This is a genomic window from Candidatus Omnitrophota bacterium, from assembly GCA_030695905.1.
Classification (GTDB): domain Bacteria; phylum Omnitrophota; class Gorgyraeia; order 2-01-FULL-45-10; family 2-01-FULL-45-10; genus CAZHPY01.
On the sequence record JAUYOL010000001.1, the window covers coordinates 57672 to 114646 of the forward strand.

Below are 56975 nucleotides of genomic sequence, written 5' to 3' on the forward strand. Positions count from 1 at the left end.
TAGCGGTGTGTGGTAATAAGCTGGCGGGGTTTCTTTTGGCATCCGGAGCAGGGGATGGTTTTGGCATAGATTTCTTTGGAGTCGATCCCTCTATTATAAATCACGGCATAGGTACTTCTCTATTATCCAAAGCGCTTAAGATAGCAAAAACAAATGGTAAGAAAAAAGCTTCATTACGTGTCGAGACCAGGAGGGCGAGGGCCTCAGGAATTTATGAAAGACTTGGTTTCAAGCGGGATGTAGGGTCTTCAGATAGCTCATGGACTACCATGATATTAGATCTTACTTCAAGATCTAATTCGATATCAAGCCCTCGTTTCGGGCCAGGTGCGATGTCTGCAGATCAGCCGTTTGACGATAAGCTCGTTCCGAAAGACGCACCGGTGAACAATTCCGCCTCCGGTCAGCCGGCAGCACCAAAGGAAGTGGCGCCCGAAGGAACGGCACCAAAACAACCTGACAATTCTAACCAGGTTAGCCTAACCAGGTTAGATGCTGAAGGACAGACGAGGCTCGTTCCTAAAGTCTTGCCGCAAGCATTCGCCGCCGGCCCAGGCGAAGAGATTGCTTCGGCCGCTTCCCTCCGGGCCTTGCGGCCCGTAGGGCCGGAGGCGTGGCCTCGCAATGACGAAATGTCAGAAGAAGCGGTGATAAAAGGATCGTCTTCCGATACCGTAAGTACTGCGGAAAAAGCCGCAAAAATTCGGCGCGAATTTGTTCCCAAGGTTTATGAATTAAAGGGTGGAATTTTGAAACTCACGGAGTCTTTGCTTTTAGATCAAAAAATTGACCTGCAACATCTTGTGTCTGAGCAATTACAGATTATCTTCAATGTATTGGGAAGGATTGAACTTGGTTCGAAAACCGCGAAAAGCTCGGAAGCAGATATTAGTCAGATTCTTCGCCGTTTTGACAAGGTACATTATTGGCTGGATCGGTTGGCAGATCCTGATAAGCCGGATTCAGGGGGCAGTTCGTTAGTCGATTTTGCGAAGAAGAGATTATCGACAGGAACAGCCGATAGCAATCTGCCAAATCAGGGCCTTGCGGAATTTGTCGGACAATACTATTTCAAACCAAATGCGGAAGGAGCTAAATTTAAAGAAGGTTTTGCAAAACTTCGCGAGCAATTTATACAGATTGAAACAGAATATCGCCCATTGATAGCGTCTTTATTAGATACCGTTTTACCCACCGGGAGGGGAGATGCGGTTTGGCGCGCGAATGCGACTGATATTGAAAATGCCTTACAGATGTTAACCAAACTTATTCCCGAGCAGGAGCAGGTAAAGGAGAAAGAGCTTACATATTACACGATACGATATGACGCGGATAAGATGCCGCCTCTCGCGGAAGAGTTGCTTAAAATATATGCCGGGCAGATACTGCCGGCGTGGCTGCCGGGCAAGGAGAGGGTTAAGCTAATTGCTACAAAAGGGCAAAGCGAGGGAATTATATGGGTAAATTGTTATAAGGACCAGGGTAGGAGCCAATTGGCTGGGACAGGACACGTCGATATTCACTTCGATATCAATGAAGATATAAATGGCAGGGCGCTAAGGATAATGGGCATGCTAAACATAGCATTAGCCGCTTCCCATCTTCCCGATAACTTATCTACCGATGATATGGATAAATATAATGCTCTGGTATCGTTTATTCAAAGGCAGTATAAAGATATAACAGGAGAAGATTTAACCGCGGATGCGCTAAAAAATGATAACAAAAACATCTGGATAAACTTGCCGCCCGCGGAACACGTTTCACCGGAAAGGGCCGACGAGTATTACCGCCTCACAATTACACAATTGCGGCAATCCGCGTAATTCTGATGGAAGAGAGCATGGGCAGTATGTTATATTATGTAGTATGAGCAAGCTCTATATTAAGAATGGCAATGTAATTTCAAAAGAGCGGATTATAAATGGCGCTTCGGTTTATATTGATGGCTCAAAGATAGCATCTATAGGAAAAAATATTAAACCGAGCAAGGGGTCGTTTATAGTCGACGCAAAGAACTGTTTTGTCTCCCCCGGGTTTATCGACTGCCACATACATGGCGAGCCTGAAAAGATATTTTTCAATGAAGCCAGGCATGGCATGACATCGTTTGTCGTGGCGCAGTCGTGCGCATCTTTAGAATCCATTTATAAAAGAGCCGGAAAGATAAAAGAATTTATTAATAAAAATCCTTTTGGCGAAAATGTGCTGGGCTTACGCCTCGAAGGGCCTTATATAAATCAGGAGAAAGCGGGCGCGCAGAATAAGGCTTACATAAAAAATCCCGACATGCAGGAACTGATGCAGATCTTGCAAGGCTGTAAAGGTCTTTTAAAGATAATGACCGTTGCCCCCGAGCTTATAGGCATAAAGCCTATCTTAAGGACATTATGTAAAAATGGGGTTATTCCATCCATAGGCCACTCGGACGCAACCTATGAATCCGCCATAGATGGTATAGATGCCGGTATACGCCACGCAACGCATACATTTAACGCGATGAGCCCGCTCGACAGACGCTCACCCGGAGTTATCGGAGCGATCCTATTAGATAACAGGGTTACGGCCGAGATAATCCTGGACCTTGTGCACGTGCATAGGGCGTTATTCGCTCTTCTGATTAAGGCAAAGACAAAGGATAGGGTTATTGTAATAACGGACTCCATAGTTTCATCTCCGCATAAAGATACCGCGCAGATCGGGGGCGCATACAGATTTGATGACGGAAGATTGGCGGGGTCGGCGCTTAATATGATAGAGGCCCTGAAGAACGCGGTGACAAAGTGCAACCTATCGTTATTAGAAGCTCTGCGGCTTATTACGTTAAATCCCGCGAGATTTTTGGGGGTAGATGGCAAAAAAGGCTCCATAGAGACGGGCAAGGACGCGGATATAGTAATTTTCGACAAAAATTTTGATGTAAAAGCGACGATAATTTGTGGTAGAATAGCCTACGAGAAGAAAGGCTTTATATGTGCGGCATAGTGGGATATATAGGAGATCGCAACGCCCAAGAGCTTTTGCTTGAGGGTTTAGGACGGCTTGAGTACAGAGGATATGATTCTGCCGGCGTGGCCATTTTTGACGGGAAGGCAATAAACCTGTCGAAGCGGCAGGGGAAACTGAAAGAACTCATTCTTGAGCTTAAAAAAAGGCCTTTAACCGGCTGCTTGGGCATAGGCCATACTCGCTGGGCCACACACGGAGCGCCAAACCAAAGAAATGCTCACCCGCACACTGGTTGTAAAGACGACCTCGCGATAGTCCACAACGGTATTATTGAAAATTACGCGGAGCTTAAAGAAGATCTTATAAAGCAGGGCCATAAGTTCAGGAGCGAGACCGACACCGAGGTATTGGCTCATTTGATAGAAAAATTTTATAAAGCGGCGCCGATAGAAGAAGCCGTAAGGAAGGCCGTCTCTATGGTCAGGGGATCTTTCGCCATAGGCGTAATTTCAAAAAAGGAGCCCGGTAAGCTTATCGGCGCGAGGATGGGCAGCCCTTTAATAGTGGGGTTGGGCAAAAAAGAAAATTTTCTCGCATCAGACGTGCCCGCGATATTGAGCTCGACAAAAGATGTAATCTTCCTCGACGAGCAGGAACTGGTCATCTTGACGAAAGAGAGCTGCAAGGTAACTAATTTAAGCGGCAAAGAAATACAAAAACAATCCACACGCATAAGCTGGGATATAGAGCAGGCGCAGAAACAGGGCTATAAACATTTTATGCTCAAAGAGATAAACGAACAGCCGGGCATAATAGAAAATTTTATCAATGCCAGAGTTAAAGACGGTGATATCGCGTTCGAAGAGCAGAAAATACCGGAAGAGCGGCTAAAGGCAATAAAGAATATATATATTGTCGCGTGCGGTACCGCCTATCATGCGGGGCTTGTCGGCAGGTATGTCCTGGAATCTCTTTGCGGCATCCCCGTATTCATAGATGTTTCGAGCGAATTCAGATACAAAAAATTATTGATAGACAAAGATACGCTGGTCATTCCGATAAGCCAATCGGGCGAGACCGCTGACACATTGGCCGGGGTCGCGGAAGCGAAAAAACATGGCGCCGTGATTCTCTCCATATGTAACGTGCTTGGGTCTACATTGACTCGCGGATCCGACGGTGTCATATATACACATGCCGGCCCCGAGATAGGCGTCGCGTCGACGAAAGCATATACGGCGCAGCTGGTGGCTTTGTATATTTTTGCGCTTTATCTTGCGGGCATAAAAGGCATTGTGCAGAAGCAGGATATAGCCAAATATATAAGAGAGTTAAAAAACATCCCGGGTAAACAGAGCGAGGTATTGAAGGATCAGGAAAAGATAGCGAAGCTTGCCAAGCGCCACTCGCACCTCGGGTCCTTTCTTTATCTAGGGCGATCAGTAAACTTTCCCTCGGCGCTGGAGGGCGCGCTTAAATTAAAAGAGATATCCTATATCCCCGCGGAAGGATACGCGGCGGGCGAAATGAAACACGGCCCGATCGCCTTGATAGACGAATATCGCGCCGTAGTTTGTATAGCATGCGAATCCGCGGTATACGAAAAGATGTTTTCGAACCTTCAGGAGATAAGAGCGAGGAACGGCAAAATAATAGCGATAGCTACCGTCGGGGATAAGAAGATATTGGAAGAGACAAAAGAGGTCATATATATACCAAGATGCAGCGAAATATTCTCACCGCTGGTGGTTGCCATTCCCCTGCAGCTGATCGCGTACCACATTGCCGTAAAGAGAGGCTGCGACGTGGACCAGCCGCGTAATTTAGCAAAATCGGTAACGGTAGAATAATATGCCCGGAACGCTATATGTAGTTGCCACGCCCATAGGTAATTTAGAAGACATTACACTGCGCGCAATAGACACTTTGAAAAAAGTCGACCTTATCGCGGCAGAAGATACCCGCCACACAAAGATACTTCTTGATAGATACGATATCCACGTACCCATGACCAGCTATTTCGAATACAATAAAATCCAAAAATCCGATTATTTGTTAAAGGCATTGCAGGAAGGCAAGTCGGTTGCTCTTGTTTCCGACGCCGGCACACCCGGCATATCGGATCCGGGTTATACTATTATTAAACTATGTATAGATAGCAATATACCGGTAGTGCCGATACCGGGCCCGTCAGGGCTGATTACGGCGCTTACCGTTTCAGGTAAGTCGACAAGCCAGTTCACATTTGCCGGCTTCCTGTCTCCAAAACCGATTAAGCGGAAAAATCAACTAAAAAAATTGCAATCAGAGGAGAGAACGGTCGTGCTATATGAGTCTCCACATAGAATGGAGAAGCTTTTGGATGACATTTTGGAGATATATGGCGATACACAACTCGTTATAGTTAGGGAAGTTACAAAGAAATTTGAAGAGATAAGGCGAGAAAAAGTAAGTTTTTCTATAGAGCATTTTAAATCGCACAAGCCCAAAGGCGAATTTGTAGTAATTATCTAAGAAAAGCCTTGACAATGCGCACCTTCTATGGTATTATCTATGTACAATAAACACCTTTTAATTCGGGACAGAGAGCCCGGGAAGGGAGTAAAATTGGTGAAAGGAACCCACGCATCTGTAAATATAGGTACGTGGGACTTTTTTTGCCCATTTGAGGTGTTAAGATGCATTTAAAAGAAAAGTCGAAGATATTAGACAAAGATGCGATAGAAAAATCCTTAAAGAGGATTGCGCACGAGATAATCGAAAACTCCGCGGATATGGACGATACCGTATTGATAGGCATTAAGAATAGAGGCTCATACATTGCTGAAAGGCTCGCGGATAAGATAAAAGAGATCGCAGGCTCGCGTCCTAAAGTAGGCGCTCTCGACATAACATTATACAGGGATGATCTTACTCAAGTTTCCGAACAGCCGATAGTCCACGCAACCGAGATAGATTTTGACATAGACCAAAAAAGGATAGTTCTTGTTGACGATGTATTGTTTACAGGCAGGACCATAAGGTGCGCCCTGGACGCGCTGATAGATTTCGGCAGGCCGGGCAAGATACAGCTCGCGGTGCTTGTCGACAGGGGCCACAGAGAGCTTCCGATAAGAGCGGACTATGTGGGCAAGAACGTGCCGACCGCTATAAATGAGGTGGTCGAGGTGCGGCTGACCGAGCCGGACGGAAAAGATGAAGTAGTTATATGCGAAAAAGGTCGATTAATATGACGAATGAAAAGAAGTTTGTCTGGACAAAAAAAGACCTGCTTGGCCTTGAATACCTATCCAGGGAAGAGATAGAACATATTTTATATACCGCCTCAAGTTTTAAAGAAGTTACCACCCGCCAGATAAAGAAGGTTCCCGCCCTGCGGGGCAAAACGGTGGTAAATCTATTCTATGAACCATCCACCAGGACGAGGATATCGTTTGAGCTTGCCGCTAAGAGACTTTCAGCCGACGTGATAAATGTCGCGGTAGAGGCGTCGAGCGTAAGAAAAGGCGAAACGCTTATCGATACCGGTAAAAATATAGAAGCGCTAAAGATAGATATAATAGTCGTGCGACACGATTGCTCGGGCGCCCCCAACATATTGGCCCGCTCGGTGAAGGCAAGTGTTGTAAATGCCGGTGACGGATGGCATGAGCACCCGACACAGGCGCTTCTCGACATATTCACATTAAAATCCAAGTTGGGTAAAGTTGACGGGCTAAGTGTAAGCATAATAGGAGACATAGCGCATTCGAGAGTTGCGCGTTCGAATATATGGGGCCTTACGAAGCTCGGCGCAAAAGTTACCGTATGCGCGCCAAAGATATTAATACCGGAAGGCATAGAAAAGATGGGCGTGAGAGTTACGTATGACGTCGATGATGCCATCAAAAACGCTGACGCGATAAATGTACTTAGAATGCAGCTAGAGCGGGATACGGCAGGGGCATTCCCGAAGAGGATAGATTTCTTTAAGCAATATGGGATTTCGGAAGAGAGACTCAAGATTTGTAAAAAAGATTTAGTGGTTATGCATCCGGGCCCCATAAACAGGGGTGTCGAAATGTCCAGCGGCGTAGCGGATGGCCAGAATTCGGTAATATTAGAACAGGTAACGAACGGCATCGCCGTCAGGATGGCAGTGTTGTATTTAATCGCTCACGCGAAGAGATAATATTATGGGAACATATCTGATAAAAAACGGGCGTGTAATAGACCCGCAAAACAAAGTCGATGATATTTTAGATATATTAATATCAGACGGCAAGATAGAAAAGATAGAAAAAAACCTGTCAGCCAGGGCGGACGAAACGATAGATGCCAAAGGTTGTATTGTCGCGCCCGGTTTGGTAGATATGCATACTCACTTAAGAGAGCCCGGCAGAGAAGATGAAGAGACGGTCCTGACCGGCACCCGTGCCGCGGTAAAAGGCGGGTTTACCACGGTGGCGTGTATGCCAAATACCGAGCCGCCTCTTGACAATCCCGCGATAATAAAATCACTAAAAGAGATAATAGAAAAAGACGCACTCTGTAATGTAGCCATAGTGGGAGCCATAACGGAAGACCGCGCCGGCAAACGCCCAACCGATTTTCATAAGATGAAGAGCCAGGGAGTTGTCGCCGTGTCAGATGACGGATCGTCGGTTGCGGACGAAAAAGTGATGACCGAGGCGCTTACGCAATCCAAAGAAGAGGACCTGCTTGTAATAGACCACTGTGAGGACGCAAAGTTATCGGCAAACGGCGTAATGAATCAGTCGTTCACCTCGACGAAGTTAGGCCTCCGGGGTATTCCCGGGGCAGCGGAATACGAGATGGTAAAACGCGACATAGCGCTTGCGAAAAAATTATTATGCAGAATACATATAGCCCACGTGAGCACCAAAGAGTCGGTAGAACTTATACGCAAAGCAAAAAAAGAGGGTGTAAACATTACCGCTGAAACTGCGCCGCACTACTTTTCACTTACCGAAGAGTGCTGCGCGACGTATGATACAAATACCAAGATGAACCCGCCGCTAAGATCCAAAGACGATGTAGACGCGATTAAGGCAGGGTTGAAGGACGCCACGATAGATGTTATAGCTACCGACCATGCTCCGCATGCGGATAACGAGAAAGATGTTGAATTTGACTCCGCGCCATTCGGCATAATCGGCCTGGAAACGGCGCTGAGCCTGTCTGTAATGGAACTGGTAGAAAGCAAAGTGCTTTCGTGGAGCGGTATTATAGAAAAGATGTCTGTGAACCCTTCAAAAATATTGGGCATAAAAAAAGGCAACCTGAAAAAAGGGGCCGCGGCGGATATGGTGATCATAGATCCAGCTAAAGAATATACATATACAAAAGAGTCCATAGAATCGAAATCGAAGAATTCGCCTTTTATCAACTGGATATTAAAAACTAAAATAATTACAGTTTTTGTCAACGGCTGTATTGTTCTAAAAGATGGCGGGATAATTTAAGATGAAGCAGTTAAAGGCAAAGATACTTGAAAACAAAATTGTGGCCCCCGGATTCTATAAAATATGTGTGGAGAGCCCATATCTTGCTAAAGCTACTAAGCCGGGGCAGTTCTTTAAAGTCCGATGCTACGACTCCGGCGAGCCTATTTTGAGAAGGCCGCTGGGAGCGCACAGTATATCGAAAAATAGCGTAGAGATGCTGTATGAAGTCGTGGGCAAAGGGACAGAATTGCTTACCAAGAAAAAAGCAGGAGACCTTCTCGATATAATCGGTCCTCTCGGCAATGGATTCAGCTTACCCCGGTCTCCGGCCTCCGGCCTCCGATCCCCGATACTGATAGCAGGCGGCATAGGTGTCGCTCCGCTGCTTGCCTTAGCGCAGAAGATAGCCTCGAAACAGGTAGGATTTCATGTAATAATAGGAGCTAAGACGAAGTCAGGTATTTTGTGCGAAAAGGAGTTTAAAAAATTAGGAGCTTTTGTTATGGTGTCGACCGAGGACGGCTCAAAAGGGCATAAGGGTTATGCCACCGATATATTAAAGCATCTATTGAAGACCATTGGCTGCCAGTCGTCGGGCATATACGCGTGCGGCCCACACCCAATGCTTAAGGCCGTGGGCCATATATCGGAGCTTATGCATATCCCATGCCAGGTATCGCTTGATGAGCGCATGGCATGCGGCGTGGGCGTGTGTTTAGGGTGCCCCGTTAAGGTTAAGTCCGGCGGCTATAAGATGGTGTGCAAAGACGGCCCGGTCTTTGACGCAAAGGAGATAGCCTGGTGAGGACAAACGTCAACATAGGCAAGTTAAAATTAAAAAATCCGGTAATGGTTGCCTCTGGCACATTCGGGCCGGAATACAGCGCATTCTTTAATATAAATAAACTGGGCGCATATATAGCGAAAACGGTCACTTTAAACGCGAGAACCGGGAATCCGCCACCCAGAATCGCCGAAACTCCGTCGGGGATGCTAAACGCGATAGGCCTTGAAAACACAGGAGTGTTAGATTTTATTAAGAATAAACTTCCAAAACTCCAAGGTATAACAATACCCATCATAGCGAGCATAGCGGGAAACGACGCGCGTGAATTTAAGGAGCTGGCAGCGTCTTTGAGCAAAGTCAAAAAAATCGCGGGGTTAGAAGTAAATCTTTCCTGTCCGAATGTAAAACACGGTAAAAGAGACTTTTTGATCGCGCAGGACGAACGCGCTACATACGAAATAATAAGAGCTATCCGCAAGGCAACCAGTCTAACCATAATAGCAAAGCTGTCGCCGAATGTTACCGACATAACGAAGATAGCCCAGGCTGCGGAAAGTGCCGGTGCCAACGCGGTCTCATTGGTCAATACATTTATAGGCATGGCGGTGGACATCGAGACAAAAAAGCCCATACTCGGAAATGTTACGGGAGGGTTGAGCGGACCGGCGATAAAACCCATCGCACTTCGCATGGTAAGAGACGTATATAAAAAAGTGAAGATACCCGTAGTAGGTATTGGCGGAATAATGGATTATAAAGATGCCGCGGAATTTATTCTATGCGGCGCAACCGCTATCCAGGTAGGAACCGCTAACTTTGTTAACCCAAGCGCACCGGCGGATATTTTGGAAGGCCTAAAAGATTATATAATAAAAAATAAAATCAAAGATATCAACTACCTGATAGGAGCGCTTAAAGTATGAACGCTAATGAACGCCTTATAGTCGCGTTGGACGTAGACACAAGCCAAAAAGCGCTTGGGCTTGTAGAGAAACTCAAGAAAGATATTAAAACATTCAAGATAGGCAGCGAGCTATTCACGTCATGCGGGCCGGGCATAGTGGAAGAAGTGAGAAAAAAAGGCTGTGGAGTATTTCTGGACCTCAAATTTCATGACATACCGAATACGGTGGAAAAATCTGCCATTGCGGCAACAAGGCTCGGCGCGTTCATATTCAATGTGCACGCGCTTGGAGGCTCGGAGATGATGAAAAGGGCCGGCGCGGCGGTAGCGCAAGAGGCAAAAAAACTTAATATAAATAAGCCAAAAGTCATAGCGATTACAGTGCTTACCAGCATGGATGAAAATAGCTTGAAGAAGATAGGCATAGATGATAACATGGAAACCCAAGTTTTGAAGCTTGCGAAATTAGCTGAAGGTTCCGGCTTAGACGGCGTCGTAGCGTCTCCGGCAGAAGTGAAATTAATCAGAAAAAATTTGGGGAAAGATTTTTTAATAGTTACTCCCGGAGTAAGGCCTTCATGGGCGGCCAAGGGCGACCAGAAAAGAGTGGCAACTCCGAAAGAAGCCATCGATAACGGAGCCGATTTTATAGTAGTCGGCAGGCCGATCATAGAGGCCGCGGATCCTGTAGAAGCGGCAAAAAGAGTCTTAGAAGAGATCGGGTGATGAACGAAAAAGACGTTTTAGATATATTTAACAAACAAAATGCTCTTCTGACAGGGCATTTTAAGCTTTCAAGCGGCTTACATAGCGAAAAATATTTGCAATGTGCTCTTGTGCTGCAATATCCGGATATCGCGCAGAAGCTTTCCGTGGAGCTGGCGAAGAAATTCTCTAAAACAAAGATAGATCTTGTTGTCGGCCCGGCTCTCGGCGGTGTAACGTTCGCGTATGAGGTCGCAAGAGCCCTGGGCGTAAGAGGACTGTTTACAGAGCGCCAGGAAGGAAAGATGGTGTTGCGCCGCGGGTTTTCGATAGGTAAGGGCGAAAAGGTTTTAGTCGTAGAAGATGTCGTTACGACCGGCGGATCGACAAAGGAAGTAATAGACGTTGTTAAATCTTGCGGGGCTGATGTTGTAGGTGTAGGCAGTGTAATCGACAGAAGCAGCGCCGCGATAGATTTTGGCGTGCCTTTTTACGCGCTCGCTAAAGTGAGAGTCGAGACCTTTGAGGAAACCGGCTGTCCACTGTGTAAAAAGAACGTTCCGGTAACCAAACCTGGTTCAAGGAAGTAACAATATAGCGGTATTTGTAGTATAATATTGAAAATTCGGGCAAGTAGCTCAATGGCGGAGCACTCGGTTTACATCCGATAGGTTACAGGTTCGACCCCTGTCTTGCCCACCATAAACAAAAATCTCCCACACATAATGGATGTGGGATTTTTGTTTATTTATGGTAGAAGATCTTTTTGGATGGGCAGAGATTGCCCAGGACACACTCAAGGCACTTAGGTTTTGCTGCGACGCAAATAGCTCGACCATGCGCAATCAGCAGGTCGCTTAATTTGGGCCAGTCTTTTTTCGGCGTTATCTTCATTAGATCGACCTCGATTTTTACGGGGTCTTCGTTTTTTGTTAGTCCGAGCCGAAGGCTTAAGCGGCGCACATGCGTATCGACAGCGATGCCTTCTATCTTGCCATAGCCATGTGACAGCACTATATTGGCCGTTTTCCGCGCGACGCCGGGCAGCTCTATCAATTTCTCCATCGAATCAGGGACCCTGCCTTTAAACTTTTCCACTATAATCTTCGCCGAGCCTATTATATTCTTCGCCTTGCTATGATAGAATCCCGTAGAGCGGATCTGCGATTCGAAGGTCTTTAAATTCGCGGACGCGAAATCCGCCGCGGTTTTATATTTTTTGAATAACGGCCCTGTGACGATATTTACTCTCTTATCGGTACACTGCGCGGAAAGAATAGTAGCTACCAGCAACTGAAGAGTGTTTTTATGCAGGAGGGCCGTTGTAGCGCCGGGGTATTCTTTTTTCAGAAGGTGTAAGATCCTGCCTATTCTATTTTTTGGCATGCGCTTTCTTTTCGGCGTCGCGTTTTTTAGCTTTTTTTAAGGATGGGTCGAAGTGCTCAAATTTCAGGAACTGGCAGATGAAGTTAAAGACAGGCCGAAACATTCTATTTTGGAGCCTTACATAAAGGTGAAGAGGAATAAATTCAAACCCGAGCCTTCTTTTTGGCTCATATCCCGTGATGCCCATCGCATATTTTTTTATCTTATTGGCTATACACCAATTAAGGACATCGCGGAACTTCAAAAAATAAAGATGGTACTGGTGGGCTATCGTATAATCCAGTCCTACATAGTAATCTATCAGAATGTCCTCGGATACAAGGCACAACAAAAACGCCACTAACCTGCCGTCTATCTTCCAAAGGAAATATTTTACTTTTCCGGGCATGTTCTTAGGCAGGTTTTTAAAGAATGCCGGAGGCAAAAGCTCAAAACCCATGTCATGTTTTTCCACGATATCAAGATACAGCTTATACACATCCTTTAACGTGGCATCGTCGGGGTTATCCGCTATCTCCATAGCTATTTTTAATTTACCGTCTACTTTTTTGAACTTTCTCCTTAAGTCATAACGGTTGGGCGCGCTTAAGGTATTTAAATATTCCTCGAAGTTTTTAAACTTTACGTCCAGCATGGTTGTGGGCAGGCTGTCGAATTTTTTGAAACCCTTATTTTTTAGAGGAGCCAGCAAATTTATATATTCATCGCGAAAGTCCTTAAACGCGATTACCGCCGCTTTGTTTTTTCTTGCCGTCTGTTCCAACTTGCGGGATATCGTTTCGATAACGGCTTTACTACACACAGAAGATCCGATGTGGCCTTCCCCCATGGGCATGCCGCACACCAGAGCTTTTAGGCTGAATATATTAGGCAGGCGTTTTTTTATCGAATTTGTAACACGTCTTAATGGGCCGTTGATACTTGTATCGAGGGAGTAATTTAGCAGGAAGAACGTGGTGGCCGCGACAGGCGTTTTGCGGTCATAGACCATCAGATAATGCATTGTAAATTGGTCTAAATTCGCTTCGTCGAGATTATTGAAAAAGCCATAATTTTCAAGCACATCGGGGTAGACCTTCTTCCAGTCAGTTTCCGGCATATCGGTTATGCGCCTGGTTACCCTTGTCTTAAGGCCTGTTTTTTTATGGCGACGCGATAAGATCAATTTTATCGTCCTTCCGGGTGGATATTACAGAGTCTATGCGGTATATGATATCATTGGTATATATATTTGGCAAGATTTGGTTGTGGGGGTTATCTTTCTTTTTTTAGCACACCGAGGAAAGCATCCACTATCTTTGGGTCGAATTGAGTGCCCGCGCCGCTTTTAATTATTTTTACCGCTTCTTTTTTTGGAAGCGCTTTGCGGTAGGGGCGGTCTGAAATTAGCGCCTGGTAGACGTCGGCTATCGCGACTATGCGCGCGCCTATAGGTATGGACTCCTTTCTTAGGCTGTGCGGATATCCTTTGCCGTTCCACCACTCATGATGGTGGAGAATGACAGGTATAATGTCGCGCAGGGAGTGTATCGGCCTTACAATATCAGCGCCTATCTGGGGGTGCTCTTTAATAATTTCTCTTTCCTGTTTCGTTAGTTTCCCGGCCTTAAGAAGGATCTTTTCGGGTACGCCGATCTTCCCAAGGTCGTGCAGCACCGAAGCTTCTTTTATGACTTCTATCTTATCTTTTGGCAGGCCAAGCGAATGGGCTATACCCGTAGCGTAGTGGATCGTTTTTTCCACATGCTCACCGGTATAACGGTCTTTTAATTCGATAGTTTTAGCGAAAGCAAATATAGCTTCTATTACGCTTTGATTCCCGCGGGCGGTAAGCTTTTTTATCTTATTCTTTAACACATCAACACCTGGTTCTTCCTGTGGCTGTGTGATATCTTTTTTTATTTCCAGATCCACATATGAATATACCCTGTCTCCACCGTCTTCTTTGGCCTTATTCAGTATCTGGTCAGCTATGTCGATAAAGTCGATTCCGCAATCGATTCTTTTATCGATAGGGTATGAACTGACTGCCGCGCTTGCCTTGATCTTTACACTGTGTTTTTTATCACCAAAACCATGCAAGCGTATCATGTCGAGTATTCTTTGGGCCAGGGTGAGCGCTTCATATTTTCCGGTACCTGGAGATATGATAATAAACTCCTCTCCGCCGAACCTTATCACTATATCGTAAACGCGGACCTCTTTTTTTAATAACCTTGCGAACTGTTTTAATATTGTATCGCCGAACTGGTGCCCATAGACATCGTTTATCGACTTGAAATAATCTATATCCATCATGATTACAGAAAGCTCCTGGGAGTGTCTTTTTGCGCGCTCAAGCTCCGACTTCATTGCGTCAACAAGATAGTGATGATTGTATAGACCGGTATGAGAGTCTTTCAAGGCAAGATGTTTCAGGTTTTCATTTGCCTTCGAAAGCGCGCTGTTTAATTCCATTATCTTATTTTCCGATTCTTTGCGCTCTGTAATATCGCGTGTTATCGCGAGCAGCTGATACTTGCCTCCTATGATAGCGCGCCTTAAGCTTACCTCTACCCAAAATGTCCTGCCTACCTTATCTTTAACGAGCTGCTCGAAAAGCTGTGGTTGTCCGCGCCCTGCTTTATCATAACTATCCCATACATTCTTTAACATATGAGGGCTCTCTCCCGGAATGACGGCCTGCAGGTCGAGCCCAGCCATCTCTTCCCTGCGGTAACAAAAAAGCTCGCAAGCTCTTTCATTCGCGTCGATTATTTTATATGTTTTTATATCCCTTATTATTATCGCGTCATTCGCTGACTCGAATATAGAATGGTAGCTCTCTTCCGATATTCTGCACGCGTTCTCCATCTCCTTGCGTTGCGTGATATCATGGAATACGCCCTGCACCACTTCCTTGTTTTCTATTTCTGTAATAGAACAGCTTATAAGCACCGTCTTTATCTTTCCGGATTTTGTTACTATATCCGCTTCATCCACACCCATTTTATTAAAAGCCTGGCCGAAGAACATATCTTTGTAGCGCCCTGCTTCATCAGCGGGATGCAGCGTTGTCTGGTGCTGGCCTATAATCCCATCCTTAGATCTCTCAAAAAGCTTTTCGGCAGCCTTGTTGCAGTTGATAATAATGCCTGTTTCAGGGTCGGCCCACATGATAGCGTCAAGGGCGTTCTCGAACGCGAGCCTGAACCTCTTTTCGTTTTCCTGCAATTCCTGGGTGCGGTCTCTTACCAGGTTTTCAAGATGCTCTCTGTAGCGTTTTAGCTCTTCATTTTTTTGCTCATGTTCACTCGAGCACATTTTTACATGTCTCCTAATACGGGTAAAAAAGCAGGCTTATCTAATAAACATTCTTATTTTTTCGAGTAGATCTGCCGGCTCAAAAGGCTTTAATATGTAGTCATCGGCGCCCATCTCTTTTATTCTTTCAGGGACACGGATGATACTTGCGGTAAATATTATAATAGGTATGTGTTTAAAATGTGGATCGGACTTTAATTTTTTGCAAAGCACATCCCCCTGCATTTCGGGCAGAAGCAGGTCCAGCAGTATCAGATCCGGCATCTCTGTTTTCAGCAGTTTAAGAGTCTCCTCACTGCTCGTCGTCGATAATATGTCGTAGCCGGCGGCTTTTAGTCTCTCCTGGGCGAGGGTAAGAAGATCCGGTTCGTCCTCAACTATTAGTATTTTTTTTGCCATATCATCTTCTCCGTTCTGTGATTGGTAAGACAAAATGTACGGTTGTTCCCTTGCCGAATTCTGACTCGGCCCAGATCTTTCCTTTATGTATTTCAATAATCTCTTTTGATATGGCAAGTCCTAACCCTGATCCGCCAACCTTTCTTTCCACTTGAGAAAACCGCTTGAATAGTTTGGGCATATCATCCTCTTTTATTCCACAGCCGGTATCGGTTACCGATACCTGGATGGAATTATCGCCCTTTATGGAAGCTATCGTTATACTGCCCCTTTTTGTATACTTTACAGCATTGCTGATGAGATTGTTCAGGACCTCTATAATCTTGTCTTTATCGAAATTGGCACGAGGCAACTTATTTTCAAGTTTGAGATTAAATTTTAGCCTATTCTTGCTTACCAGGGAAAGCATTGCCAGATGGACCTCGCGGATGATGTCGTTAATATTGTTTTCCTCGAATTTAAGTTTCATCATACCAGCGTCGAGCTTTTGGAAGTCCAGCACCTGATTGATTAATCTCGTAAGCCTGTCTATATTCCTTTTTGCTATATCAAGTATATCCTTTTTTTCCGTATCTATAATGCCGGTCCTACTTTCGGTGACAAGAGAGAAAGCCTCCTTTATAGCGCTTAGCGGGGTTCTAAGCTCATGAGATACCATATTCATAAAGTCTTCTTTTGCCGTTATCGCCTGTTTGCGCTCGGTGATGTCACGCACTATAGAAAGAAGGCAGTACCTTCCTCCTATAATCGCCCGTTTTGCGTTGACTTCGACCCAGAACTCCCTGCCGAATTTATCTTTAGTAAACCATTCAAAAATCTGTGGTATGCCGGAAGCCGCCTGTTCGTAAAACTGCCTGCATTTTTCAGCGGTATATTGGCCAAAACTAATGTAAAAAGGCTCCAAATTTAACCCTATCATTTCCTCTTTAGGATAGCAAAAGATTTCACATGCTTTGCTGTTAACATTTATTATGTGGTATGTTTTGATATCGCGAATAATAATTCCGTCATTCGCTGACTCGAATATAGAGTGGTAGCTCTCTTCCGATACCCTGCAAGCGTTCTCCATCTCCTTGCGCTGCGTAATATCGTGGAATACGCCCTGCATGACCCGTTTATTTTCTATCTCTGTCATAGAGCAGCTTATGAGCACTATTTTTATCTTTCCGGATTTTGTCACTATAGTAGCTTCATCCACACCCATTTTGTTCAAAATTTGATTTTTAAACATTTCGGAATAACGTTCTTTTTCATTAGTAGGATGCAGAGTTGTTTGGTGACGGCCTATTAGTTCATCCTTAGATTTCTCAAAAAGCTTTTCGGCAGCCTTGTTGCAGTTGATAATAATGCCTGTTTCCGGGTCGGCCCACAGGATAGTGTCAAGGGCGTTCTCAAAAGCGAGCCGAAACTTTTTTTCACTTTCCTGCAGCGCTCGGGTACGATCACCCAGCAATTTTTCCAGATTTTGTTTATATAAATTCGTCTCCGAGTCTTTTCTTATGCGCTCACTTATGTCCTCCACCATCTCAACAGCGGCTGTAATATTACCATTGGCATCCTTCAGAGGAGAAGAGACGATTCTGTAATTGACTATACGGCCGCCCACAGGTGTTTGTGTTATCGCTTCATGCACAAGCCCGTCTTTTAGAGTCAGACAAGTAGGGCAGTAAGAACAGATGCTATCGCGGGGAGGATTATTAAATGTGCGATAGCATATAGGTTTTTTTGCGACATCTATATAGGGGAACCACTGCCTCATCTTTGTGTTAAGCGCAAGTATCTGCATATCTGGGCTTATTAGTGCAATGCCTATATCTATGCTATCAACCATGCCCCTGCATATCTCATCAGTTAATCTGAATGTTTCCATATTTAGCTACTTAAGCCTTCCCGCTCTCTCTATCTATTATCTCTACTATGCTATCAAGCAGAGAATCCATGCTTGCCGATTTTTCCAGATATTCATCCGCGCCGGAATATTTGGCTATGGGAGCCGATATTGCCGGATAGCCGGTGAGAAACACGGTTTTTGTATCAAGCTTATTCGTTTTAACATACTTAGCGAGCTCCAAGCCCGTAAGCCCCGGCATATTAAAGTCCACAAATATTATGTCGTAGTGGTTACTTTTTATCATATCCAATGCCCTGTCTCCGTCATAAGCAAAATCCACGCGATGGCCTTTTCCCGTTAAAAATTTCTTTATTATACCTATGAGATCCTTATCGTCATCGGCGATAAGTATATTCTTTTCCATATTGGTACCTCCAATCTATTTGGGCGGTATTTGGTTTAATAAGAGCCAATATAGCCCCAGCTCCGAGACCGCCGTGACAAACTTATCAAACTCTACGGGCTTGGGTATGTAGCTATTTGCCCCATATTTATAGCTTTTAACCAGGTCCTCCTCCTCTTTTGAAGAGGTCAGTATTACAACGGGTATTGATTTGGTTTTATCGTCCGTCTTTATTTTGCGCAATACTTCCAGGCCGTCCACCTTTGGAAGCTTTATATCGAGCAGTATTACTTTCGGCCTGATGCCGTTATTGCCATTCTTTTTTGCCGCATATGCGCCTTCGTGGAAGATAAAGTCGAGGGCCTCAGCGCCGTCCTTTACCACATAAACTTTATTGGCAAGCCTTCGCTTTTCTAAAACCCTCAAGATAAGCTCGATATCGTCAGGATTATCCTCAACCAAAAGAATGTCAGCCGCTTCTTTTATTCCCATGGTTACCCCCTTTTTTAGGCAGCGCGAAATAAAACGTTGCCCCTTCACCGGTTTTGCCTTCTGCCCAGATCCTGCCCCCGTGCCGGTCAATGATCTGACGCGCGATAGCCAGGCCGACTCCTGTTCCCTCGAACTGGGCTTCATCATGGAGCCTCTGGAATATTTCAAATAATTTATCCATATATTTCATATCAAATCCTACGCCGTTATCTTTCACATAATATTTATTTTCTTTCGCGTCGCTTATACAGCCTATCTCAATAGTACCCATTTTTTTAGATCTTGTAAATTTGGCTGCGTTTGACAGTATATTGTACCAGACATGATGCATAAGGCTTGGATCGCCATTTGCGGGAGGGATATCTTTTATATCTATCTTTAATGTTCGGTCAGGCGTTATCTCATCCTTCATATCTTCTAATACACATTTTACGATTTTTTCCATATCGATATGGCGCATTTGTACCTTTTGGCGTCCCAAGTGCGCGAATCGAAGCAGGTCTTCTATCAGCAGGCCCATCTTTTTCACATTTTTGCGTATAGTGACAAGGTTATGCTTGCCGGCATCATCGAGCTTATCACCATAATCTTCCAGTAGCATACGGCTAAATCCGTCTATTGATCGAAGAGGGGCCCGAAGATCATGCGATACGGAGTAATTGAAGGCATCGAGCTGTTTATTCGTCTCCTCAAGCTCCGTCGTGCGCTCTCTCGCCAATTCTTCGAGATGCCCGCGATATTGCTCTAATTCATTCTCTATCTTCTTGCGCTCGGAAATTTCCCTGCTTAATCTCTCAAGCGTGCCGGCAGTAGTCTTGGCTATATAAAATGACGCAGCGGCAGATAGCACCAAAACAAAGACAAATATACCTATAAGAAAATTTCTTAGCGTTGTTACATCGGTAAATGCTTCGTCGCAGTCTATTTTTGCCACTATGCCCCATTCGGAAGAGGGTATATAGTCCCAGGCCGCTATAACATCCCTATTTCGATAGTCGGTCGAATGGCCGCCCCCTTTTACGCCTAATACAGCACGCTGGGCAGGTATGGCCGTTTTTTCTCCTATGCGGATCTTTTTTGTAAGAGTCGCTTTGGGATCGTGCCGAAGAGGATTTAGAAAGAGGATCTCGTTCCCTATTTTTTTGCACAGCAACGTCTCTCCGGTATTGCCCAGTCCCGTTGTGTCCTGGACAAGATTATAGAATTGGGTCATATTGACCTCGAAAACTATGACACCTACAAGGAGGCCATCGGAGCCAAGAACAGGAGCGCTTATAAGAAGCGCTGGTTTGCCTTCCCGCATCTCATCCAAAAATATATCTGTAAAATATACGCCGGTTTTTCCCTCGGAAAAGGCTTTTTGTTCCGAGTCTTGCAGGCTTCGCAGAAGATGCTTTGGGTATTGGCGGGGATTTGAAGTGTATACTATCTTTCCGGTGGGTTCAACTAATATAATTTCGTATAGATCCAGAATGTACTGCATTGGCCTTAATTGTTCGTCCAGGGCCTCTTTGGCAGACATGAATTCAGCCTTCGATGTGTCACCCGAAAGCCTTGTCAATATTGGCAGATTTTTCCTGATCATCCAGAAATTCTGCGCCATCTTTATGCTATTCTCAAGTCCTTTGAAGTATGTGTTGATTTTATCTGCCTTGAAGGCTACTATGTCTTCAAGCGAGGAGATGTGATGCTTTTCAATCGATCGTGCATAGTTAATGAAAGTTAAAGCGGCAATAAGAATAGTTGGGATTAAAGCGATGGCAAGAAAAATAAAGGTAAGCCTTGACCTGATAGACATACGATTATGGCCCCCCGAGCAGCCCTACCTTCGAGTATAGCACAATAATCAAAACAGTCAATCAGTTGTGATGGCGGGGACGACGGGGGTCGAACCCGCGACCTTCAGATCGACAATCTGACGTTCTAACCAAACTGAACTACGTCCCCAATTTTACGAAGTGAAATGTGTGAGGTATTATATACTTACCGCCCGAATATAGCAAGATTTTTTTAAGGATTATTTGTATTGCTAAAAATAGAGTGGTATACTTTAACCAAAAACTAAAACCTGCATGATAAAGTTCAAAAATAAAGTTCTGGTAATCGGATATGGCTCGGTCGCCAAATGCACGCTGCCGATACTATTAAAACACATCGATATACCACACAAAAACATCACAATAATAGATTTTATAGATAAAAGAAAAGAATTGCAGCCGTGGATCAAAAAAGGCATTAAGTATTTTCAGGAAAAAGTCACCCCCATAAATATAAACCAGCTTTTATCAAAACATGTTTCATCAGGCGGGCTTGTCATAGACCTCGCATGGAACATAGAATGTCTGGATATGCTAAGCTGGTGCCACGATAACAAAGTTTTATACATCAACACTTCCGTCGAGGAATGGGATCCTTACGCGGGCATTCACAATAAAAGCGCGTTTAAAAAATCTCTGTACTATAAACAGATGCAGATACGCGATATGGTGTCCAAATGGAGCAACGGTTTTATCACGGCCGTCTTGGACCATGGCGCGAATCCGGGGCTCATTTCGCATTTTACCAAAAAAGGCATCACAGATATCGCGTTAAAATACATTAAGGATAAAACCGTTCAGAAAAATCACGCAAAAAATATAGAGCGTCTTTTAAGCAGTAAAAATTTTTCCCGGCTTGCGATGATGTTAGGGATAAAGGTAATTCATATAAGCGAGCGGGACACTCAAGTGACAAACAGGCCCAAAGAAGTAGACGAATTTGTCGGCACGTGGAGCATAGAGGGGCTAAGGGAAGAAGGCATCTCCCCTTCCGAGATGGGGTGGGGTACACATGAAAAAGAGCCCGGTTTAATACATAGCGTCCCTCCATATGGCCCGAAAAATCAGATATTTTTGTCACAGATGGGGATGAATACGTGGGTAAGGACATGGGTGCCTAACGAAGAGATCGTAGGTATGGTGATAAGGCATGCGGAGGCCTTCAGCATATCTGACAATCTTACTGTGCATGAAAAAGGCCGGGCGGTTTACAGGCCCACGGTGCACTATGCCTATATGCCGTGCAATGAGACTATAGCGTCGCTTCATGAATTACGCGCCAGAAATTACGAACTGCAGAAAAAACAGCGCATAATGAGTGATGAGATAAAAAGCGGCGCTGATATATTGGGCGCGCTTATCATGGGCCACAAATATAATTCGTGGTGGACGGGCAGCGTGCTTAGCATAGAGTCTTCGAGAAGACTGGTGCCGCACCAGAACGCCACAACGATGCAGGTCGCTATAGGAGTCGTATCGGGCATAATGTGGATGATAGAAAACCCGGATAAGGGCGTAAATGCGCCTGATGATCTGCCGCACGAGTATATACTAAATATAGCCAAGCCTTACTTAGGAAAGCTTGTATCGGAACCTTCGGATTGGACCCCCCTGAAGAATTATAGGGTATTTTTCAAAGAGAACCACTCTGCTCACCTCGATAAAAGAAATATCTGGGCCTTCAAAAACTTCCTATTCAAAGATTAAAATCTGTTAGAAATAAAAAAACTTGCTTTTGCCCATTGTAAATTACTATCTTATGATATATACTCTAATTAAGAGAAAAGAAAGAAATCTATATCGATAAAGGCAAACCTAGCGAAAGCTATGGGACGCAAAACTAAAGAACCTAAAGCCGTAAGGCCATGGTAGTCAGTCGCCGAAAATAGGTTAATAGTCTATTGGCGGTGTACCATGTGCAAACGGCTTAATTTTTTATCATGGGGGGTGATTTAGATGCGCTCTATGGCAAAGCAGGTATTAAAAATAGCAATCCTGGCTATAATTTTGACCATAGTCGCTCTATATACCCCGGTATATTTTTCTGGACCTTATGGTCTATCTTACAGCTCCACCATCCATGCCTCCGCACAGGAAAAAAACGATAACATTGTGATAGATAGCTATTGCGAATCAAGCGGTGTTAATTCGATAATAAATCTTGAAAACTGCAGTATGGCCAACAAAATCGCAATGGAGAAGGGCCAGATAAGGATAGTAAGAGATAATGCCGGAGAGCCTGAAAACGCTTACGCGAAAAATATAGAAGATGAATAATCCAGAGCCTTTTTACAATTATGTGGTATAATACTCCCCGTTAGAATTAACACGGGGAGTTTTTTATGGATAAAAAACCTTATATTCTTGTAGTGGACGATGAAAGCGACGCGCGCTCGATGGTGATAGATTTTCTGAAAGAGCGCTATGAGTGTGAGTTTGCCGAGGCAAAAGACGGCGAAGAGGCGGTAAACTTTTTGAAGTGTCACCCATGCGACCTGATGATCCTCGATATAAAGATGCCTAAAAAAGGCGGTATCGCGGTAATAAAAGAAGCGAGAGAGATTAACCCAAAGCTCGATATATTAGTGGTATCAGCCTGGGTGAGCGACGAAGTGTCTCAGGAAGCGGTTGAAAGCGGCGCGACCGACTATCTGGTCAAGCCGATAGACCTTAAAGTTGTGGCAATGAAATTTTCCGATATCTTAAAGAAGAAAGGGTATCTGGTTAGTAAGATTTAGGATTCTGGATTATTATGCAGCGCGCTTTTAAGCTGTGTGAAGGATTCTCGAAATGATGCGGAAGACTGCTTAAAAATGAAAGAGAATCGCCTTTACTTAAAAGGTGCTTCTCTCCCCCGACAAAAACCTGCGTCTCTCCCTGTAATATTATTATCAGCTTTTCAAAACTATTTGTATCCTGCGGATCCTGCTCTTCCCTTGTCGCTCCTCCGGGACGAAGTATCAGTTCCATCGCCAAAAACCTCATGCTGCGCGGGCTCAAAATCTCCGCGATCGCTTTGCCATTATATATGTACTCATTATTTGCCCTGTCTTTGCGGCGCATTATTGTCACTATTTTTGATACTTCTTTATCAGTGCCTTCAACCAGCTCTTTTAAGGATATGCCAAGGCCCGTTGAGATCTGATACAGGCTTCTTAAGCGGATAGTGTCTCTGCGGCCTTTTTCAAGCCGGCATAGAGAGTAGTATGTCAGCGCTCTTTTGCCGAATATATCGACAAGTTTTTTGTGGAAGTCTTTAAGGCTGACCTTTAGTACGGTTTTTCTTAAGTAGCGGATCTTTTCCGAAAGTTTCATATGTCACCTTTGTTCTGTCAGAAGAAAGTATACAACGAAACTCTTTAACTGTCAATAGAAAAATTGATTTTTTGTGTAGATTTTTTATATAAAACAGCAAAAATATATAACTTTTTTAGTTCCTAATTAATTAACATAACTTATTCATAATAAATAAGTTATGAGGTTACAAAAATATAATAATTGACGTTTCATTTTAAAAATACTTGACAAACAGCAATTCGTATGCTATATTTGAAGTGTAATACAAAGAGGAGGGGAAAAGAAAATGATGACTCTAAAAATGGCAATAATAGCGATGATGATAAGTTCTTCAGCGGTACCTTTTAACGGTTCAGATGTAAATAAGGCGATTGAGCATCCGAGGATTTCCGAAGTAATGGATTATTCAGTACCAAAAGATACCAGCGCCCTCGATGTTAAGGATATAGCGGATGCTCAATATGCGCCTGTTGATCAGGCCGCACCGGTAGAAGAGGCCGTTTCTGCCAGGCAGACTGTCAACGGAGACAAGACATATGAACAATGCATGAGAGAAGAGTTTGAACGCATATATGAAGAAATAAACAGGATGCTTAATGAGGTGGTTGATCGTTGTGACAAGTAGTTGTAGTTGCATAGAGTGATATTGTAGTGTTATAATAATCGCCCTATGAGACAAGCATTATCAGCAGCAATCTGGATCTTCGTGGCACTTCTTACCGTACTCTTGTACCTCGCAATGTTGTTCTTCGTAATAGTCCTTTATCCATTTGATAAGAAACGAAAAGTCGCGCATGCGCAGTGTTACTGGTGGAGCGATGCCCTTCTAAAGTTTAATCCGGGCTGGAAGATGGATATTTCCGGGCTCGAAAATATTGACAAGAAGAAAACGTATGTTATAGTAGCTAATCACCAGAGCCTGGCGGACATAATAGTTTTATACCAGATAAAGACGCAGTTTAAATGGGTTGCCAAGGAGAGCCTTTTTAATATACCATTTTTAGGATGGTGCATGTCGCTTGCCAGGCACATAAAGCTGGAGCGGGGCAAGCTTACAAGCATAAAAAAGGTATATCGTGAGGCCGCGGAATGGTTGAGGCAGGATATGTCGGTGTTATTTTTTCCTGAGGGCACCAGAAGCGAAACGGACAGGATGAATGAATTTCAGAACGGCGCGTTCAAACTTGCCATAAAAGAGAAGAGATATGTTCTGCCGATACTTATCAAGGGAACGAGAGACGCCATACCAAAGCATGGCCGGCAATTTGCGGATAAGATGCATTGCACACTAAGGGTGTTGCCGGAGATAGATACGTCGAGATTTGGTCCGGGCGATTTCGAGCTTTTGAGAGATGAAGCGCGTTCAAAAATGGAGGCCGTATCAACGTGATTACATATGATGATTTCAAAAAAGTAGAGTTAAAGATAGCAAAGATCCTTGAAGCCGAAGAGGTTGCCGGAGCGGAGAAACTGTTAAAGCTCCAGATAGATCTGGGTAATTCCGAAAAAAGACAGATCGTAGCCGGTATAAAGAAACAATATCAGGCGAAAGATCTTATTGGCAAGGAGATAGCGGTTATTACAAATCTCGAGCCCCGTATGGTGATGGGGATAGAGAGTAACGGCATGCTTTTGGCCGCGTCCGGGGACGCCGGGCCCGTTATTCTTATACCTGAAAAAGAAGTTCCTCCCGGAAGCGGGATAAAATAGACGGATATTGACGCGCCTGTAACTCACATGGATAGAGTACCTGGCTACGAACCAGGGTGTAGCAGGTTCGATCCCTGCCAGGCGCGCCATTTTAATAGTGATAAAGCACTAATTTATATGTCAAAACTCGACCAATACTACATGTCCGAGGCCTTGAAAGAGGCGCAGAAGGCTTTTGATGCCGATGATGTGCCGGTAGGGGCGGTTATCGTGCACGAGGGGCGGGTTATTGCCAGAGCCCATAATCAGATAAAATTGCTCAAAGACCCTACCGCTCACGCCGAGATGATAGCCATTACGCAGGCGGCCTCCTACCTGGCCAACGAGCGTTTGCTAAATACAACCATGTATGTTACAATTGAACCGTGTTCTATGTGCGCCGGAGCGCTTGTATTGGCTCGCGTAAAAAGGTTGGTTTACGGGGCATGCGACCCCAGGACAGGCGCATGCCATTCGGTCTTTAAGATCACCGATAATAAGCGATTAAATCACAGAATAAAGACTGAAAAAGGTGTATTGGAAAAAGAGTGCGTCTGGATGCTGAAAGAGTTCTTTAAGAAGAAACGGGTTAGATAATCAGTAAAACGGAGAGGTCGCCTAGTGGTCTATGGCGGCGGTTTGCTAAACCGCTATATGGGTAATACCGTATCGAGAGTTCAAATCTCTCCCTCTCCGCCAGTTTTAAGAAGTAAGTTCTTCTCAAAGTAGGAATATGTGGTATAATATCCCTACATACTAAATTTTGATCGAAGGGAGGTGTTAATAAAGATGAAAAAATTATTATTAGTACTTATCGCTCTTATGCTATCCGCTTCGATATCCTTTGCTCAGAATGATACGAAAGTCGTTGAGCCGGTAAAATCGGTGGTCGAGGGCATAGAGGCTGTAAGCGAATTCGTAGGTAAGGTAGTATCGGTTACCGTTGCCGAGCCGGCAAAGGGAGTGACTGAAAGCACGGTAAAAGTCAGCGACGAAATGGGTAATCCCGTATCGTTTACCGTAAGTTCAGCCGCGAAGATCACAGACGCGTCCCTAAACGCTATTACATTAGGCCAGCTTAAGGAGGGCGAGAAGGTAAAAGTAAAAGCTATAAAGACAAAAGAGGGCAAGGGAGAGGCTAAGTCAATAGCTGTTCAGTAATTCTTGCGATTTGATGTACAATATCAAACTGTTAAAGAAAGGGGGCTATTGCGATGAAAAAATTACTAATCGCTTTAATAGCTTTAACATTCGTAGTATCGCTGGCTTATGCCGAACAGGCAGGTCAGGCTGCTAAGAGCACCGAAGAATTGAAGACTTTTGTGGGCAAGATCGTATCGTTAGAATACGCCGATCCTACAAAAGGACTCGACAAGAACAATATGAAGGTTCTTGGCCCGGATGGTAACCCTGTTTCCTTCACGGTTCCGGTCACAGTAACGCTGCTTGACGCCGCGACAAGAGTTGTCACTCTGAATACCTTCAAAGTGGGTGACACTGTAAAGATTGAGCGCGTAAAGGGCGAAGTAAAGTCAGTACAGAAGCAATAATTTCACACTAACGGATTATTCGAGACGGCAGGCATTTCTTTTGAAGTGTCTGCCGTCTTGGTTTAAATAGACTTTGTGCTGTAAATATGGTATTATTGCCCACATGAAGAAGACTTTAAGGATACTGGGGCTGGTATTACTGATAGGGATAGTCTATTCTCTTATCCCCGTCACAGCACTGTATTTAGGGAAAGATGTAAGCGGGCCAACCAATGAACAGATCATCGAAAAGCTGAAAAACAATAAGGGTAATGTATTTTCGTTTATTGTTTTCGGCGACAACCACGCAGGCTTTATATTTAATGACAGCGCTTTCTTAAAAATAATACACAATATAAACAGGGAAAATAGATTCAAGAAGCTGAATATAGACTTTGTGACGAACCTCGGCGATATATCCTTCATTAAAGGCACAGAGTGGGATTACCGTTTATATGACAGGCTGCGCGCAAAAATAAAATGGCCGGTCATAAGCTTGATGGGTAATCATGACGATGAAAAAGGCAGCGACCGCAGGTTTAAAAAATATTTAGGCAAGAAAGAGTTCACCTTTACCGATCGGAACTCATACTTTATAGTTTTGGACAATAATATAACTTCGTTATCGGAAGAGCAGTGCAAGTGGCTCGAAGAGGAGCTGCAAAAATCAGCGTCTTACGCTCACCGTTTCATATTCATGCATAAACAGGCTATGTCATTGTACCAGCAATCGTGGTTCAGGCCGGAATTGGGCAGCTGGTCCTACCGATTCATGAAGTTGTGCGAAAAATACAAGGTGGATATTGTGTTTGCCGGCCATGAACACATGTTCAGAGAGGCAACTTATGGCGGCGTGCGGTATGTAATGTCAGGTGGAGCGGGGATGCTTAACCAGATACCGGAAGCCGATGGCGGATATCTGCATTACCTGGTGGTACGCGTGTATGGCGATTATGTAGATTTCGAAGTGCGCAAGATTTTCCCGCCGCTTTGGGAATATTTCACATACTATATGTGGAAAGAGCTGTTTTATCTTTTGAAGGATGTATTTTGCTAACCCTTAGACGATGCGCATATTAAGAGATTACATATTAAAGGAATTTTTCCACTCGTTTTTGCTCTCAATAGTAGTATTCACATTCGCCTTCCTGATAGGTAACATCATACAGATAGCGAACCTTGTAATAAATAAGGGCGTAAACCTGCTATCGGTGATGCAGCTGTTATTCTTCATGATACCGTGGCTCTTAAGTTTCACATTTCCGATGGCGTCACTTACATCGGTAATACTTACATTCGGGAGATTTTCCAGCGACGGCGAGCTTACCGCGATGAAGGCCAGCGGAATAAGCCTTTACCGCATAGCGTTTCCTATAATAATGGTGGGGGCTATGATAAGCGCCGCGACGTTTATATTAAATGACCAGATATCGTCAAACGCGTCTTACGCGTCGAGAAAAGTCATAAAAGAGATAGGTCTAAAAAACCCGACGGCCTATCTTGAGGCCGGTACTTTTATAAGAGGTTTTGAGAATTATGTAATATTCATATACGATGTTAAAGGGAACAAATTCAAAAATATAAGAATATACCAGCCTCAGGAGGGCAAGCCAACCCGCACCATAGTGGCGGAGTCGGGCGAGATAAACACTTTTCCCGAAAAAAATCTGCTGGAACTGAAACTATTTAACGGCACAAGCGAAGAACCGTCGCCTACGGATCCGGAAAATTTTTACAAATTGAATTTCAGGACCTATTATATGACGATAGACCTTGCTAAGATCCTCAAGAAAGAGAAGATAGACAAAAAAACCCGTGAAATGACGATGAAAGAACTGCGTGTCGAGATCAAAAAAGATATAGCGCAAAAGATAGACCCGATGCCTGTGCTGGTAGAAATGTACAAAAAGATAAATATGTCGATAGCGTCGTTTGTGCTTATACTTATAGGCATTCCTCTTGGCATAAGGGCGCACAGGAGTGAGAAATCCATAGGTTTCGGAATAAGCCTTCTATTATTTGCCATGTACTGGGGGGTGTTTTTGGGCGGTATAGCGATGTCGCTGCGGGGGACGTTACCGCCGTCGATAGGAGTCTCTTTACCCAATTTTGTATTTTTTGTGGTTGGTGTGGTGGTGTTTATATTTACAGCAAGGAGGTAGTATTTATGGGGCAGAAGAGCCGGTATCAGATAAAAAGTCAGCAGAGGCTTGTTAGGAAGAAAGCGCGGAAAAAACTTGCCGCTAAAGGCGCGAATCTCGCGGAATATTATTATGGAAAGTATTATTTAAAGCCGGAGTCTTCGGGGGCATAACATGGTAGATATTCACGATATAGTTATAGTGGGCGGCGGGCCCGCGGGCCTTACCGCCGGTATTTACGCTTCACGCGCCCGCATGAATACGCTTCTACTGGAAAAGATCGCCTGCGGCGGGCAGATATTGACAGCCGATGTAATAGAAAATTTTCCCGGGTTCCCCTGCGGTACGAATGGGCCGGACCTGGCGGACTTTATGCTGAAGCAGGCCGAGCATTTTGGCCTTGTGATCTCTACGCGTGAAGTTGCCAAGATATTACCAAAAAGCAGCCAATCCGACCCTTTCCTGATAAAGACGGTCGAAGGCGATGACATAAAGGCTCTTTCTGTAATAATATCCACCGGAGCTGACTGGAACGCTTTGGGCGTGCCGGGTGAGGATAAACTAAGGGGTAGGGGAGTTTCATACTGCGCGACATGCGATGGGCCGCTTTTTAGGAACAAAGAAGTAGTCGTTGTGGGCGGAGGAGATACCGCGCTGGGCGAGGCGATATATCTGACGCGTTTTGCCAGTAAAGTTACCGTTATACACAGGCGCGACGCTTTAAGGGCAACGCGCATATTGCAGGAAAGAGCGTTTGCCAATAAAAAAATGGAGCTTTGCCTAAAGTCGGTTGTTACCGAAATAGTGGGGACCAGCCGTGTCGAAGGCGTAAAAGTTAAAAATACGGCGACTTCCGAAGAAAAAACCATTAGGACTGACGGTGTATTCGTGCTTATAGGCCTTTCACCAAATTCAGGCATGTTTAAGGATCTGCTGAAGCTGGACGAAAAAGGCTATATCATATCAGACGAAGATATGAAGACTTCCATAGATGGTATATTTGCGTGCGGGGATGTCAGGAGCAAGCCATTAAGGCAGGTTGTTACGGCCACGGGAGAAGGCGCAACCGCCGCGGTCAGCGCCCAGCATTACGTCGAGAAGCTAAAAGGAACCGATTATAAATAGCCTTGACGTCCGTCGTATTTCATGATAATTTATAACCCCTGTGCCGAGGTAGCTCAGTGGTAGAGCGCTGCGCTGAAAACGCAGGCGTGGGCAGTCCGATTCTGCCCCTCGGCACCATTTTTTCTTCTATTAACCCGCCAACTATTTTGAAAAACTATGCAAGATAAGATAATTCAGTTAAGAAAAGGTAAAAAAGGCAGGCTCAAACCCGGCCATCCCTGGATATTCAAGGGCCAAATACTTAAGCTGACCTCATCCGTGAGGCCCGGCGATATCGTCACGGTAATAAGCAGCGAAGATGACTTTATAGGCCGCGGCTATTATAACCCCGCTTCCGACATATCTATACGACTGCTAACATTTAACGAAGAGCCCGTAGACAGCGCCCTTATACACAGAAAAATAAAAGAAGCGGTAGAAAAGAGGGAATTTCTAAAAGAAATAACGAACGCAAAGAGGCTTGTGTTCAGTGAGGCAGACGCGATCCCCGGACTGATAGTCGATCTTTATAATGATACGCTTGTCATCCAAATCTATACGCTTGGGATGGAAAAACTGAGAGAAGAGGCCTTGAGCGCTCTTAAGGACGTGGTAGGTCCAAAATATATATATGAGAAAAGTGATTCACCTTTCAGGAGGATAGAAAAATTGAAATCGGTTAAATGCTGGGTGGGCACTCCGGGGCCCGCCGAAGTCGAAATCGACGAAGCCAAGGTGAAGTTTATAGTCGATATAGAAAAAGGGCACAAGACGGGTTTTTATCTGGACCAGAGGCGGTCAAGGCTCGCTTTGCGCGCGATAGCAAAAGGTAAAAAAGTCCTGGACCTATTCTGTTATACCGGCGGGTTTTCCATAAATGCCGCTCTGGGCGGAGCAAAAAAGGTTCTCGGCATAGACGTAAAGTCCGACTGGCTTGATTTAGCCCGCAGGAACGCCGCTCTAAACAATGTTTCCGGCGCGATCGACCTGCAGGCCAGCGACGCTTTCAACGCTATTAAAAACATCTGTAATTCCGGTGAAAAATTTGATATCATAGTAGTTGATCCTCCATCATTCTTAAGGAGCAAAAAGGATCTTATAACCGCAGCTAAAGGCTACAAGGAGATAAATACGCTTGCGTTCAAAAGCCTGGCTGACGACGGGGTCTTGTGCACGTTCTCCTGTTCGCACAATATGCCGAATAAGATGTTTTCCGATATAGTAAAAGACGCGGCGGCCTGCGGCGGGAAAAAATTCGTTATATTAAAAAGGTGCAGGCAGGACAAGGATCACCCGATATCCAGAGAAATTCCGGAAACAGAATACTTAAAAGGATATTTCTTAAAGACGGTGCAATGAGCGAAGTAAAAGATAAAAAACGAAATAGCGGTGTCAGTAACGCGTTCAAGCTGTCTATGGTCGTGTTGCTTTTCGCGCTTACATTCATAAGACTTGCCTGCGCGCTGTATTTTCCATCCATAGAAATAATTTCAGATAAAATTCTCCTGGCGATAACATTATTTATAGTTGTATATTTATGGGTAAAAGAAGTAAGGGATTACCATCGCCTGCTTAGGCTGCACAAAAATTTGCAGATTACCAACGAACAATTAAAGGCTTCCGAAATCGACACCATAGCCGCGCTGATAAAAGCCGAAGAAGAAAAAGACGGGTATACCCGCGGCCACTCCGATAGAGTGACTAAAATTTCACTGGCGATAGCCCAAGAGATGAATCTTGATAACGAGAAGAAGAGACTTATCGAACGCGCGGGCATACTGCACGATATAGGCAAGATAGGGATATGTGATTCGATACTGTGTAAAAAAGAAAAGCTGACAGACGAAGAATGGCTCGTTATAAAGAGCCATCCGGATAAGGGCGACAAGATTCTGGAGCCGTTAAAATTTCTGCCCACCGAAAGGGATATAATCTTAAGCCACCACGAACGCTATGACGGGAAAGGCTATCCGCGCGGGCTTAAAGGCAGCCAGATACGCATAGAGGCGCTCATATTAGCGGTAGCCGACGCTTTTGACGCGATGAATTCCGCGCGTTCTTATAGACAGCCGCTTAGCAAAGAAGTTATAACGTCAGAATTGGAAAAATCGCGGGGCACACAACATTCGGCGGAAGTTGTTGACTATTTTTTAAGACTGCTTAAGAAAAGGCCGGAACTCTGGGAGAGGCAATGAAAAGAAGAATAGGTGAAATTTTAATGGCGAACGGCCTGATAACGAGGAAGATCCTTGACGAGGCGCTTGCTTATCAACAGGCCCACGGAGGCAATATAACCCAATACCTGATAGCTCATGGCCATATAAAAGAGGAAGAACTTGCCAAGTGTATTTCAATTCAATTCGGATATCCGTACCTGCCGCTAAGGGCCTATGAGATACCCGCGAGTATCGCGAAGATAGTACCCGTGGCTATAGTAAAAAAATACTGGCTCATACCGGTAGATAAGATTCAAAATATTATAACGCTTGTCATGGCCGATCCGTTCGACGAGGACGCGCTAAACGAGGTTGAGAAGGCTACCGGGTGCAAGGTGCAGCCGTTTGTGGGCATACTGTCGGATATACTTAAGGCGATAGAAAAATATTACGGTATAAATGTCGGATATGAAGACCTGAAAAAAACCAGGGAAAAAGCCCCGCTTTTTATCGCCGAGGAAAAGTATGCCGGTGTCGAACGCAGAAGATCTCTAAGGTTACGCGCGAAGATAGCCGTGCATTTCCCGCTTCAGAATGAATATAAAAAATCCGAGACAAAAGATGTGAGCATGCATGGATTTTTGTTTGAGTCATCCAACGCGCTTCCGATAGGATCTGTGCTGGTAATGGATGTAGAGCTTCCAAAGGATATAAATCCTTATCCGATACCCGCTATTGTAAAGGTGGCCAGAACCATAGAATTGCCAAACAAAGGTTTTGATGTAGGCGTCGAGATAATCAGGATAGCCAAGGAAGATCTGGAAAAGATTATGAACTACGCTTTGTCGCAGCAAACCGCGCAAAGATAGTTTATTCAATAGATGTTTTATAAATTATACCAAAAAATCAGGTTATTTTTACTATACCTATCCGGCCACAAAAGACAAGTTGCGGCGGCTGTGATAGAAAAAAATTCTAAGATACTCATTGCCAAAAGAAGAAGCGGTGACACTCTCGGCGGGAAATGGGAATTCCCCGGAGGAAAGATAGAGCCGGGCGAGACACCGGAAGAATGCCTGACAAGAGAGCTAAAAGAAGAGTTTGATGTAGAGACAGAGGTGGAAGGCTTTTTGTTATCCACGACATTCAGATATTTTCTGATTCCCATAGAATTGCTGGCATACAAAGTTAAGCATATATCAGGCGAGTTTAAAGCGAATGAACACGACGAGATAATGTGGGTATCCCCAAACGAATTCGATAGTTATGATCTTGTCAACGCGGATAAGCCCATAGCCAAAGTAATATTAGAAGCCAAAAATACGGGATATAAAACATAAAAATAGGAGTGAAGAATATGTGGTACTTTATTATAATCATATCGGTGCTTTATGTGGGTTTCTTTATTTGGGCTACCATAGATTACAGGAAGAAAGAAAAAGTCCAGGAAAAAGATACGGATAAGTCTGTCTGCCGTTCCGAAAACTCTCTGGATGAGTATGGCAAGAAGATGAATACCTCGGAAACCCCCGAATGCCCGGAGCCGGAAGAATGACGAAGATCAGGCATTTAGCGCATAAAAAAGGTTTTACCCTTGTAGAAGTGCTGATAGCGGCTCTTATAATGGGAATAGGCCTTATTAGTGTTGGGGCCGCTATCTATGAACAATTCTCTTTTGTTGGCCAAATAAGGGAGAGGGTCATCGCGGACATGGCCGCCCAGGAAGAGATCGAATATATTAGAGGGCTGCCGTTCAATACCATTATAAATTCTAATACAGCTTTCCCTAATCCTTCAAGCTTCAGTTCATTATTAAACAATAACAATCCAAGCGTTGCCGTAGCGGTAGACAATTACCTAAGTGATCCTTCAAATAATATTCGCAGGGTTTCCGTTACTGTAAGCTGGGATTCCTTTATGGGCAGTAGATTACAAACAAACCTCGTTACTTTAGTAACGCGTAACGGTATTGACAGACAATGATGTATATGGACCGGAAGAATAAAGGTTTCACGATAGCCGAGATGCAGATAGCGTTGTTCGTGGCTACTATCATACTGATAGCCGCAATCTCTCTTTATATATTTTATTGGCGAGGATTTGTTACGGGCAATACCGTTTTGGATATCTATTCTAATTCAAGGATGGCGATGGGGTGGATAGCAAAAGATGTCAGATCGGCCGCGGAGATATTGCCGCAATCCACAATTGTGTCGGGGCGCACAACTTCCGATAGCTGTATTGTTCTACAGGTACCGTCTATTGCCAATACCGGCGGCAGCGCCAGTGTTATACCGTCACAATTTGATGAAATTGTTTATATAGTGCAAGACGGCAACCTGCAGCGTATCGTAACTCCGTACACAGCAGGGCTTACACCAAGCGTCAGGCCGCCTGAAAACCGCGCCGTAGCTCGTTATTGTAATTTGGTAACCTTTTACAAAGTAGATACCTCCACCGGTACATGGACGCCTTTATCAGGCTTTTTGGGCAGCGGCGGGAATTTATCCACCATTAACAATATGGGCGTATCTTTGCCAATAAATGAGACTACCCTCTCTTTAAGCGGTGTAGAGACACAAAACTATTCGATAACCCCGACCATGGTATTAAGATTGCGGAATAAATAGGCGAGAAAGAGGTATAAAGTTTATGCGTAGTAAAAAAAATAAAGGCGTTGTGCTGATTACGACCATTTTGATCGCGTCTATCCTAATAATAATCGCTATACCGTATATATCAAGAGTCGCTTCGGAATATAGGCTGATGTCAAAAATGTATAAATCAACTCTTGCTCTTAATTTAGCCGAAGCGGGTATAGAGCGGGCCATCTGGGAAATATGTTATAACAATAGCGATTTTTCGGGATGGGTGTATTCAAACGAGGCCAATATTCAAACATGGGCTATTTCAAACGCAGCGTTTAAAAACACAGCCGGCAAAACAGTCGGTTATTATGATCTTGCAGTTTCGCTTCCCGTAGGGACAACAACGCGGACAATTGTGTCCACAGCTTATGTGCCGGGTAAAAGTTCTCCGGACGCGACAAAAAAGATCACGGTCAATTATGCCGGGGGCCAGTATCATTTTACGAACGCGATTGCAGCCGCCGGTTCTAATCCAAGTATTACGGTAAGCGGCAATGTAATAGTGGATAGTTATGATTCTTCGGTCGGGCCTTATGGCAACCCGAATCAGACTAACACCAGGCAGGGTAATATACAAACCAACGGCCCCATAAACCTGACCGGTAACGCATATATATACGGTAATGCGAACCCCGGGCCAAGCTATCCATTCTCGGGCAATCCTCCGGTGTCCGGTTCTTATGCAACTTTGTCAGCTCCTATCAGTGTTAATCCCATACCTGCCGCGACTGTTAACGCCGCGCGAACGACTAATAATAACAGCAATATTACCGTTACAAGCGATGGAAACACAACGGCCTATGCCGGCGGGGATGTTCTTAGCGTAAGCAGTAACGATATTTTGACACTCGCGGGCGGCACATACTATTTTACTTCGATGAGTGTGTCCGGTAACGCCCAGATCAGCGTCAGCGGATCATCTATAATATACGTGGATGGCGGCAACGTATCAGTATCCGGCAACGGGATTGTTAACAGTGGCACGCCGTTAAATCTGGCATTATATTCTACAGGCAATAATGTTACACTGTCCGGCAATTCGGCATATATCGGGACGGTATATGCGCCCGATGCTACTGTGCGGGTAAGCGGTAATGACAACTTTTATGGAGCTATTGTTTGCGGCAGCAGCGTTGATACAGGTAACGCGTCCATTCATTTTGATTTAGCGCTGATAAACGCGCCTCAAGTCGTCGATAATGATAGAATTATTTCCTGGCTCGAAGAGTAGACGCCCTATCCTATAAGCACCAAACCTCTCCCGGCGTTCTTACCACTCGATATAAGCAACTATCTCCGCTAAAAATCGTTGTAAGTTTATACTACAATCGTCGTAATGGTTTTACCTCTTAATGCGAGGTGATCCCTAATCAATTCATGGAAATGTCCAGTGATAGGAAATGTCCACTAAACAGAGGACATTTAGATGCAGTGGACATTTAATACAACCTATCTGATCTATACCATCGGACAGTTGTTCTATTTCATAGAACAGGCAGCATTTCCCTCTTTAAGAAAAACCTTGACATCAATGTTCACTAATGGTATATTGTTCAGTAATTAGTGAACATTAAAAAGGAGTGAACATTATGAATGGCCATACAAATGGAACGAATATTTTTGCTGATAAGGCGACTTTCATTCTAAGGAAGATGCTGTCTAATCCCGAAAAGAAGTGGGTTACGCGCGACTTTATGGGTGATGACGGGGTAAGCCTTGGAATGGCGCAGGGAGTGCTTGAAACGATGGCGAAGAAGGGCTACATCGAGCGGGTCAAGCGCGGTCCCGATAGCTATGCGCTTCTTACGAATAAAAACGAACTCATTAGCGATTGGGTATCGGAGTATCGGTTTGACCTAAACGAAGTCGATGTTTATTATTCCCCTGATAAGAATATTCTATTGAAGCTTAAGGATTATCTGAAAGATAAACAATACGCGCTCACTCTTCATTCGGGCGCTAACCTGATAACATCTTTTGTGGTTACAGATCAAATCGATCTGTATTTTAAGCCGGAAAACTGGAAGAAAGAGATCCTTGAGTTGCGACAACAGCTTGACTTAAAGGAGCTTGTAAGAGGCGGTAATGTCCGCATTATTTGCCCCGCGTACAAAAATAGCGTATTTTATGGGGCCCGGACAATAAAGGGATGCAAAGTTGTTTCCGGTCTACAGCTTTACCTTGATCTCTACAATTTTAAACCTCGTGGCCGCGAGCACGCGGAATATCTGAAAAAAGCATTGGAAGAGAAGGGGAAGAGCTTGTATGAATCTTGAGAAAATCGAAGCCGTATTTTTTAGTGTGCTTGAAGATATCAGCGGTTATCTTCCGGATCTCACGCTTGTCGGAGGATGGATGCCGTACATCTATTCAAATTTTCTTTGGAAAACATCCGTAAAAAATCCAGTAACCACGGTTGATATTGATTTTGGCGTGGATCAATCCGTTACCGGAGATTATTCAAAGACAATTTTTGAAACGCTTTCCCCTTTGGATTACAAAGAGCGTCATTTTAAGATGGATAGGCCGTTTCCTGTAGTGCTCTATAAAGAAAAGGTTCCGGTAGAGTTTATTACTTATCCTACCGTCGATATTAAAGCGATCGAGAAGATGGTGGGTCAGCAAATACAGATAAACAAGATCGATAAATTTGATTTTCTATTAAAACACCGGATCTCGATAAACGTTCAGGGTAAGCAAAAGAACAAAAGCTATCTTATCAATTGCCCAAGCCCATCGGCTTTTTTGTATCACAAGGGAGCGACTTTTATTTATAGGGAGAACGAAGAGAAGCGGGCTAAGGATTTGTACTACATGTACTTCATCTTGCGGTACGCGCCTGACATCGATGCTATTTTGAAGGAAGTATCCCAGTACAGAGAAAAAGGGCATTTAATGGATGTGCCGGATAATATAAATAAGTTCTTCGAAAGAGTTTCAAGTCAAGGGTGCCTTTTGATAGAAGAGGAAAACGGCCCCGATGAATACATTCATGATGTTCGGCAGGACATATTTGATAGATTTAATGGGCTGAAGGAAGCATTAAAAGGGATCGGCAAGTGAAGACCTACGCTGTCGGCGATATTCATGGCGCCTACAAGGCATTGATACAGTGTTTTAATACTAAGAAATACTGGCAGTCGGATTTGTCGCCGGAATTATATGGCGGGACACTGGACAGATTATAAGGGCCAAGTCGCGAGAGTTGATGATTTATTTTGGACCTCAAATTACATGAAAAAAGCCATAATCGTTAATGATAAAATGCAGAAGAATTTCCGCTATTATCTGACAGAGCCTGCCGGTAAAAATTTCCACCCGGAATTTAAGCCGGAGCTCACCCCGAAAGAAATGCTGGAGATGGGAGTCTTTGGCGGGAAATACATGACCGATTGTGGAAAGGAATTTCCCGGATCATGGTACAAAAAAGCAAAGCTATGTCCCGAAAAACATGACGCAAACTTAAATTATTTCGGCATAAACGCGAGCCAGCCTCTTTCTATTTGGAGAAAGAAAGGATGGATATATCCGGATGATCCCCGCGGATGGTTCCAGTGGTATTGCCGTTATTATATGGGGCGGCGCCTTCCGGGAGAGGATGAGCGCCAGATAAAGAGATGGAAGGCGATAAAAAGACATATCGCTCAAGTTAAGAAAAACTGTAAGAAACAAGACGCCGCCTGCAGGCCTAGGCAACGGCAGGCAATCCTTCATTGGGCGTATGACAGTAGAACATTATAAAGGAGCTAAAGGATATGAGTAAAAAAGACAAAAAGATCATTCTTATAGCCCAGCGCAACCCTCAGGCCGCCTTCAGCGCGTTGGACGGACCAGGAGCCGGGATGGGGCGAAGAAGATCACCTGATGAATGAGTAGAGATTTTTGGGAAAATCTGCTATAATCTCGTGAAACACGCTGGCGTAGCTCAGTTGGTAGAGCAGCGGTTTCGTAATGGAAACAGGGCAGTTTTCGTAACCCATTGATATTGTTGCAACTGCGTTATTTCACTGTGAGTTACGTCGCAATTCGAGTTGTAGCAATCTGGACGAATCTGTGTCATTCTGGCTATGTTTTTATCACAAATTTAGCACAACGACCCCGCGTCGTCATTGCGAGGCCCGAAGGGCCGAAGCAATCTCAATCGCGGTGTAATGATCGCAGTAGCCGACGTTTTAACGTCGGCTACGTCTGTATAGATGCATAGAAGTGGGGTTATTTGCGTCCACGTCGCGTCTGGCGGGCATGATCAGGTCAGTCTATGCTTACGGGTCCTTGGAAGGGGGGTCGGGGTGCGGGTCGGGCGAGGCGCAGGTTGTCAGTGATTTCAGGTTTGAAAAAGCGTGTCCATGTCAATTCATCTAAGGACACACTATCAGCATAGGTGATTTGGGACGTCCTTTCCGTCGGAGAATGGCAATATTTTGCGTCAAAAATTATCATCGCCGGGAGGGCCAAAACAGCCGTTTTTAGGGACATTTTGCTGATTTTTAAGAAATTTTTTATTACAAGTTTGTTATCATTTGTAACAAAGCGTATAGGTGATTTATGGAAAACGGTTACTACGAGACATATACAGTGCGAGAGATCGCCAAGCAGTTTAAAGTCCATCCCTACACTGTCCGAAGACTGGCAAGGCGGAAGAAGATCCCCGCCTTTCGATTCGGCGGCCAGTGGAGATTTCATAAACTCGACATCGAGCGATGGGCAGCGTCCTACCCCATAAGTATCAAACCTCTGCCGGTGTTCTCACCACTCGATATAAGCAGCCATGTTCGCTAAAAATAGATTAATGTTCACTCAGCCCTTAATGTTCACTAAACAGTGAACATTAGGGTGTGGGCGTCTTGTCGCAAAAACTGTATACTTTTTGCGACATAAATTAAGGCCATGTCCCGCTATCTTTAATTCTGCATGAATGTTACATATAATGTAATAAAAACGACAGGAGATTTTCGTTGACTTACCCTGTGATTCGTGCTATAAAGTGCAATAACAGCAATGGAGGATAAAATGTCAAAGATAGGAGCCTCACACATGGATATCGTAAAAAAATTAGAGCTGTATCGCTTGGAGAATAAGATTACCCAGCAGGCATTGGCTAAAGAGCTTGACGTAGCCTTTTCTACTGTCAGTAGGTGGTTTAACGGCAAGACAGTTCCCAGCAAAATTCAGCAGTATCATGTAGAAAAGTATCTGAGGAAGAAGGTGGGAGTATGAAATTCACAGAAAGCGAAATCGTAGAGCTCAAAACATCGACATCAGAGCTCAAAGAGGCGATCATTTCATTGGGGGCCATGTTGAACAAGCATGGCAAGGGCACAGTTTATTTCGGCATCGGTGATAATGGTGCCGTTTTGGGACAACAGATCGGCAAATCAACCATAAAAGATGTTTCAAAAGCCATCAGTGATTGGATTGAACCCAAGGTTTATCCTGATATTCAGGCCAAGAAAATACAAGGCAAGGACTGTATTGTTGTTAAAGCCAGCGGACATGATGTCGTGTATTCGGCCCGCGGACGATACTATTTACGGATGGGAGAGGAAGATAAGAAACTTTCGGTTGATGAACTAAGGCATCTGGTTGAAAAGAAAAATAACTATGCCTATTCATGGGGTGCTGAGCTTTCTAATTTTTCACTATCAAAGGTTAGCGTTGCGACGGTTAAGAAGTTTGTTGAGAAAGGCCGCAAGGCCGGACGTATTGAATACGCTTATGATTCGGCGCATAACGTCCTTAATAAAATTCACCTACTCAAGGGTAAAAGATTGCTTAACGCGGGTCGGGCGCTATTTTGTGAAGACAGTGGTGTTGAAGTTCAAGCGGCTGTCTTTGCCGGTAAAGATAAAACGACATTCGTCGATATTCAGAGTTTTCGCGGGCCTCTTTTTAGTTTGATCGAACGGTGCGAAGTTTACGCCAAAGAACACATTAACTGGCGCGCTGATCTTTCCGGTAGCACAAGGGTGGAAATCCCGGAGGTTCCCGTCCGTGCTATGAAGGAAGCTATTATCAATTCCCTTTGCCACAGAGATTTTTATAATCCTAAAACGAACGAGATCGCTATTTATCGAGATAGGATCGAAATTTATAACCCCGGCCAGTTTCCTTTTGACCATGATCCGGACGAGTTCATCGCAGGTCATGGTAAAAGCTATCCCAGAAACCCACTGATTGCGGAAGCTTTTTATCTGGCTAAGGATATTGAGCGGTGGGGGTCAGGCTTGCGGCGTATCAAGGAAGAATGCGATGCCGCGGGTGTGAAGGTTGCCTTCGAGAAGGTATCTACCGGCTTTCAGGTGACGTTTTATCGGTCAGAAGCCGACACTACCCCTCAAAAGGGCGGAGAAACTGGGGAAAAAACTAGGGTAGAAACTAGGGTAGAAACTAGGGTAGAAATAATCAAAATTATGAAAGAAAATCCTCGCGTTACAGTAGGAGATATTGCGAAGGCGACGGGATTGACCATAAAAGGCGTTGAGTGGAACATCAAGGATCTTAAGCAGAAAGGCTTGATTAAGCGTATCGGACCTAATAAGGGCGGCCATTGGGAAGTGGTGACGCAATAATGATTCTCGTCCTCGCAGGGAATAAAGATGAATTCGAAAAGTTTTTGGAGAACCACGAGCCTAAAAACATTTTTAGATTTATCAGCAATGATTCGGATTATGCAGGGCATAAGAAATGCGATCTACTTCGTATCGGGTCTTACGAAGACAATCCATTGTGGAAAGACATGGATAAGCGGAAAATGTTAAATAAATATTGCTGTTCGAACGAAATTGACATAAATGATGCTTATTTGCGTAGATAATGCGCAATTAGTGCACGATTAGTTAATGAGCCATAAATGAGCCAAATGCGCCAAAGGGGCGCTAATGGGGCGAAAGGGGCAGTAAGGTTCGATTGCACGATTTGGACGAATAGTGCACGATTGGCCTAAGGGGACATAAAGGGGACAAATGAGCAGGGTTTTATTATGAACTATTGGTGGACATCAGATTATCACTTTTCGCATTTTAATATCATTCGCTATTGCAAGAGGCCTTTTGAGACGGCTGAAGAAATGAATGAAACGATCATCCGCAAGCATAATGAGCGGGTTAAGCCGGACGATACAGTTTTCTTTCTGGGCGACTTCATCTTTAAAGGTGGGAAAGAAGGTGGTGTAGAGAAATACCGGCAGTTCGAAAAGAGGCTGAATGGTAAGTTTATTTTCATCAAAGGCAACCACGACCGGCATAACAGCCTCAATACGATTATCTCGAAGATGTATATTCATTATGGCTCTAAGGATATTTGCATGACGCACCGGGCCGAGGACGCGGACCCGAATGTGCCATGGAATTTCTGCGGGCACGTTCATGAGAAGTATAAGGTGAAACGTTTGAACGAGAATTCCATAATAGTGAACCTTTGTGTTGAGGTGTGGGATTATTATCCGGTCGCGTTTAAACAGATCAGTTCCGTGATTGCAACATTCATAAAGGAAGAGAAAAATGGTGTGTCGCAGGATCAGATATAAATTGGAGTAGATTTTATGGATACAAAAATAATGAGGAGTATTTCTTATGCCAATGATTAAATGTACTGATGAACAAGCTCATTTAATAGAATTGTGTTTGGAAACCATGTGCAGAGCTACCATGGGTCAACTAAGGCATGTTATCGAATCTATGGAGCAGATTAGAGGAAAATTATTTGAGGTGAAATGTCCGGATGGAGAAGTGCGAAGTTTTTATTCTCTTGGAAGCTATATAGAATAAATGATAAAACCCATCCTTTTTCCGGAGTTATCCTCTAATGAAAGTTATGGAGTTGGGCAGAAGGCCATTGGGAAAGGGCAGGTATTGTACGAAATGGAAAAGGTTTTGCAAAATTACCGTGCCAAAAAGGACAATCATCCTAAAAATTCAGTTACTTGGCATGAGCCTTTACACTACAGTAAAAAACCATTGATTGAGGTTATGAAATTACAGAATGAGATGAAGCAGGTTAAGAAGAAGAAAATGGTTCAAAGGGCTCACAATGCGTTCAAAAGGGGCCCGGCGAGCGTAGTTAAACGAAAGGGTTATCGTAAATTGAAGGGCAACCATTAAGGATTTCTTAATAGTTCAAATTAGCCAATAACCTGTTGGCCAAATGGAAGCAAGGCAAGAGATAATATGCGTTACTTGTTCTATATCAAAACAAGTAAAACTTAACAAGTTGATTTACATAGAGTTACAGCATTTTTACTTGGTTTTTCGTTGAAGTGAAGAACATAGAAGAGAAGAATGGCAAAAGAAGCATTGGAGTTATGGCAGGCCCTACCGACGGATACAAGATGCATGCTTTTGAGCAACGTCTGGTGCGGTGAGTGCCGGAAGGCGGTGACCATTGTCGATTATCATGCGGAGTTAAAGGGCGTAGTGGTCCTGCAGGGCTTCTGCGGCACCTGCGGGCATAAGGTAGCTCGGGTCATCGACGATCTGGCCCCGGCTCCAAAGAGGACGAAGCAAGGCAATAAGAGAAAATACAGAAAATATTAGATGCTTACAGAAAGGGCCAGGCATGGCAAAAAATAAGAATACAAATGGTGATTTGAACTTTGAGCCGAAGCTGTGGCAGACGGCTGATAAGATGCGTAATAACATGGACGCTGCCGAATATAAGCATGTGGTGTTAGGGCTTATCTTCCTTAAATATATATCAGATGCCTTCAGTGAGCTTTATCAGAAATTAGCTGGTACCAAAGGCGCGGACGCTGAGGATCCGGACGAATACAGGGCCGAAAACGTATTCTACGTCCCAAAAAAGGCCCGATGGGATTATCTGCAGAAAAACGCGAAACAGCCCACCATTGGCAAGTTTATTGATGATGCAATGGATGAAATCGAGAAGGATAACTCCACCCTGAAAGGCGTTCTTCCTAAAAACTATGCCCGGCCGGCCCTTGATAAACAGCGTCTCGGAGAACTCATCGACCTTATTGGGACAATTGGCCTTGGTGACAAAGAAAATCGAAGCAAGGACATCTTGGGCCGTGTATATGAGTATTTCCTGGGCCAATTTGCGGATGCGGAGGGCAAGAAAGGCGGACAATTCTATACTCCGCGCAGTATAGTGCGCTTGCTTGTCGAAATGCTCGAGCCATATAAAGGTCGGGTATTTGATCCATGCTGCGGATCGGGCGGCATGTTCGTCCAAGGCGAGAAATTTGTGCAGATACATGGTGGCCGAATTGGCGATATTGCCGTATATGGACAGGAATCAAACCAAACAACATGGCGTCTTTGCAAAATGAATCTTGCTATTCGTGGTATCGATGCCAACATCGCATGGAACAACGAAGGCAGCTTCTTAAATGACGCTCACAAGGACCTTAAGGCCGACTTTGTCATCGCTAACCCTCCGTTTAACGACAGCGACTGGAAGGGCGAACTTTTACGCGAAGATATTCGCTGGAAATATGGGACGCCACCTATGGGCAATGCAAACTTTGCATGGGTTCAACACTTCATTCATCATCTTTCACCCACAGGGCTGGCTGGCTTTGTCTTGGCTAATGGCGCTATGTCGTCTAACGCTTCAGGTGAAGGCGATATCAGAAAAAGTATCATAGAAGCAGATATCGTGGATTGTATGGTGGCCCTACCCTCACAGCTTTTCTATAACACTATGATACCGGCATGTCTTTGGTTTATCGTGCGTGATAAGAAAAATCACAAATTCAGAGATCGACGCGGTGAAACACTTTTTATCGACGCTCGCAATATGGGCGCCATGATCGACCGCAGGCACCGCGAACTTACGGACGACGATATTACCAAGGTCGTTGGCACATATCATGCTTGGCGTAGCAAGGGTGGTAAATATAAGGATATAGCCGGATTCTGCAAATCAGCGAAACTATCAGAAATTCAAAAGCATGGCCACATTCTCACCCCGGGCCGTTATGTGGGGGCTGCTGAGGTTGCGGAGGACGATGAGGTATTTGAAAATAAGATGAAGCGTCTCACGGGTGAGTTGTCAGAGCAGTTTAAACAATCGGATAAGCTTGAGGCAGAGATCAAAAAGAATCTCAAAGGCTTAGGATATGAAATTTGAAAGCTAGAGAATATTATTCCGATAGTAAAAATGGCGGTTTTTATGTATGCATATAATTTTAAACCGAAACAGAAAGCGATAAATTTTAAAGAAATTTTTGTTGTAATGCCATTCGGAAGCAAATACGACGATATTTATGAGAAATTGATTGTGCCAGCAACTGAAAAAGCGAATGGCATACTGTCTTATAGTGGTAGTCAGCGGTTGCTTCCCTACAGATCCAAAGATGATATACGAACAACTTCTGGCTGGATTAATGTATTAGAGCATTTATTAACGGCGCAAATAGTTCTCGGGGTCCTTACTGATAATAATCCTAATGTGTTTTATGAGCTGGGGATAGCGCACGCTACAGAACCAATTACTCGTCAAATCCTCGTAGCGCCGAAACAATATGAGCGGCAATTTGATTTAAAAGATCTTATTTACTACGAGTATGAAGATGAGCTTGATAAAAGTATTGACCCATTGGCTAGTCGAATAGCAGACGCTATCAAAAGCTACAACATTGATGAGGAAAAAAAGATTAACCAAGCACGAATGCTCATCGGTCCTTATGAATTTGAGGTGCTGATGACGCAGGGAAGCAAAAGGAACTTTGTATTGCATACATCAGTAAAAGGCCGTGAAGACTACGAGAAAGAACTTTTGGCAAGGTTGGGCGAAGAACATTTAAAAGGAGCGTTTGAAAGGCATGTTCCTGCAATAGCCAATCTTTGTAGCCACGGGTTTCTTGGCCTTCACACATCTTCCGAACGAAAGGACGATAAAACCGTTGTTCATTTTTCTTATCATTGGACAGAGTTAGGCAATAGCTTACTTTATTTTATGAAATTAATACCGATTGAGGAATTGAGAGCTAGGCGCGATGGAATGCCAGCATATTTTGATTAAATCTATGAACAAAAATTTCAAACAAACAAAACTTTGTGAAACTCCTGAAGGGTGGGATATCCAAGCCATTGCGGATTTACCCATTGAGATTATTGATGGTGATCGAGGGCTAAATTATCCTAAGAAAGATGAATTTAAAAAACAGGGGTTTTGTCTATTTCTTAGTACTAAAAATGTCCCAGGAGAACATTTTGATTTTACCGAAGCTGATTTTATTAACGAGGAACGGGATCGTCTCTTACGAAAAGGTAAATTAAAAAAAGAAGATATTGTCCTTACAACGCGTGGCACAGTAGGTAATATTGCGTATTATCATGAACAAATTCCTTACGAACACATTCGTATAAATTCTGGAATGGTTATAATTCGCAATATGGGAGACAAATTTGATACGGGTTATCTATGCCATCTTTTGAAAAGCCCTATAGTGAAACAGCAATACCTTAGCTTTGCTACTGGATCGGCACAACCACAGTTGCCGATCAGGGATATTAACAAAATTAGACTAACAGTACCTTCTATTTTAGAACAGCGTGCCATTGCCAAAATCCTTTCTGACCTTGATGATAAAATAGAACTCAATCACCGGATGAACAAAACCCTCGAATCCATCGTGCAGGCGACTTTTAAGCGGTGGTTTGTAGATTTTGAATTTCCAGATGAACATGGTAATCCATATAAAACATCTGGTGGAAAGATGACTGACTCTGATCTCGATGAGATCCCTGATGGATGGACTGTTAAGGAAATATCTGATTGCGGAGAAATTGTATGTGGAAAAACACCTCCGACGGTTGACAAAGACAATTATGGCAATGATTTATTCTTTATAACCATACCAGATATGCGCGGGCAAGCGTTTGTAATAAAAACGGAACGAAAACTCTCTAAAAAAGGAGCTTCGACGCAAAATAAAAAAGAATTGCCGGCTCTAACTATTTGCGTAAGTTGCATTGCGACCCCCGGCCTAGTTTCCTTGACCAGCGCCCCCAGCCACACAAACCAACAAATTAACAGCATTGTTTGTAATAAAAATATTAGCCCATTTTTTATGTACTACACAATGCTTTATAAGAGTGAAGAAATAAAGACTATGGGCCTTGGTGGTACCGCAACGCTAAATCTTAATACGGGAAATTTTGCGCGCATTAAAATAGTCGTACCGGAAAAGACAATCACGGACGCTTTTCATAAAACAGCAACACCTTTTATGGAAAAGATTTTGTCTAATTTGAAAGAAAATGAAAGTCTTTACATTATTCGCGGTTCTCTTTTACCAAGGTTAATGTCAGGAAAAATAAGGCTAGGTAAAAATTAATTTTATAGGAGGCGGCAAATGGTGAAAAGTTCTTGGACTTCAGATGATACAAAAACATTAGATATTTTACTGGATTACCAAAATTCTCGAATAGACGCCAATGAGAAATCATCGCAGGAAGAAATAAGAAAGTTATTATTAAAGACAGAAGATGTCATTGACCTTGCTAATAGCATAATCGCTACTAAAGGGCTTTTGCGAGGAGAAAGAATAATTATTGTTAAAGAAGATGGCAATTCTATAGTCCTAGAAGGCAATCGCAGAACTTGTGCTTGCCAACTATTACTAAGCCCAGAATTAATTCCAAAAGAATTTAGAACAAAATTCCCTATTTGTCATGACGGAGGGATAAAAAAAGAACTAGAGCATTTAAAATCTGATATTGCGCCAGATAGATTGGCAGCGGAAATTACTATTACCAAGAGGCATACTGAACCGGGAGTTTCGCAATGGACTCCCATTGCGAAACAAAGAAGAATTACGCGTCTTGTTGAGGCAAGGAGATCTATTGAAGAGTTAATGTCTGAATTTGGAATGACACGGTCAAACATTTTGAAAACTTTGAAAGATTATCATATTTTTCAATATGCAAAAAATCTTTCCATTTGGAACAAGGTTGAAAAAGATATTTTGAACGATCCAACTCTCTCAATCAATCCTTTCACTCGGTTTTTTGATTTAAAGGGTGTTAAGAAAGCCTTGGAATTGAAACATAAAGAAACTGGCGAATTGGAAATCGAGATAAAAAAAGAACTTTTTGACAAAATCATAGCTTTTATTGCCCGCGAATTTTTAATTCCCGATAAAGGCACAAGTAAGCTTGGTGCAAATACTCGCACAACGCCAGAAGAGTTGTTTCAAAGTATTTCTTCACATGATAAAGATATAAGAGCATTTCTAAAAAAGAAGCTAAAATTGGATAATTTGAAGAATAAGGAAAAAGCTAAATCTGGGGCCGAATCAGCAGAACAAACAGGTACGGCTAGGACTTCAGGTGCAACAGCTTCTACGCAAACATCGGCAAAGTCTGGAAAGTTCTTTGAAAATCTTCCCTGTCCTTTAAAAGATAACCAGCTATTGTTAGTTGTGAATGAAATATCGGATATAAATTATAAGAAATATCGCCTATCAGCAACCTTTCTTGTAAGAGCTTTAGTTGAAAGAATCTTGAATCATTGCATCGACAAATATGCGCTTAAGAAACAATTGCTAAAGGAGTTTTACACTAAGCGCAAGGGGTGTAAAGGCATAGAACCAGGGCTAGAGTTTGTGGTTGATTTTTGTATAAAAAATCATGATCAAATGTTCAATGTAAATACAGTACGAAATATTCTAAGAAAATGGAAAGGGGATAAGGATCTATTAGATATTATCATTCATGGTCGTTGGGCCAATCCTAGCATTACAAACCTTGAACATTTCGCATCTCTCATTCGACCTACGGTTGAACAAATTCTTAGCGGGAATGCTTTGAAATGAAAATCGAGCAAGAAAATAAAGCTCTGAATAATAAAACAATAACAACCAATCTGAGCCCATTAAGGTATCCAGGTTCAAAGCGGAAGATAGCTTTGTATATTAGAGAAATCCTTCAACATAACAAGCTAACTCCCGATCTCCTTGTGGAACCATTTGTCGGTGGCGGTAGCATTTCTCTATTTTTTATTGCCAATAATTTTGTAAAAAAAATTATTATTTCAGATAAAGATAGATTAATTAGCAGTTTTTGGAAGGTAGTTTTTTCTAATCCAGACAGCATCAACCGTTTCATTCAACATGTAAAAATTAATCTTAAAAATTTTGATAAGTATAAAAATATCGCAAAAGATACTGAGAATTATAATGAAACTGAATTAGCAAAAGCATGCATTTTTCTCAACAGAACTAGCTTCTCAGGCGTTTTAGCTAATCCTGCTGGCCCTCTTGGCGGAAGAGAGCAGAGGTCGGACTACAAAATCGATTGCCGCTTTAATAGAAAAACCATCGTAAAGAAAATTAGTTGCATCGCATCTTTTAAGAGCAGGGTTATTGTTCGTAATGGCCACTGGAAAGATATAATAAAGTATGCAGAAGGTTGGCGCAAGGATAATAAGGGGTATAAAAAAACATTCATATACCTAGATCCGCCTTTCTATTTAAAAGGAGAAAGTTTATATAGAAATTATTTTGAAACCAATCAACACGAAGAACTATCTAAAGAATTGGAGAAAATAACCTGCCCATGGATTTTAAGTTATGATAATGTCTTACAAGTTAGAAAACTATATGAGAATTTTAAAAACATCGTTTATATCGACATGCCATATTCAATTAATTCGCATGCTAATAGAATTGAAAAAGAATTGATAATTACTAACTTAAGTTTGCCCAAGGTAAACGAAATGAGCTTTCATAATAAGCAATGAAAAAAATTACAGAATATGAAATCGAGCAGGTCGCCTTAGATATCCTTTCAGAGCTTAAATATAAGGTTATCTACGGGCCGGATATTGCCCCGGATGGGCCGAAGCCAGAGAGACAGAGTTATGCCGATATTGTCCTACTTGTTAGGCTTCGCGAGGCAATAAATCAGTTTAATCCTAATATTCCTGCCGAAGCAAAGGATGAAGCAATAAAGCGGATATTACGGACTGAAAGCCCTGACCTTGTAATAAATAATCATCGCTTTCACAAGATGCTTGTTGATGGTGTTGATGTAGAATATCGCAAAGACGGCCGGATTACCGGCGATAAGGTATGGCTCTTCGACTTTGCAAATCCGAATAATAATGAATTCTTAGCGATTAACCAGTTTACCATTATCGAAAATAATATTAATCGCAGGCCTGATATTATTCTCTTTGTGAATGGTCTGCCGATCGTGGTAATAGAGCTAAAAAATCCGGCTGATGAAAATGCCACTACCTTAACCGCTTTCAAACAATTCCAAACGTATAAACTCCAGATACCCTCTCTTTTTAAGTTTAACGAGATTTTAGTCGCAAGCGATGGTATTGACGCAAAAGCTGGGACGATAACCTCTGACTGGGAGCGATTCTTGCCATGGAAGACGATCGATGGCACCGAGAAGGCATCAAAGGTAATGCCACAGATAGAGGTTTTATTAAAAGGCATGTTTAATAAAAAGGTTTTGCTCGATCTTATCCGGTACTTCGTCGTCTTCGAGCAGGATAAGGATACTAAAGACAATACGGTTAAAATTTCAAAGAAGATTGCGGCTTATCATCAATATCATGCCGTTAATAAAGCCATCGACGCTACTATTAAGGCATCCCGAGCCAGGGGTGATAAGCGTTGCGGTGTAGTTTGGCACACACAGGGTTCGGGCAAAAGCCTTATTATGGCCTTTTATACGGGTAAACTTGTTTTGAGTTTGGACAATCCCACAGTAGTTGTCTTAACCGATAGAAATGACTTAGATGATCAGCTCTTCGGCACATTCTCCCGATGCAATGAATTGTTGCGACAAGCGCCAGCGCAAGCAGAATCTCGTGCAAAACTGCAAGAATATCTTAAAGTTTCATCCGGCGGCATTGTATTTACCACTATTCAAAAATTCTTCCCGGAAGAAAAAGGCGACCAATACCCTCTTCTATCCGAACGTCGTAATATAATTGTCATCGCCGATGAGGCTCACAGAAGCCAGTATGATTTTATTGATGGTTTTGCCAAGCACATGCGCGACGCCCTACCAAATGCTTCATTTATCGGATTTACTGGCACACCCATAGAACGACACGATCGTAACACTATTGCTGTCTTTGGTGATTACATTGATATTTATGATATTGAGCAGGCAGTTAACGATGGCGCTACAGTTCGGATATACTACGAGAGCCGGCTTGCTATGCTTGAGCTAAAGGATGAGGAACGGCCTAAGATTGATCCCGAGTTTGAAGAAGTCACTGAAGGCGAAGAGTTCAAGAAAAAGGAAAAGCTGAAGACCAGATGGGCCCGGCTTGAAGCCATTGTTGGAAGTGAAAAGCGTATTAAGCAGATCGCCAAAGATATAGTGAATCATTTCGAAAGCCGTCTTACGGCTGTCGAGGGTAAAGGTATGATTGTCTGTATGAGCCGGCGAATAGCAATTGATCTTCATAATGAAATTATTAAGCTAAGACCTCAATGGTATAACAAAGATGATGACAAGGGCTTCCTAAAGGTTATTATGACGGGCTCTGCCAGCGACCCTGTCGAGTGGCAAGAACATATCAGAAATAAACAAAGGCGCAGGGATATTGGTGATCGTATGAAAGATCCAAGCGATCCGCTGAAATTAGCAATCGTGCGGGATATGTGGCTTACAGGATTTGATGCACCGTCGCTTCATACAATGTATATAGACAAGCCAATGCGGGGCCACGGTCTTATGCAAGCTATTGCGCGCGTAAATCGTGTATTTAAGGATAAGCCGGGTGGTCTTGTAGTCGATTATTTAGGTATAGCCGATGATTTAAAGCGTGCGCTCGCAGAGTATACAGAAAGCGGCGGTAAAGGCAAGCCAGCGTTTAAGCAAGAAGACGCGGTGGCTTTAATGCTCGAGAAATATGAAGTCGTTTGTGGGATGTTTGATAAATTCAATTATAAAAAATTCTTTCCCGCCCCTGTAAAAGACAAGATGTCTATTATAACACTGGCACAGGAGCACATATTAAAGCAGAAAAATGGCAAGGAGCGATTGATGGCCTATGTGACACAACTCTCGCAGGCCTTCGCGCTTTCGGTACCGCATAAAGAGGCCTTAAAAATAAGGGATGACGTGGGATTCTTTCAAGCAGTCCGGGCCCGGCTGGCAAAGTATGAGACCGGCACAGGCAAAACCGAAGAAGATCTCGACTCGGCAATAAAGCAAATTATCTCAAAGGCTATCATTTCGGACAAAGTAATTGATATATTCGAAGCAGCCGGTCTTAAGAAGCCGGACATTTCTATTCTGTCGGACGAATTTTTGGCCGAAGTTAAAGGGATGCCACATAAGAACCTTGCCTTCGAACTTTTAAAGAAATTACTCAATGATGAAATCAGGACGAGATCTCGCAAAAATCTTATTCAGGGCCGATCATTCGCTGAAATGCTCGAGAAGGCCATTAAGAAGTACCAGAATAAGGCCATAGAAGCAGCCAAAGTCATCGAAGAACTGATTGAGCTTGCCAAAAAGATGCGCGAGGCCGATAAGCGTGGCGAAGATCTCGGGCTGAATGAGGACGAGATTGCGTTTTACGATGCTCTGGAGGTTAATGACAGCGCTGTAAAGGTATTAGGAGACGAGATCTTAAAAACTATTGCCCGGGAGCTCGTTCAGACGGTTCGTAATAATGTTAGTATCGACTGGACCTTAAAGGAAAGCATTCAGGCAAAGCTACGGGTTATGGTAAAAAGGATATTACGCAAGCACGGCTACCCTCCGGATAAGGAAAAGAAAGCCACCGAGACTGTTTTAGAGCAGGCTACCTTATTAGGCAAGGACTGGGCCGAGAAACCAGAAGAATCCGTAGAAAAATCAGATCTATTCTTTAGCGATGTGATCGATAAGGCGACTTTCGAAGAGGATTATTTGCCTATTTATGATTTGCAGGCGGTTGCGACATCGTTCCGAGAGCAAACCACACCAACAATTAAAGGCTGGAAGCCGATAAAGGGCCGTAATATTAATAAAGATATGTTTATCGCTCAGGTTGTCGGTAAATCTATGGAGCCAACGATACAAGATGGCAGCTGGTGTATTTTCCGTTTTGATCGTGGCGGTTCGCGCAATGGTTTGGTAGTGCTTGCCGAATCGCGGTTAGTATCTGATCCGGAAACGAGTCAAAACTTTACCATTAAGCGCTACAAGAGCGAAAAAGAAGATCTCGGCCAGGGCCAGTGGAGACATAAACGTATTACCCTATCGCCGGACAATAAGACTTTTAACGATATTGTGCTTGAAAACGTTGCCGGTGACGATTTTCGGATTGTAGCTGAATTTATAGAGATATTGAAGATTAGGAGTATTTGACCAAGGGTGATTAGATAGGTGCCTTGAAAGATAGTGGGAAACGTATCGAGTAAAATATTTGTAGCCAAAAGGTATATTTTCATGACAATGGTTGCAGTATGTCTTTTCAAAGAAGGTGGCGTATTAATCTCCGATTCTCGGGCAACCAAGGATAATAATGGTAAATACGCATTTAGCGATACTCTTCAAAAAATTCTCTACATTCGCAAAAATATTGCTCTTTCATATGCAGGTGACGTTCAAATTGCCGGAGATGTTGCAAGAGAAGTACGGTTAAAGGTTATCGGAGATGACAATCTTAAAGAGCCGCAAACCCTAGCGGCGAAAATACCGACAATTGCCACCCTATCATATCTCAAATATGTATTTATTAGAGGTAGGCCCTGCGCTGTATATTTACTGCTGGCAGGAGTTGATTCTTCGGGAAAAACATATGCATGGGTTTTTAAGTCACCCGGTTTTAAACCAATAAAGATTGAAAATGGTTTCGATGTAATTGGTTCGGGAGAGGTAGTTGTTCCATATTTGGAAAAAAGTTATAAAAATATAGATAGCTCCCATAACGATCTTAAGTCTAAAGCAGATGCATTAATAGTCGGGCTTGAGAGTGAGCTACAAAAACACGATGTAAACACAGTCGGTGGACTTTTTCAGGTTGTTCTTCTTACCCCCGAAGGAATACGTCCCCTTCGTTATGGGTTCATGGACTTAGATCCACTTAAAAGTGGTGATGCAAAAAGTATGGAATTGATCAAGGGGAAATGGACACAGACAAATGAGGCAACGCGAGAAAAAGTAGAGCTTTTAGAACCATCTAAACTTGTCACCAATGTTTTTAAAGAGACGCAATTTCATGAATATGCGCCACCCAATCAGGATAAAAAAATTCCAAAATGGTATTCATACTATTTTATTACATGTTCAAAAGTCAAAAGGGATATTACTACGACAGAATTTCAGGGTGTATTAACACAAATAGCCAGTTTAAGATATCCGGCCACTATACCCATTATTGCATCCATGGGATTTTGGGGTACTGCCGGTGAGAATCAAATAGAATTGCGAGTGGAAAAAGACGGAAAACAAGAAACGATTTATTCCAAAAAAATCCATACAGAATATTTACCCGAAATAGTTGAATTGGATGCAGAAATAAAGCTTGTTATTAGTTCGCCAGGGCCCGCATTCTTAGAGTTCTTAATTAATAAGCAGGTTCTTGCTAGAAAAGCTCTTTATTTTGGCAATCTCAACGGCATTCCAAAATCCGATGGGGATAAAGAAGAATTTCTCAGAGAGCGTCAATCACAGCTCACAGAGGAACACCGACAACTTTCGGATGCTTTTTTGAATGACAAAAATTCTGTTACTGAATATTTCGTCTTATGTGAGAACTGCATTCATGAGGGAAATGTAATTAAATTTATCAATGAAATGAAAGCGGTTTATTGGAAATCATACCCGCTACCTTTACGGGTATATATTGCTAGTGCAATCAGAATGCCAAAAGGCAAACATAGTATCCGCATAGAGTTAGTGAATGCGGCGACTCGATATAACTCAAACATAACAAACACTACTGTAGAAAACACATCCGATTGCTTAGTTACTCCTATCCATGGCGAAATGGTTGTGAATATACCAGAGCCCGGTATTTATTTTTTCAATCTATACGTTGATGGCAAATTTATTACAAGTGCGCTTCTTCCAGCGGAGCTCTCGAAAGCCAAATATTCTTACAGTCTGACAGATGAGGGAGAAAAAATGGTTGAGTCTGGAGAGTTAATAATTTTGCCAAGACGGTCTATTTTAGAAAGCGAAATAAAGAATAACAAATAAAATCACCCCCCCCAATCAACTTTTCTTATGCGCGCATTTATATACAGCGAACGATGCATAATAATTTAAATGTTTACGGGTCCTTGGAAGGCGGGTCGGGCGCGGCACAAATATTTATTAAAATAGAGACAGCGCCGTTTTTCAAAAATAAATAGTCGCTGGCCCTATTTTCAGTTAATGAAGTCTAACCAATGGGAATAGTGACCGGACGCTATTCGGACACCGGTAATTGCATGTTATATATTCACAAAGTCAGGTTAGTAGTGTATAATATAATTGAGGTGAAAAATGGGCAAGGTATACAAAAATGCTCCATTAGTTGAAGCGGTTTTTGAAATGCGCTTTCCCGCTGATCTAAACATAGAATGCGCCAGATCAAATTTCTATGAGAGCATAAAAAAGGATTTTCCTAACATCTTTGTCCCGAATGCTCAATTCGGACAGGCGCTTGCGCTACAACCATATGAGTTTAAGAGCGCGGATCATAAGAAAGTCATACGTTTTTCAATAAATAGCTTCGCTTTCCATACGAGTGATTACTCAGGCGGGTTTGAGCTATTCGAAGAAGAGTGTCTTAAATACATTAATCTGTTCATAAAATTCTTTAAAATCTCTACATTGAACCGCATGGGTCTTCGTTATATTAACAGAATAGCTATTATGCGCAAAGATGGCTTAATACCAATCGGTGAATACTTAAACTTTGGTTTTGAACTGCCGGACAGCATGTCAAGCGATCCAGAGATATTTCATGCGTTGCTTATTAACAAAGTGGGTGATGGTAAGTTGCGAACTCTTATTCAATATCAAGAAGTACCGCCCAAGAACGAAGTAATACTGTTAGATTTCGATTATTACTACGAGGACAAAATAAAGGCTATAGATTTCCCTAAATATCTTACGCAGGCGCATAAGCATATAAAAGAGGATGTGTTCAAGAAATTGATAAGCGAAAATTATATGAAAGCGTTAGAGGCTAAAGGATGATAAAGACAATATCTGCTACTTTTCACGGCGAAGACTATACGAAATTAGCAAGAAATCTATCTTTCAGGGTAGAAGAAAATGCTGTGCCTGCAGGGGTTAAGTTGGATAGAAATGTCTTTGAAGAGGTGTTGGATTTAATGCGCGTTGAATATCAGAAGCCTGATGACGTGATGCCTGCTAAGCCAGATGCGCTGTCATTGGACTGTATTGTACCCGACGCAGTTTTTACGGTAAATCAGAGCGTTTTTACATATCCTATTTTTTCATTACCACACTGCCAACTAAAGCACCCTATACAGATTGTCATTGAAGCAAAAGAGGACGGTAATGTTATTGTTTGGAGCGATGAGTTCGAGTTGTCGGGCTTGGGCGGAACAAAGGAAGAAGCGCTTGCGGATTTCAGTTCTTTTGTATTCTCTGATCGTAATTCATTAAGAAAGATACCGACGGATAAACTTAGTGATGGCGCGAAAGATTTATTGCGTAGATATGAAGAATATTTAGAATAGCAATGCAGATAAAGAAAAAGATAATTGAACGAGGATTGTTAGGCAAAGGGTTTGCCCAAGATAACACCGATCACGAGATATTAAGGTTAGTGGTAGACGGCAAAACTACTAAAGTAAGAACAAAGCTTTCCTTCGGCTCTAAGTATAAAGATTATGGTGATACGCTATTAGATTGCGTAAAGAAACAGCTTCACTTTGGGACTAAGACGCAACTTGTTAGATTGATAGATTGTACGACAAGGCATGAGGAGTATGTAGCGTATCTCAGAACACTTGGCGTATGTCTCTAAATAAATAATAAAAGCGAATAATAGGCAACCCGAGGGGTTGCTTTTTTATTGTATTCAAAAATAAATAATC

61 protein-coding genes, 5 tRNA genes, 1 pseudogene and 1 riboswitch (1 of these 68 only partly in view) are annotated in these 56975 nt (G+C 43.3%); of the genes and pseudogenes, 57 read left to right on the plus strand and 10 right to left on the minus strand.

Annotation, left to right across the window (positions count from 1 at the left end; all coding sequences use genetic code 11):
- The 12 genes from Q8R38_00295 to Q8R38_00350 form a co-directional block, all read left to right on the plus strand.
- Nucleotides 1-1826, plus strand: the final stretch of a protein-coding gene (locus Q8R38_00295) for a GNAT family N-acetyltransferase (GenBank protein MDP3790477.1). Its footprint begins 3775 nt before the window's first position; 1826 of the gene's 5601 nt are visible here — the last part of the coding sequence; the start codon falls outside the window, past its left edge; its stop codon occupies nt 1824-1826.
- Between the two features lie 43 nt (nt 1827-1869).
- Entirely contained in the window at nt 1870-2985 is a 1116-nt protein-coding gene (gene nagA / locus Q8R38_00300; protein MDP3790478.1) for an N-acetylglucosamine-6-phosphate deacetylase, read from the plus strand.
- Complete coding sequence (gene glmS, locus Q8R38_00305) at nt 2973-4799, plus strand: glutamine--fructose-6-phosphate transaminase (isomerizing) (GenBank protein MDP3790479.1); 1827 nt, start codon at nt 2973-2975, stop codon at nt 4797-4799. The genes nagA and glmS overlap by 13 nt, the downstream gene beginning before the upstream one ends.
- Before the next feature lies 1 nt (nt 4800).
- Entirely contained in the window at nt 4801-5463 is a 663-nt protein-coding gene (gene rsmI / locus Q8R38_00310) for a 16S rRNA (cytidine(1402)-2'-O)-methyltransferase (protein ID MDP3790480.1), read from the plus strand.
- Between the two features lie 164 nt (nt 5464-5627).
- Nucleotides 5628-6182 carry a bifunctional pyr operon transcriptional regulator/uracil phosphoribosyltransferase PyrR gene (gene pyrR / locus Q8R38_00315; GenBank protein ID MDP3790481.1) on the plus strand — a complete coding sequence of 185 codons (555 nt, stop codon included), beginning with the start codon at nt 5628-5630 and terminating at the stop codon, nt 6180-6182.
- Nucleotides 6179-7120, plus strand: a complete 942-nt coding sequence (locus Q8R38_00320; protein MDP3790482.1) for an aspartate carbamoyltransferase catalytic subunit — start codon at nt 6179-6181, stop codon at nt 7118-7120. The genes pyrR and Q8R38_00320 overlap by 4 nt, the downstream gene beginning before the upstream one ends.
- A gap of 4 nt (nt 7121-7124) precedes the next feature.
- A complete protein-coding gene (locus tag Q8R38_00325) occupies nt 7125-8414 on the plus strand; it encodes a dihydroorotase (protein MDP3790483.1) in 1290 nt (429 codons plus the stop codon).
- Between the two features lies 1 nt (nt 8415).
- Nucleotides 8416-9201: a dihydroorotate dehydrogenase electron transfer subunit gene (locus Q8R38_00330; GenBank protein MDP3790484.1), complete on the plus strand. Its 786-nt coding sequence runs from the start codon at nt 8416-8418 to the stop codon at nt 9199-9201.
- 44 nt (nt 9202-9245) lie between these two features.
- Nucleotides 9246-10106 carry a dihydroorotate dehydrogenase gene (locus Q8R38_00335; protein MDP3790485.1) on the plus strand — a complete coding sequence of 287 codons (861 nt, stop codon included), beginning with the start codon at nt 9246-9248 and terminating at the stop codon, nt 10104-10106.
- Nucleotides 10103-10813 (plus strand): orotidine-5'-phosphate decarboxylase, encoded by a 711-nt coding sequence (gene pyrF / locus Q8R38_00340; GenBank protein MDP3790486.1) that lies wholly within the window; start codon nt 10103-10105, stop codon nt 10811-10813. The genes Q8R38_00335 and pyrF overlap by 4 nt, the downstream gene beginning before the upstream one ends.
- Nucleotides 10813-11382, plus strand: a complete 570-nt coding sequence (gene pyrE, locus Q8R38_00345; GenBank protein ID MDP3790487.1) for an orotate phosphoribosyltransferase — start codon at nt 10813-10815, stop codon at nt 11380-11382. Before pyrF ends, pyrE begins: the two co-directional genes overlap by 1 nt.
- Before the next feature lie 37 nt (nt 11383-11419).
- Nucleotides 11420-11494 (plus strand) — tRNA-Val (locus tag Q8R38_00350).
- Between the two features lie 42 nt (nt 11495-11536).
- On the opposite strand, the gene nth is transcribed toward Q8R38_00350, so the two are convergent.
- The 9 genes from nth to Q8R38_00395 all read right to left on the minus strand — a co-directional run bounded on the left by nth (nt 11537) and on the right by Q8R38_00395 (nt 20553).
- Complete coding sequence (gene nth, locus Q8R38_00355; protein MDP3790488.1) at nt 11537-12178, minus strand: endonuclease III; 642 nt, start codon at nt 12176-12178, stop codon at nt 11537-11539.
- On the minus strand, nt 12165-13343 hold the full coding sequence (locus Q8R38_00360) for a GNAT family N-acetyltransferase (GenBank protein MDP3790489.1): 1179 nt from the start codon (nt 13341-13343) through the stop codon (nt 12165-12167). The genes nth and Q8R38_00360 overlap by 14 nt, the downstream gene beginning before the upstream one ends.
- Nucleotides 13344-13432: 89 nt before the next feature.
- Nucleotides 13433-15481, minus strand: a complete 2049-nt coding sequence (locus Q8R38_00365) for a diguanylate cyclase (protein ID MDP3790490.1) — start codon at nt 15479-15481, stop codon at nt 13433-13435.
- Nucleotides 15482-15517: 36 nt separating this feature from the next.
- Nucleotides 15518-15880: a response regulator gene (locus Q8R38_00370; protein ID MDP3790491.1), complete on the minus strand. Its 363-nt coding sequence runs from the start codon at nt 15878-15880 to the stop codon at nt 15518-15520.
- A 1-nt stretch (nt 15881) separates the two neighbouring features.
- Complete coding sequence (locus tag Q8R38_00375; protein ID MDP3790492.1) at nt 15882-17750, minus strand: PAS domain-containing sensor histidine kinase; 1869 nt, start codon at nt 17748-17750, stop codon at nt 15882-15884.
- Between the two features lie 10 nt (nt 17751-17760).
- Entirely contained in the window at nt 17761-18135 is a 375-nt protein-coding gene (locus tag Q8R38_00380; GenBank protein ID MDP3790493.1) for a response regulator, read from the minus strand.
- A gap of 15 nt (nt 18136-18150) precedes the next feature.
- On the minus strand, nt 18151-18606 hold the full coding sequence (locus Q8R38_00385; GenBank protein MDP3790494.1) for a response regulator: 456 nt from the start codon (nt 18604-18606) through the stop codon (nt 18151-18153).
- Entirely contained in the window at nt 18584-20404 is a 1821-nt protein-coding gene (locus Q8R38_00390) for an ATP-binding protein (GenBank protein MDP3790495.1), read from the minus strand. The genes Q8R38_00385 and Q8R38_00390 overlap by 23 nt, the downstream gene beginning before the upstream one ends.
- 71 nt (nt 20405-20475) lie before the next feature.
- A tRNA-Asp gene (locus Q8R38_00395) sits at nt 20476-20553 on the minus strand.
- Between the two features lie 125 nt (nt 20554-20678).
- On the opposite strand from Q8R38_00395, the gene Q8R38_00400 reads away from it, so the two are divergent.
- From Q8R38_00400 to Q8R38_00410, 3 genes are all read left to right on the plus strand, one after another.
- Entirely contained in the window at nt 20679-22130 is a 1452-nt protein-coding gene (locus Q8R38_00400; GenBank protein MDP3790496.1) for a saccharopine dehydrogenase C-terminal domain-containing protein, read from the plus strand.
- Between the two features lie 91 nt (nt 22131-22221).
- Nucleotides 22222-22307, plus strand: a riboswitch (cyclic di-GMP riboswitch).
- Between the two features lie 81 nt (nt 22308-22388).
- Complete coding sequence (locus Q8R38_00405; protein ID MDP3790497.1) at nt 22389-22700, plus strand: hypothetical protein; 312 nt, start codon at nt 22389-22391, stop codon at nt 22698-22700.
- 65 nt (nt 22701-22765) lie between these two features.
- Nucleotides 22766-23161 (plus strand): response regulator, encoded by a 396-nt coding sequence (locus Q8R38_00410; GenBank protein ID MDP3790498.1) that lies wholly within the window; start codon nt 22766-22768, stop codon nt 23159-23161.
- On the opposite strand, the gene Q8R38_00415 is transcribed toward Q8R38_00410, so the two are convergent.
- Complete coding sequence (locus Q8R38_00415) at nt 23148-23738, minus strand: cupin domain-containing protein (protein MDP3790499.1); 591 nt, start codon at nt 23736-23738, stop codon at nt 23148-23150. The two genes, Q8R38_00410 and Q8R38_00415, sit on opposite strands and share 14 nt — an antisense overlap.
- A gap of 268 nt (nt 23739-24006) precedes the next feature.
- Between Q8R38_00415 and Q8R38_00420 the strand changes: the two genes are divergently transcribed.
- The 42 genes and pseudogenes from Q8R38_00420 (at nt 24007) to Q8R38_00625 (ending at nt 56905) form a co-directional block, all read left to right on the plus strand.
- A complete protein-coding gene (locus Q8R38_00420; GenBank protein ID MDP3790500.1) occupies nt 24007-24345 on the plus strand; it encodes a hypothetical protein in 339 nt (112 codons plus the stop codon).
- Nucleotides 24346-24390: 45 nt separating this feature from the next.
- A complete protein-coding gene (locus Q8R38_00425) occupies nt 24391-25110 on the plus strand; it encodes a lysophospholipid acyltransferase family protein (GenBank protein ID MDP3790501.1) in 720 nt (239 codons plus the stop codon).
- The gene (metG, locus tag Q8R38_00430; protein ID MDP3790502.1) at nt 25107-25430 is read left to right on the plus strand and encodes a methionine--tRNA ligase subunit beta; all 324 of its coding nucleotides are present in this window, start codon (nt 25107-25109) and stop codon (nt 25428-25430) included. Before Q8R38_00425 ends, metG begins: the two co-directional genes overlap by 4 nt.
- Nucleotides 25431-25442: 12 nt before the next feature.
- Nucleotides 25443-25519: transfer RNA gene (locus Q8R38_00435), tRNA-Arg, on the plus strand.
- 28 nt (nt 25520-25547) lie between these two features.
- Nucleotides 25548-26006, plus strand: a complete 459-nt coding sequence (gene tadA, locus Q8R38_00440; GenBank protein ID MDP3790503.1) for a tRNA adenosine(34) deaminase TadA — start codon at nt 25548-25550, stop codon at nt 26004-26006.
- Nucleotides 26007-26016: 10 nt separating this feature from the next.
- A tRNA-Ser gene (locus Q8R38_00445) sits at nt 26017-26108 on the plus strand.
- A 90-nt stretch (nt 26109-26198) separates the two neighbouring features.
- A complete protein-coding gene (locus Q8R38_00450; GenBank protein MDP3790504.1) occupies nt 26199-26570 on the plus strand; it encodes a hypothetical protein in 372 nt (123 codons plus the stop codon).
- Between the two features lie 53 nt (nt 26571-26623).
- Nucleotides 26624-26959, plus strand: coding sequence for a hypothetical protein (locus Q8R38_00455; protein ID MDP3790505.1), 336 nt, complete (start codon nt 26624-26626; stop codon nt 26957-26959).
- A 103-nt stretch (nt 26960-27062) separates the two neighbouring features.
- Nucleotides 27063-27995: a metallophosphoesterase gene (locus tag Q8R38_00460; protein MDP3790506.1), complete on the plus strand. Its 933-nt coding sequence runs from the start codon at nt 27063-27065 to the stop codon at nt 27993-27995.
- A 10-nt stretch (nt 27996-28005) separates the two neighbouring features.
- A complete protein-coding gene (locus tag Q8R38_00465; GenBank protein MDP3790507.1) occupies nt 28006-29100 on the plus strand; it encodes an LptF/LptG family permease in 1095 nt (364 codons plus the stop codon).
- A gap of 5 nt (nt 29101-29105) precedes the next feature.
- Nucleotides 29106-29252: a hypothetical protein gene (locus Q8R38_00470; protein MDP3790508.1), complete on the plus strand. Its 147-nt coding sequence runs from the start codon at nt 29106-29108 to the stop codon at nt 29250-29252.
- A gap of 1 nt (nt 29253) precedes the next feature.
- Nucleotides 29254-30204 carry a thioredoxin-disulfide reductase gene (gene trxB / locus Q8R38_00475; protein ID MDP3790509.1) on the plus strand — a complete coding sequence of 317 codons (951 nt, stop codon included), beginning with the start codon at nt 29254-29256 and terminating at the stop codon, nt 30202-30204.
- Nucleotides 30205-30246: 42 nt separating this feature from the next.
- Nucleotides 30247-30321: transfer RNA gene (locus tag Q8R38_00480), tRNA-Phe, on the plus strand.
- 39 nt (nt 30322-30360) lie between these two features.
- Nucleotides 30361-31542, plus strand: coding sequence for a class I SAM-dependent rRNA methyltransferase (locus Q8R38_00485; GenBank protein ID MDP3790510.1), 1182 nt, complete (start codon nt 30361-30363; stop codon nt 31540-31542).
- Nucleotides 31539-32378: an HD domain-containing protein gene (locus tag Q8R38_00490; protein ID MDP3790511.1), complete on the plus strand. Its 840-nt coding sequence runs from the start codon at nt 31539-31541 to the stop codon at nt 32376-32378. The genes Q8R38_00485 and Q8R38_00490 overlap by 4 nt, the downstream gene beginning before the upstream one ends.
- Complete coding sequence (locus Q8R38_00495; protein MDP3790512.1) at nt 32375-33208, plus strand: PilZ domain-containing protein; 834 nt, start codon at nt 32375-32377, stop codon at nt 33206-33208. The genes Q8R38_00490 and Q8R38_00495 overlap by 4 nt, the downstream gene beginning before the upstream one ends.
- 12 nt (nt 33209-33220) lie before the next feature.
- On the plus strand, nt 33221-33679 hold the full coding sequence (locus tag Q8R38_00500; GenBank protein ID MDP3790513.1) for a (deoxy)nucleoside triphosphate pyrophosphohydrolase: 459 nt from the start codon (nt 33221-33223) through the stop codon (nt 33677-33679).
- Nucleotides 33680-33696: 17 nt separating this feature from the next.
- On the plus strand, nt 33697-33894 hold the full coding sequence (locus Q8R38_00505) for a hypothetical protein (GenBank protein ID MDP3790514.1): 198 nt from the start codon (nt 33697-33699) through the stop codon (nt 33892-33894).
- Nucleotides 33891-34322 carry a prepilin-type N-terminal cleavage/methylation domain-containing protein gene (locus Q8R38_00510; GenBank protein MDP3790515.1) on the plus strand — a complete coding sequence of 144 codons (432 nt, stop codon included), beginning with the start codon at nt 33891-33893 and terminating at the stop codon, nt 34320-34322. The genes Q8R38_00505 and Q8R38_00510 overlap by 4 nt, the downstream gene beginning before the upstream one ends.
- Before the next feature lie 5 nt (nt 34323-34327).
- Complete coding sequence (locus tag Q8R38_00515; protein MDP3790516.1) at nt 34328-34969, plus strand: hypothetical protein; 642 nt, start codon at nt 34328-34330, stop codon at nt 34967-34969.
- Between the two features lie 22 nt (nt 34970-34991).
- Nucleotides 34992-36218, plus strand: a complete 1227-nt coding sequence (locus tag Q8R38_00520) for a hypothetical protein (protein ID MDP3790517.1) — start codon at nt 34992-34994, stop codon at nt 36216-36218.
- 358 nt (nt 36219-36576) lie between these two features.
- Nucleotides 36577-37263, plus strand: a complete 687-nt coding sequence (locus Q8R38_00525) for a type IV toxin-antitoxin system AbiEi family antitoxin (GenBank protein ID MDP3790518.1) — start codon at nt 36577-36579, stop codon at nt 37261-37263.
- Complete coding sequence (locus Q8R38_00530) at nt 37253-38050, plus strand: GSU2403 family nucleotidyltransferase fold protein (protein ID MDP3790519.1); 798 nt, start codon at nt 37253-37255, stop codon at nt 38048-38050. The genes Q8R38_00525 and Q8R38_00530 overlap by 11 nt, the downstream gene beginning before the upstream one ends.
- Nucleotides 38047-38175: a hypothetical protein gene (locus Q8R38_00535; GenBank protein ID MDP3790520.1), complete on the plus strand. Its 129-nt coding sequence runs from the start codon at nt 38047-38049 to the stop codon at nt 38173-38175. Before Q8R38_00530 ends, Q8R38_00535 begins: the two co-directional genes overlap by 4 nt.
- A gap of 46 nt (nt 38176-38221) precedes the next feature.
- Nucleotides 38222-38728, plus strand: coding sequence for a hypothetical protein (locus Q8R38_00540; GenBank protein MDP3790521.1), 507 nt, complete (start codon nt 38222-38224; stop codon nt 38726-38728).
- An 804-nt stretch (nt 38729-39532) separates the two neighbouring features.
- Nucleotides 39533-39766, plus strand: a complete 234-nt coding sequence (locus tag Q8R38_00545) for a helix-turn-helix domain-containing protein (GenBank protein ID MDP3790522.1) — start codon at nt 39533-39535, stop codon at nt 39764-39766.
- Between the two features lie 231 nt (nt 39767-39997).
- Nucleotides 39998-40204: a helix-turn-helix transcriptional regulator gene (locus Q8R38_00550; protein ID MDP3790523.1), complete on the plus strand. Its 207-nt coding sequence runs from the start codon at nt 39998-40000 to the stop codon at nt 40202-40204.
- Nucleotides 40201-41556, plus strand: a complete 1356-nt coding sequence (locus Q8R38_00555; GenBank protein ID MDP3790524.1) for an ATP-binding protein — start codon at nt 40201-40203, stop codon at nt 41554-41556. The genes Q8R38_00550 and Q8R38_00555 overlap by 4 nt, the downstream gene beginning before the upstream one ends.
- A 410-nt stretch (nt 41557-41966) precedes the next feature.
- Nucleotides 41967-42512, plus strand: coding sequence for a metallophosphoesterase (locus Q8R38_00560; GenBank protein ID MDP3790525.1), 546 nt, complete (start codon nt 41967-41969; stop codon nt 42510-42512).
- 241 nt (nt 42513-42753) lie between these two features.
- Entirely contained in the window at nt 42754-43086 is a 333-nt protein-coding gene (locus tag Q8R38_00565; GenBank protein ID MDP3790526.1) for a hypothetical protein, read from the plus strand.
- A gap of 177 nt (nt 43087-43263) precedes the next feature.
- On the plus strand, nt 43264-43518 hold the full coding sequence (locus Q8R38_00570; GenBank protein MDP3790527.1) for a hypothetical protein: 255 nt from the start codon (nt 43264-43266) through the stop codon (nt 43516-43518).
- Between the two features lie 22 nt (nt 43519-43540).
- Nucleotides 43541-45076, plus strand: coding sequence for a class I SAM-dependent DNA methyltransferase (locus Q8R38_00575; GenBank protein ID MDP3790528.1), 1536 nt, complete (start codon nt 43541-43543; stop codon nt 45074-45076).
- Between the two features lie 42 nt (nt 45077-45118).
- The gene (locus tag Q8R38_00580; protein ID MDP3790529.1) at nt 45119-45970 is read left to right on the plus strand and encodes a hypothetical protein; all 852 of its coding nucleotides are present in this window, start codon (nt 45119-45121) and stop codon (nt 45968-45970) included.
- A gap of 4 nt (nt 45971-45974) precedes the next feature.
- Nucleotides 45975-47288: a restriction endonuclease subunit S gene (locus Q8R38_00585; protein ID MDP3790530.1), complete on the plus strand. Its 1314-nt coding sequence runs from the start codon at nt 45975-45977 to the stop codon at nt 47286-47288.
- A gap of 18 nt (nt 47289-47306) precedes the next feature.
- Entirely contained in the window at nt 47307-48767 is a 1461-nt protein-coding gene (locus Q8R38_00590) for a hypothetical protein (protein ID MDP3790531.1), read from the plus strand.
- Nucleotides 48764-49693, plus strand: coding sequence for a DNA adenine methylase (locus Q8R38_00595; GenBank protein MDP3790532.1), 930 nt, complete (start codon nt 48764-48766; stop codon nt 49691-49693). The genes Q8R38_00590 and Q8R38_00595 overlap by 4 nt, the downstream gene beginning before the upstream one ends.
- A pseudogene (locus Q8R38_00600) lies at nt 49690-52761 on the plus strand (type I restriction endonuclease subunit R). The gene Q8R38_00595 and the pseudogene Q8R38_00600 overlap by 4 nt, the downstream one beginning before the upstream one ends.
- 48 nt (nt 52762-52809) lie before the next feature.
- Entirely contained in the window at nt 52810-53283 is a 474-nt protein-coding gene (locus Q8R38_00605; protein MDP3790533.1) for a S24 family peptidase, read from the plus strand.
- Between the two features lie 81 nt (nt 53284-53364).
- Nucleotides 53365-55119, plus strand: coding sequence for a hypothetical protein (locus Q8R38_00610; GenBank protein MDP3790534.1), 1755 nt, complete (start codon nt 53365-53367; stop codon nt 55117-55119).
- A gap of 288 nt (nt 55120-55407) precedes the next feature.
- On the plus strand, nt 55408-56106 hold the full coding sequence (locus Q8R38_00615; GenBank protein MDP3790535.1) for a TIGR04255 family protein: 699 nt from the start codon (nt 55408-55410) through the stop codon (nt 56104-56106).
- Entirely contained in the window at nt 56103-56615 is a 513-nt protein-coding gene (locus tag Q8R38_00620; GenBank protein ID MDP3790536.1) for a hypothetical protein, read from the plus strand. Before Q8R38_00615 ends, Q8R38_00620 begins: the two co-directional genes overlap by 4 nt.
- Before the next feature lie 2 nt (nt 56616-56617).
- Nucleotides 56618-56905, plus strand: a complete 288-nt coding sequence (locus Q8R38_00625) for a hypothetical protein (protein MDP3790537.1) — start codon at nt 56618-56620, stop codon at nt 56903-56905.
- The last annotated feature ends 70 nt before the right edge of the window (nt 56906-56975 follow it).

Excerpts from the sequence above, each read along its gene's own strand:
- nagA (MDP3790478.1), top strand. The coding sequence starts at position 1,870 with ATGAGCAAGCTCTATATTAAGAATGGCAATGTAATTTCAAAAGAGCGG.
- glmS (MDP3790479.1), top strand. The coding sequence starts at position 2,973 with ATGTGCGGCATAGTGGGATATATAGGAGATCGCAACGCCCAAGAGCTT.
- rsmI (MDP3790480.1), top strand. The coding sequence starts at position 4,801 with ATGCCCGGAACGCTATATGTAGTTGCCACGCCCATAGGTAATTTAGAA.
- pyrR (MDP3790481.1), top strand. The coding sequence starts at position 5,628 with ATGCATTTAAAAGAAAAGTCGAAGATATTAGACAAAGATGCGATAGAA.
- Q8R38_00320 (MDP3790482.1), top strand. The coding sequence starts at position 6,179 with ATGACGAATGAAAAGAAGTTTGTCTGGACAAAAAAAGACCTGCTTGGC.
- Q8R38_00325 (MDP3790483.1), top strand. The coding sequence starts at position 7,125 with ATGGGAACATATCTGATAAAAAACGGGCGTGTAATAGACCCGCAAAAC.
- Q8R38_00330 (MDP3790484.1), top strand. The coding sequence starts at position 8,416 with ATGAAGCAGTTAAAGGCAAAGATACTTGAAAACAAAATTGTGGCCCCC.
- Q8R38_00335 (MDP3790485.1), top strand. The coding sequence starts at position 9,246 with ATGGTTGCCTCTGGCACATTCGGGCCGGAATACAGCGCATTCTTTAAT.
- pyrF (MDP3790486.1), top strand. The coding sequence starts at position 10,103 with ATGAACGCTAATGAACGCCTTATAGTCGCGTTGGACGTAGACACAAGC.
- pyrE (MDP3790487.1), top strand. The coding sequence starts at position 10,813 with ATGAACGAAAAAGACGTTTTAGATATATTTAACAAACAAAATGCTCTT.
- nth (MDP3790488.1), bottom strand. The coding sequence starts at position 12,178 with ATGCCAAAAAATAGAATAGGCAGGATCTTACACCTTCTGAAAAAAGAA.
- Q8R38_00365 (MDP3790490.1), bottom strand. The coding sequence starts at position 15,481 with ATGTGCTCGAGTGAACATGAGCAAAAAAATGAAGAGCTAAAACGCTAC.
- Q8R38_00370 (MDP3790491.1), bottom strand. The coding sequence starts at position 15,880 with ATGGCAAAAAAAATACTAATAGTTGAGGACGAACCGGATCTTCTTACC.
- Q8R38_00375 (MDP3790492.1), bottom strand. The coding sequence starts at position 17,750 with ATGGAAACATTCAGATTAACTGATGAGATATGCAGGGGCATGGTTGAT.
- Q8R38_00380 (MDP3790493.1), bottom strand. The coding sequence starts at position 18,135 with ATGGAAAAGAATATACTTATCGCCGATGACGATAAGGATCTCATAGGT.
- Q8R38_00385 (MDP3790494.1), bottom strand. The coding sequence starts at position 18,606 with ATGGGAATAAAAGAAGCGGCTGACATTCTTTTGGTTGAGGATAATCCT.
- Q8R38_00390 (MDP3790495.1), bottom strand. The coding sequence starts at position 20,404 with ATGTCTATCAGGTCAAGGCTTACCTTTATTTTTCTTGCCATCGCTTTA.
- Q8R38_00400 (MDP3790496.1), top strand. The coding sequence starts at position 20,679 with ATGATAAAGTTCAAAAATAAAGTTCTGGTAATCGGATATGGCTCGGTC.
- Q8R38_00405 (MDP3790497.1), top strand. The coding sequence starts at position 22,389 with ATGGCAAAGCAGGTATTAAAAATAGCAATCCTGGCTATAATTTTGACC.
- Q8R38_00410 (MDP3790498.1), top strand. The coding sequence starts at position 22,766 with ATGGATAAAAAACCTTATATTCTTGTAGTGGACGATGAAAGCGACGCG.
- Q8R38_00415 (MDP3790499.1), bottom strand. The coding sequence starts at position 23,738 with ATGAAACTTTCGGAAAAGATCCGCTACTTAAGAAAAACCGTACTAAAG.
- Q8R38_00420 (MDP3790500.1), top strand. The coding sequence starts at position 24,007 with ATGATGACTCTAAAAATGGCAATAATAGCGATGATGATAAGTTCTTCA.
- Q8R38_00425 (MDP3790501.1), top strand. The coding sequence starts at position 24,391 with ATGAGACAAGCATTATCAGCAGCAATCTGGATCTTCGTGGCACTTCTT.
- tadA (MDP3790503.1), top strand. The coding sequence starts at position 25,548 with ATGTCAAAACTCGACCAATACTACATGTCCGAGGCCTTGAAAGAGGCG.
- Q8R38_00450 (MDP3790504.1), top strand. The coding sequence starts at position 26,199 with ATGAAAAAATTATTATTAGTACTTATCGCTCTTATGCTATCCGCTTCG.
- Q8R38_00455 (MDP3790505.1), top strand. The coding sequence starts at position 26,624 with ATGAAAAAATTACTAATCGCTTTAATAGCTTTAACATTCGTAGTATCG.
- Q8R38_00460 (MDP3790506.1), top strand. The coding sequence starts at position 27,063 with ATGAAGAAGACTTTAAGGATACTGGGGCTGGTATTACTGATAGGGATA.
- Q8R38_00465 (MDP3790507.1), top strand. The coding sequence starts at position 28,006 with ATGCGCATATTAAGAGATTACATATTAAAGGAATTTTTCCACTCGTTT.
- Q8R38_00470 (MDP3790508.1), top strand. The coding sequence starts at position 29,106 with ATGGGGCAGAAGAGCCGGTATCAGATAAAAAGTCAGCAGAGGCTTGTT.
- trxB (MDP3790509.1), top strand. The coding sequence starts at position 29,254 with ATGGTAGATATTCACGATATAGTTATAGTGGGCGGCGGGCCCGCGGGC.
- Q8R38_00485 (MDP3790510.1), top strand. The coding sequence starts at position 30,361 with ATGCAAGATAAGATAATTCAGTTAAGAAAAGGTAAAAAAGGCAGGCTC.
- Q8R38_00490 (MDP3790511.1), top strand. The coding sequence starts at position 31,539 with ATGAGCGAAGTAAAAGATAAAAAACGAAATAGCGGTGTCAGTAACGCG.
- Q8R38_00495 (MDP3790512.1), top strand. The coding sequence starts at position 32,375 with ATGAAAAGAAGAATAGGTGAAATTTTAATGGCGAACGGCCTGATAACG.
- Q8R38_00500 (MDP3790513.1), top strand. The coding sequence starts at position 33,221 with ATGTTTTATAAATTATACCAAAAAATCAGGTTATTTTTACTATACCTA.
- Q8R38_00505 (MDP3790514.1), top strand. The coding sequence starts at position 33,697 with ATGTGGTACTTTATTATAATCATATCGGTGCTTTATGTGGGTTTCTTT.
- Q8R38_00510 (MDP3790515.1), top strand. The coding sequence starts at position 33,891 with ATGACGAAGATCAGGCATTTAGCGCATAAAAAAGGTTTTACCCTTGTA.
- Q8R38_00515 (MDP3790516.1), top strand. The coding sequence starts at position 34,328 with ATGGACCGGAAGAATAAAGGTTTCACGATAGCCGAGATGCAGATAGCG.
- Q8R38_00520 (MDP3790517.1), top strand. The coding sequence starts at position 34,992 with ATGCGTAGTAAAAAAAATAAAGGCGTTGTGCTGATTACGACCATTTTG.
- Q8R38_00525 (MDP3790518.1), top strand. The coding sequence starts at position 36,577 with ATGAATGGCCATACAAATGGAACGAATATTTTTGCTGATAAGGCGACT.
- Q8R38_00530 (MDP3790519.1), top strand. The coding sequence starts at position 37,253 with ATGAATCTTGAGAAAATCGAAGCCGTATTTTTTAGTGTGCTTGAAGAT.
- Q8R38_00540 (MDP3790521.1), top strand. The coding sequence starts at position 38,222 with ATGAAAAAAGCCATAATCGTTAATGATAAAATGCAGAAGAATTTCCGC.
- Q8R38_00545 (MDP3790522.1), top strand. The coding sequence starts at position 39,533 with ATGGAAAACGGTTACTACGAGACATATACAGTGCGAGAGATCGCCAAG.
- Q8R38_00550 (MDP3790523.1), top strand. The coding sequence starts at position 39,998 with ATGTCAAAGATAGGAGCCTCACACATGGATATCGTAAAAAAATTAGAG.
- Q8R38_00555 (MDP3790524.1), top strand. The coding sequence starts at position 40,201 with ATGAAATTCACAGAAAGCGAAATCGTAGAGCTCAAAACATCGACATCA.
- Q8R38_00560 (MDP3790525.1), top strand. The coding sequence starts at position 41,967 with ATGAACTATTGGTGGACATCAGATTATCACTTTTCGCATTTTAATATC.
- Q8R38_00565 (MDP3790526.1), top strand. The coding sequence starts at position 42,754 with ATGATAAAACCCATCCTTTTTCCGGAGTTATCCTCTAATGAAAGTTAT.
- Q8R38_00570 (MDP3790527.1), top strand. The coding sequence starts at position 43,264 with ATGGCAAAAGAAGCATTGGAGTTATGGCAGGCCCTACCGACGGATACA.
- Q8R38_00575 (MDP3790528.1), top strand. The coding sequence starts at position 43,541 with ATGGCAAAAAATAAGAATACAAATGGTGATTTGAACTTTGAGCCGAAG.
- Q8R38_00580 (MDP3790529.1), top strand. The coding sequence starts at position 45,119 with ATGTATGCATATAATTTTAAACCGAAACAGAAAGCGATAAATTTTAAA.
- Q8R38_00585 (MDP3790530.1), top strand. The coding sequence starts at position 45,975 with ATGAACAAAAATTTCAAACAAACAAAACTTTGTGAAACTCCTGAAGGG.
- Q8R38_00590 (MDP3790531.1), top strand. The coding sequence starts at position 47,307 with ATGGTGAAAAGTTCTTGGACTTCAGATGATACAAAAACATTAGATATT.
- Q8R38_00595 (MDP3790532.1), top strand. The coding sequence starts at position 48,764 with ATGAAAATCGAGCAAGAAAATAAAGCTCTGAATAATAAAACAATAACA.
- Q8R38_00610 (MDP3790534.1), top strand. The coding sequence starts at position 53,365 with ATGACAATGGTTGCAGTATGTCTTTTCAAAGAAGGTGGCGTATTAATC.
- Q8R38_00615 (MDP3790535.1), top strand. The coding sequence starts at position 55,408 with ATGGGCAAGGTATACAAAAATGCTCCATTAGTTGAAGCGGTTTTTGAA.
- Q8R38_00620 (MDP3790536.1), top strand. The coding sequence starts at position 56,103 with ATGATAAAGACAATATCTGCTACTTTTCACGGCGAAGACTATACGAAA.
- Q8R38_00625 (MDP3790537.1), top strand. The coding sequence starts at position 56,618 with ATGCAGATAAAGAAAAAGATAATTGAACGAGGATTGTTAGGCAAAGGG.